At 62.4% G+C, this 54,351-nt stretch carries 59 protein-coding genes and 1 tRNA gene (1 of these 60 only partly in view); 46 read left to right on the top strand and 14 right to left on the bottom strand.

Annotated elements, in window-relative coordinates:
- Positions 1 to 34: 34 nt before the first annotated feature.
- Positions 35 to 111, top strand: a tRNA-Met gene (locus HLH25_RS11760).
- Here the strand turns inward: HLH25_RS11760 and HLH25_RS11765 are convergent.
- Together HLH25_RS11765 and HLH25_RS11770 are read right to left on the bottom strand one after the other, a co-directional pair.
- Positions 68 to 1,726: a recombinase family protein gene (locus tag HLH25_RS11765; RefSeq protein ID WP_182974357.1), complete on the bottom strand. Its 1,659-nt coding sequence runs from the start codon at positions 1,724 to 1,726 to the stop codon at positions 68 to 70. The two genes, HLH25_RS11760 and HLH25_RS11765, sit on opposite strands and share 44 nt — an antisense overlap.
- Before the next feature lie 12 nt (positions 1,727 to 1,738).
- A complete protein-coding gene (locus HLH25_RS11770; protein WP_182974249.1) occupies positions 1,739 to 1,933 on the bottom strand; it encodes a hypothetical protein in 195 nt (64 codons plus the stop codon).
- A gap of 393 nt (positions 1,934 to 2,326) precedes the next feature.
- On the opposite strand from HLH25_RS11770, the gene HLH25_RS11775 reads away from it, so the two are divergent.
- Positions 2,327 to 4,378: a ParB/RepB/Spo0J family partition protein gene (locus tag HLH25_RS11775; RefSeq protein WP_182974250.1), complete on the top strand. Its 2,052-nt coding sequence runs from the start codon at positions 2,327 to 2,329 to the stop codon at positions 4,376 to 4,378.
- Between the two features lie 103 nt (positions 4,379 to 4,481).
- On the opposite strand, the gene HLH25_RS11780 is transcribed toward HLH25_RS11775, so the two are convergent.
- Entirely contained in the window at positions 4,482 to 5,204 is a 723-nt protein-coding gene (locus HLH25_RS11780) for a hypothetical protein (protein ID WP_182974358.1), read from the bottom strand.
- Positions 5,205 to 5,594: 390 nt separating this feature from the next.
- Here HLH25_RS11780 and HLH25_RS11785 point away from each other — a divergent pair, with 390 nt between their 5' ends.
- The 3 genes from HLH25_RS11785 to HLH25_RS11795 all read left to right on the top strand — a co-directional run bounded on the left by HLH25_RS11785 (position 5,595) and on the right by HLH25_RS11795 (position 8,780).
- Positions 5,595 to 6,002, top strand: coding sequence for a VOC family protein (locus HLH25_RS11785; protein WP_012553554.1), 408 nt, complete (start codon positions 5,595 to 5,597; stop codon positions 6,000 to 6,002).
- Positions 6,003 to 6,243: 241 nt separating this feature from the next.
- Positions 6,244 to 7,530 (top strand): MFS transporter, encoded by a 1,287-nt coding sequence (locus HLH25_RS11790; RefSeq protein WP_182974251.1) that lies wholly within the window; start codon positions 6,244 to 6,246, stop codon positions 7,528 to 7,530.
- Complete coding sequence (locus HLH25_RS11795) at positions 7,527 to 8,780, top strand: arsenic transporter (RefSeq protein WP_182974252.1); 1,254 nt, start codon at positions 7,527 to 7,529, stop codon at positions 8,778 to 8,780. Before HLH25_RS11790 ends, HLH25_RS11795 begins: the two co-directional genes overlap by 4 nt.
- A 419-nt stretch (positions 8,781 to 9,199) precedes the next feature.
- Here the strand turns inward: HLH25_RS11795 and HLH25_RS11800 are convergent, their stop codons facing one another.
- The 3 genes from HLH25_RS11800 to HLH25_RS11810 all read right to left on the bottom strand — a co-directional run bounded on the left by HLH25_RS11800 (position 9,200) and on the right by HLH25_RS11810 (position 13,088).
- Positions 9,200 to 10,390 carry an IS91 family transposase gene (locus tag HLH25_RS11800; protein ID WP_182974253.1) on the bottom strand — a complete coding sequence of 397 codons (1,191 nt, stop codon included), beginning with the start codon at positions 10,388 to 10,390 and terminating at the stop codon, positions 9,200 to 9,202.
- 18 nt (positions 10,391 to 10,408) lie between these two features.
- Positions 10,409 to 11,320 carry a tyrosine-type recombinase/integrase gene (locus tag HLH25_RS11805; RefSeq protein ID WP_182974254.1) on the bottom strand — a complete coding sequence of 304 codons (912 nt, stop codon included), beginning with the start codon at positions 11,318 to 11,320 and terminating at the stop codon, positions 10,409 to 10,411.
- A gap of 1,132 nt (positions 11,321 to 12,452) precedes the next feature.
- Entirely contained in the window at positions 12,453 to 13,088 is a 636-nt protein-coding gene (locus tag HLH25_RS11810; RefSeq protein ID WP_182974255.1) for an NAD(P)-dependent oxidoreductase, read from the bottom strand.
- A 127-nt stretch (positions 13,089 to 13,215) separates the two neighbouring features.
- Between HLH25_RS11810 and HLH25_RS11815 the strand changes: the two genes are divergently transcribed.
- Genes HLH25_RS11815 through HLH25_RS11825 form a run of 3 tightly spaced genes read left to right on the top strand, consistent with a single transcriptional unit; the run spans position 13,216 to position 14,509 of the window.
- Positions 13,216 to 13,632 carry a thiol-disulfide oxidoreductase DCC family protein gene (locus HLH25_RS11815; RefSeq protein ID WP_246402118.1) on the top strand — a complete coding sequence of 139 codons (417 nt, stop codon included), beginning with the start codon at positions 13,216 to 13,218 and terminating at the stop codon, positions 13,630 to 13,632.
- Between the two features lie 11 nt (positions 13,633 to 13,643).
- Entirely contained in the window at positions 13,644 to 14,345 is a 702-nt protein-coding gene (locus HLH25_RS11820) for an SDR family NAD(P)-dependent oxidoreductase (protein ID WP_310889097.1), read from the top strand.
- Positions 14,346 to 14,347: 2 nt separating this feature from the next.
- Positions 14,348 to 14,509, top strand: coding sequence for a DUF2256 domain-containing protein (locus tag HLH25_RS11825; protein WP_218026293.1), 162 nt, complete (start codon positions 14,348 to 14,350; stop codon positions 14,507 to 14,509).
- Here HLH25_RS11825 and HLH25_RS11830 read toward each other — a convergent pair.
- Complete coding sequence (locus tag HLH25_RS11830; RefSeq protein ID WP_182974257.1) at positions 14,468 to 15,976, bottom strand: cryptochrome/photolyase family protein; 1,509 nt, start codon at positions 15,974 to 15,976, stop codon at positions 14,468 to 14,470. The two genes, HLH25_RS11825 and HLH25_RS11830, sit on opposite strands and share 42 nt — an antisense overlap.
- Positions 15,977 to 16,035: 59 nt before the next feature.
- The gene (locus HLH25_RS11835; RefSeq protein WP_182974258.1) at positions 16,036 to 16,617 is read right to left on the bottom strand and encodes a PAS domain-containing protein; all 582 of its coding nucleotides are present in this window, start codon (positions 16,615 to 16,617) and stop codon (positions 16,036 to 16,038) included.
- Positions 16,618 to 16,893: 276 nt separating this feature from the next.
- On the opposite strand from HLH25_RS11835, the gene HLH25_RS11840 reads away from it, so the two are divergent.
- The 9 genes from HLH25_RS11840 to HLH25_RS11880 all read left to right on the top strand — a co-directional run bounded on the left by HLH25_RS11840 (position 16,894) and on the right by HLH25_RS11880 (position 25,280).
- Positions 16,894 to 17,832: an NAD(P)/FAD-dependent oxidoreductase gene (locus HLH25_RS11840; protein ID WP_182974259.1), complete on the top strand. Its 939-nt coding sequence runs from the start codon at positions 16,894 to 16,896 to the stop codon at positions 17,830 to 17,832.
- A gap of 106 nt (positions 17,833 to 17,938) precedes the next feature.
- Positions 17,939 to 18,343, top strand: a complete 405-nt coding sequence (locus HLH25_RS11845; protein ID WP_182974260.1) for a hypothetical protein — start codon at positions 17,939 to 17,941, stop codon at positions 18,341 to 18,343.
- Between the two features lie 36 nt (positions 18,344 to 18,379).
- Positions 18,380 to 18,925: an RNA polymerase sigma factor gene (locus HLH25_RS11850; RefSeq protein WP_246402121.1), complete on the top strand. Its 546-nt coding sequence runs from the start codon at positions 18,380 to 18,382 to the stop codon at positions 18,923 to 18,925.
- Positions 18,922 to 19,629, top strand: coding sequence for an anti-sigma factor (locus HLH25_RS11855; RefSeq protein ID WP_182974262.1), 708 nt, complete (start codon positions 18,922 to 18,924; stop codon positions 19,627 to 19,629). Before HLH25_RS11850 ends, HLH25_RS11855 begins: the two co-directional genes overlap by 4 nt.
- Positions 19,630 to 19,761: 132 nt before the next feature.
- A complete protein-coding gene (gene crtI / locus HLH25_RS11860) occupies positions 19,762 to 21,342 on the top strand; it encodes a phytoene desaturase family protein (RefSeq protein WP_182974263.1) in 1,581 nt (526 codons plus the stop codon).
- Positions 21,339 to 22,901 carry a phytoene desaturase family protein gene (locus HLH25_RS11865; protein ID WP_182974264.1) on the top strand — a complete coding sequence of 521 codons (1,563 nt, stop codon included), beginning with the start codon at positions 21,339 to 21,341 and terminating at the stop codon, positions 22,899 to 22,901. The genes crtI and HLH25_RS11865 overlap by 4 nt, the downstream gene beginning before the upstream one ends.
- A gap of 182 nt (positions 22,902 to 23,083) precedes the next feature.
- A complete protein-coding gene (locus HLH25_RS11870; RefSeq protein ID WP_246402123.1) occupies positions 23,084 to 23,689 on the top strand; it encodes a lysophospholipid acyltransferase family protein in 606 nt (201 codons plus the stop codon).
- Positions 23,690 to 23,793: 104 nt separating this feature from the next.
- A complete protein-coding gene (locus HLH25_RS11875; RefSeq protein ID WP_246402125.1) occupies positions 23,794 to 24,828 on the top strand; it encodes a glycosyltransferase in 1,035 nt (344 codons plus the stop codon).
- A complete protein-coding gene (locus HLH25_RS11880; protein ID WP_182974267.1) occupies positions 24,825 to 25,280 on the top strand; it encodes a DUF2141 domain-containing protein in 456 nt (151 codons plus the stop codon). Before HLH25_RS11875 ends, HLH25_RS11880 begins: the two co-directional genes overlap by 4 nt.
- Before the next feature lie 44 nt (positions 25,281 to 25,324).
- On the opposite strand, the gene HLH25_RS11885 is transcribed toward HLH25_RS11880, so the two are convergent.
- On the bottom strand, positions 25,325 to 26,668 hold the full coding sequence (locus HLH25_RS11885) for an aldehyde dehydrogenase family protein (protein WP_246402127.1): 1,344 nt from the start codon (positions 26,666 to 26,668) through the stop codon (positions 25,325 to 25,327).
- Between the two features lie 73 nt (positions 26,669 to 26,741).
- On the bottom strand, positions 26,742 to 27,239 hold the full coding sequence (locus HLH25_RS11890) for a DUF3429 family protein (RefSeq protein WP_182974269.1): 498 nt from the start codon (positions 27,237 to 27,239) through the stop codon (positions 26,742 to 26,744).
- A gap of 364 nt (positions 27,240 to 27,603) precedes the next feature.
- Here HLH25_RS11890 and HLH25_RS11895 point away from each other — a divergent pair, with 364 nt between their 5' ends.
- The 4 genes from HLH25_RS11895 to HLH25_RS11910 all read left to right on the top strand — a co-directional run bounded on the left by HLH25_RS11895 (position 27,604) and on the right by HLH25_RS11910 (position 31,611).
- Entirely contained in the window at positions 27,604 to 28,806 is a 1,203-nt protein-coding gene (locus HLH25_RS11895; RefSeq protein ID WP_182974270.1) for a DUF932 domain-containing protein, read from the top strand.
- Positions 28,807 to 28,889: 83 nt separating this feature from the next.
- Positions 28,890 to 29,330 (top strand): hypothetical protein, encoded by a 441-nt coding sequence (locus tag HLH25_RS11900; RefSeq protein WP_182974271.1) that lies wholly within the window; start codon positions 28,890 to 28,892, stop codon positions 29,328 to 29,330.
- Entirely contained in the window at positions 29,317 to 30,363 is a 1,047-nt protein-coding gene (locus tag HLH25_RS11905) for a DUF7146 domain-containing protein (protein ID WP_182974272.1), read from the top strand. Before HLH25_RS11900 ends, HLH25_RS11905 begins: the two co-directional genes overlap by 14 nt.
- 321 nt (positions 30,364 to 30,684) lie before the next feature.
- The gene (locus HLH25_RS11910; protein ID WP_182974273.1) at positions 30,685 to 31,611 is read left to right on the top strand and encodes a DUF2493 domain-containing protein; all 927 of its coding nucleotides are present in this window, start codon (positions 30,685 to 30,687) and stop codon (positions 31,609 to 31,611) included.
- A gap of 9 nt (positions 31,612 to 31,620) precedes the next feature.
- Here the strand turns inward: HLH25_RS11910 and HLH25_RS11915 are convergent, their stop codons facing one another.
- A complete protein-coding gene (locus HLH25_RS11915) occupies positions 31,621 to 31,830 on the bottom strand; it encodes a hypothetical protein (RefSeq protein ID WP_182974274.1) in 210 nt (69 codons plus the stop codon).
- 163 nt (positions 31,831 to 31,993) lie between these two features.
- Between HLH25_RS11915 and HLH25_RS11920 the strand changes: the two genes are divergently transcribed.
- The 7 genes from HLH25_RS11920 to HLH25_RS11945 all read left to right on the top strand — a co-directional run bounded on the left by HLH25_RS11920 (position 31,994) and on the right by HLH25_RS11945 (position 35,486).
- Positions 31,994 to 32,434 carry a hypothetical protein gene (locus tag HLH25_RS11920; RefSeq protein WP_182974360.1) on the top strand — a complete coding sequence of 147 codons (441 nt, stop codon included), beginning with the start codon at positions 31,994 to 31,996 and terminating at the stop codon, positions 32,432 to 32,434.
- Between the two features lie 601 nt (positions 32,435 to 33,035).
- A complete protein-coding gene (locus tag HLH25_RS11925) occupies positions 33,036 to 33,362 on the top strand; it encodes a DUF736 domain-containing protein (protein ID WP_041249219.1) in 327 nt (108 codons plus the stop codon).
- Between the two features lie 341 nt (positions 33,363 to 33,703).
- Positions 33,704 to 33,856, top strand: coding sequence for a hypothetical protein (locus HLH25_RS11930; RefSeq protein WP_182974275.1), 153 nt, complete (start codon positions 33,704 to 33,706; stop codon positions 33,854 to 33,856).
- 214 nt (positions 33,857 to 34,070) lie between these two features.
- Entirely contained in the window at positions 34,071 to 34,298 is a 228-nt protein-coding gene (locus HLH25_RS11935) for an XRE family transcriptional regulator (RefSeq protein ID WP_456305504.1), read from the top strand.
- Between the two features lie 11 nt (positions 34,299 to 34,309).
- Positions 34,310 to 34,588, top strand: coding sequence for a DNA -binding domain-containing protein (locus HLH25_RS11940; protein ID WP_182974277.1), 279 nt, complete (start codon positions 34,310 to 34,312; stop codon positions 34,586 to 34,588).
- Between the two features lie 132 nt (positions 34,589 to 34,720).
- Positions 34,721 to 35,020: a transcriptional regulator domain-containing protein gene (locus HLH25_RS20025; RefSeq protein WP_246402129.1), complete on the top strand. Its 300-nt coding sequence runs from the start codon at positions 34,721 to 34,723 to the stop codon at positions 35,018 to 35,020.
- On the top strand, positions 34,995 to 35,486 hold the full coding sequence (locus HLH25_RS11945; protein WP_246402131.1) for a DUF2285 domain-containing protein: 492 nt from the start codon (positions 34,995 to 34,997) through the stop codon (positions 35,484 to 35,486). Before HLH25_RS20025 ends, HLH25_RS11945 begins: the two co-directional genes overlap by 26 nt.
- A gap of 10 nt (positions 35,487 to 35,496) precedes the next feature.
- Here HLH25_RS11945 and HLH25_RS11950 read toward each other — a convergent pair whose 3' ends face one another.
- Positions 35,497 to 36,156 carry an SOS response-associated peptidase gene (locus tag HLH25_RS11950; protein ID WP_012222344.1) on the bottom strand — a complete coding sequence of 220 codons (660 nt, stop codon included), beginning with the start codon at positions 36,154 to 36,156 and terminating at the stop codon, positions 35,497 to 35,499.
- 36 nt (positions 36,157 to 36,192) lie between these two features.
- On the bottom strand, positions 36,193 to 36,603 hold the full coding sequence (locus tag HLH25_RS11955) for a hypothetical protein (RefSeq protein ID WP_012222345.1): 411 nt from the start codon (positions 36,601 to 36,603) through the stop codon (positions 36,193 to 36,195).
- Between the two features lie 390 nt (positions 36,604 to 36,993).
- Here HLH25_RS11955 and HLH25_RS11960 point away from each other — a divergent pair, with 390 nt between their 5' ends.
- The 18 genes from HLH25_RS11960 to HLH25_RS12045 all read left to right on the top strand — a co-directional run bounded on the left by HLH25_RS11960 (position 36,994) and on the right by HLH25_RS12045 (position 53,028).
- Positions 36,994 to 37,755 (top strand): ImuA family protein, encoded by a 762-nt coding sequence (locus tag HLH25_RS11960; RefSeq protein WP_182974278.1) that lies wholly within the window; start codon positions 36,994 to 36,996, stop codon positions 37,753 to 37,755.
- On the top strand, positions 37,670 to 39,193 hold the full coding sequence (locus HLH25_RS11965) for a Y-family DNA polymerase (protein ID WP_246402133.1): 1,524 nt from the start codon (positions 37,670 to 37,672) through the stop codon (positions 39,191 to 39,193). Before HLH25_RS11960 ends, HLH25_RS11965 begins: the two co-directional genes overlap by 86 nt.
- Positions 39,190 to 42,354 carry an error-prone DNA polymerase gene (locus HLH25_RS11970; protein WP_182974279.1) on the top strand — a complete coding sequence of 1,055 codons (3,165 nt, stop codon included), beginning with the start codon at positions 39,190 to 39,192 and terminating at the stop codon, positions 42,352 to 42,354. The genes HLH25_RS11965 and HLH25_RS11970 overlap by 4 nt, the downstream gene beginning before the upstream one ends.
- Positions 42,355 to 42,524: 170 nt before the next feature.
- Positions 42,525 to 42,818: a helix-turn-helix transcriptional regulator gene (locus HLH25_RS11975; RefSeq protein ID WP_182974280.1), complete on the top strand. Its 294-nt coding sequence runs from the start codon at positions 42,525 to 42,527 to the stop codon at positions 42,816 to 42,818.
- Positions 42,818 to 43,882: a replication initiator protein A gene (locus HLH25_RS11980; protein ID WP_182974281.1), complete on the top strand. Its 1,065-nt coding sequence runs from the start codon at positions 42,818 to 42,820 to the stop codon at positions 43,880 to 43,882. The genes HLH25_RS11975 and HLH25_RS11980 overlap by 1 nt, the downstream gene beginning before the upstream one ends.
- Positions 43,879 to 44,517, top strand: a complete 639-nt coding sequence (parA, locus tag HLH25_RS11985) for a ParA family partition ATPase (RefSeq protein WP_182974282.1) — start codon at positions 43,879 to 43,881, stop codon at positions 44,515 to 44,517. The genes HLH25_RS11980 and parA overlap by 4 nt, the downstream gene beginning before the upstream one ends.
- The gene (locus HLH25_RS11990; protein WP_182974283.1) at positions 44,514 to 45,257 is read left to right on the top strand and encodes a DNA-methyltransferase; all 744 of its coding nucleotides are present in this window, start codon (positions 44,514 to 44,516) and stop codon (positions 45,255 to 45,257) included. The genes parA and HLH25_RS11990 overlap by 4 nt, the downstream gene beginning before the upstream one ends.
- On the top strand, positions 45,254 to 45,496 hold the full coding sequence (locus HLH25_RS11995; RefSeq protein ID WP_182974284.1) for a ribbon-helix-helix protein: 243 nt from the start codon (positions 45,254 to 45,256) through the stop codon (positions 45,494 to 45,496). The genes HLH25_RS11990 and HLH25_RS11995 overlap by 4 nt, the downstream gene beginning before the upstream one ends.
- Positions 45,493 to 45,957, top strand: coding sequence for a DUF2840 domain-containing protein (locus tag HLH25_RS12000; RefSeq protein ID WP_182974285.1), 465 nt, complete (start codon positions 45,493 to 45,495; stop codon positions 45,955 to 45,957). Before HLH25_RS11995 ends, HLH25_RS12000 begins: the two co-directional genes overlap by 4 nt.
- Complete coding sequence (locus tag HLH25_RS12005; protein ID WP_182974286.1) at positions 45,954 to 46,496, top strand: S26 family signal peptidase; 543 nt, start codon at positions 45,954 to 45,956, stop codon at positions 46,494 to 46,496. Before HLH25_RS12000 ends, HLH25_RS12005 begins: the two co-directional genes overlap by 4 nt.
- A gap of 1 nt (position 46,497) precedes the next feature.
- Positions 46,498 to 46,836 (top strand): DUF736 domain-containing protein, encoded by a 339-nt coding sequence (locus tag HLH25_RS12010; RefSeq protein WP_182974287.1) that lies wholly within the window; start codon positions 46,498 to 46,500, stop codon positions 46,834 to 46,836.
- Positions 46,823 to 47,524, top strand: a complete 702-nt coding sequence (locus tag HLH25_RS12015) for a lytic transglycosylase domain-containing protein (RefSeq protein ID WP_182974288.1) — start codon at positions 46,823 to 46,825, stop codon at positions 47,522 to 47,524. The genes HLH25_RS12010 and HLH25_RS12015 overlap by 14 nt, the downstream gene beginning before the upstream one ends.
- 246 nt (positions 47,525 to 47,770) lie before the next feature.
- Positions 47,771 to 49,525, top strand: coding sequence for a relaxase/mobilization nuclease domain-containing protein (locus tag HLH25_RS12020; RefSeq protein WP_182974289.1), 1,755 nt, complete (start codon positions 47,771 to 47,773; stop codon positions 49,523 to 49,525).
- A gap of 89 nt (positions 49,526 to 49,614) precedes the next feature.
- Positions 49,615 to 49,887 carry a ribbon-helix-helix domain-containing protein gene (locus HLH25_RS12025; RefSeq protein WP_182974290.1) on the top strand — a complete coding sequence of 91 codons (273 nt, stop codon included), beginning with the start codon at positions 49,615 to 49,617 and terminating at the stop codon, positions 49,885 to 49,887.
- Positions 49,884 to 50,177, top strand: coding sequence for a type II toxin-antitoxin system RelE/ParE family toxin (locus HLH25_RS12030; RefSeq protein WP_182974291.1), 294 nt, complete (start codon positions 49,884 to 49,886; stop codon positions 50,175 to 50,177). Before HLH25_RS12025 ends, HLH25_RS12030 begins: the two co-directional genes overlap by 4 nt.
- 163 nt (positions 50,178 to 50,340) lie before the next feature.
- Positions 50,341 to 50,544, top strand: a complete 204-nt coding sequence (locus HLH25_RS12035; RefSeq protein ID WP_182974292.1) for a hypothetical protein — start codon at positions 50,341 to 50,343, stop codon at positions 50,542 to 50,544.
- Positions 50,545 to 50,587: 43 nt separating this feature from the next.
- Positions 50,588 to 52,570: a conjugal transfer protein TraG gene (locus HLH25_RS12040; RefSeq protein WP_182974293.1), complete on the top strand. Its 1,983-nt coding sequence runs from the start codon at positions 50,588 to 50,590 to the stop codon at positions 52,568 to 52,570.
- 5 nt (positions 52,571 to 52,575) lie between these two features.
- The gene (locus HLH25_RS12045; RefSeq protein WP_182974294.1) at positions 52,576 to 53,028 is read left to right on the top strand and encodes a CopG family transcriptional regulator; all 453 of its coding nucleotides are present in this window, start codon (positions 52,576 to 52,578) and stop codon (positions 53,026 to 53,028) included.
- A 280-nt stretch (positions 53,029 to 53,308) separates the two neighbouring features.
- Here the strand turns inward: HLH25_RS12045 and HLH25_RS12050 are convergent, their stop codons facing one another.
- Positions 53,309 to 54,351, bottom strand: the 3' portion of a protein-coding gene (locus HLH25_RS12050; RefSeq protein ID WP_182974295.1) for a DUF262 domain-containing protein. 634 nt of this gene lie beyond the right edge of the window; the window shows 1,043 of its 1,677 coding nt (coding positions 635-1,677); its start codon lies beyond the right edge, outside the window — the gene reads right to left on this strand; the stop codon is at positions 53,309 to 53,311.

Genomic DNA, 54,351 nt, shown 5'->3' on the forward strand with positions numbered 1-54,351 from the left:
GTCGCCGCCAGGTCTTCCAGTCCTCCCTCACCCCCGCGGGGTGGAGCAGCCCGGTAGCTCGTCAGGCTCATAACCTGAAGGTCATAGGTTCAAATCCTATCCCCGCAACCAACGATACTTGCGATACGAACGCATCAAGAACGCCACTGTCCGGATGGACCGTGGCGTTTTTCTTGTGCGCCGCAAACTGCAGGATCGCCGCCAGGTCGCCGCGCAGGATGATCGCCAGTTCGCCATCGGCGGGCTGGAGCGTGATCTGTGAGACGAGCGTACGCAGGCGCTCGGCCGCCTCGGTCTTCGTCTCCTCGGCCTGAAGGCTTTCATAGAGAGACGCGATCCGCTGCTGGTAGATCTCCGCCATGTTCGGATGGAGAAGGGGAGGTGGCTCCTCCGTGTTGGCCAGACGCTCTGTAAGTTCGATTTTGCGAGCCTCGAGCGCGCCGATCTTATCCTTGAGCTTCGCGCCCGGAACGCCGTCGAGGATGGCTTGGATTGCCTTGTCCAGTTCGCGATCAATACGAGGCAGCTCATTTCGCATCGCCACGAGGTCGGCGCCCAGTTCCATACGCAGTCGGTTCACCTCGCGGGTGAACTCGTTGCAGAACTCCTTGAACAGGTCAGGTTCCATCAGGTGCGTCCGCAGTCCGCTCAGGACCGATGCTTCCAGCGCGTCGCGACGGATGTTCAGGCGGTTGTCGCAGGTGCCCTTGTTGCGCGCCGTCGAGCAGCCGAGCAGATCTTTCGAGATCATGCTGTAGCCGCCGCCACAGCAGCCGCAGCGGATCAGACCGGCAAAGAGATGGCGGGGACGCCGCCGCTCACTGAGCGCTTCGTTTCCCCTTTCCGGCTGGTTGAAGGTTGTCTCGACCTGGCGCGCCTTCACGGCGTCCCACAGATCCTGCTCGACGATCCGAAATTCCGGCACCTCCTGGATCACCCATTCGGATTCAGGATTGAGGCGTGAGACGCGCTTGCCGGTATCGGGATCCTTGAGGTAGCGGAGCCGGTTCCACACCAGCTTGCCCACATACATCTCGTTGTTGAGGATGCCGGTCCCGCGCTCCCGATTGCCGTGAATGGTGGACGGTCCCCATTCGCGTCCCTGCGGACCCGGAACGCCGTCCCGGTTCAGTTCCATGGCGATCGTGCGCGAGGACTTGCCGCGCGTGTAATCGGTGAAGATCCGCCTGACCGTACGGGCTTCGTCCTCATTGATGGTCCGGTCGCCGCGAATGCGCTCACCCTTCGCATCGAACTGGCGCACGACATCGTAGCCGTAGGAATTGCCACCGCCGGACTTGCCGTCCTCGACGCGTCCGCGCAGTCCACGGCGCACCTTCTCGGCCAGATCCTTGAGGAACAGGGCGTTCATCGTGCCCTTGAGCCCGATATGCAGGTGTGTGACATCGCCCTCAGAGAGGGTGATGATCCGCACGCCGGAGAAGGTCATCCGCTTGAACAGCCCGGCGATATCTTCCTGGTCGCGCGACAGCCGGTCCATGGCTTCGGCCAGTACGATCGTGAAGCGGCCGCGCGTGGCGTCCTGGATCAGTTCCTGAATACCTGGGCGGAGCAGGGAAGCACCCGAAATCGCCCGGTCGGTGTAGCTGTCGACGATCGTCCAGCCCTGTTTCTCCGCGTGAAGCCGGCAGAGGCGTAACTGATCCTCGATTGAGGCATCACGCTGGTTTTCGGATGAATAGCGGGCGTAGAGCGCGACTTTCACAATCCCATCTCCCTAATCCTGGAGATCGCGTCGCCTCGCGGCCTCCACTTCGGCGTTGACGAAATCCCGTGCGGCCTGACGGGCTAGAAGCCGGACCAGACTGACCAGCCGTGGATCGGCTCCACTGCGCAATGGGGTCACGTTGGCGTCCGGGGCGTCGAGAACGAGCCGCAGCCTGTCCGCTATCGTATCGCGTTGGCGTGCCATCTTCCCGTCCTTTCTGCATGGACCTTTGGTTGGCTCTGACGGCACTCTGGATGTCGGACGGGACGTGTGTGAACAGAAAAATACACGCAAACAAAGAGATGGGCCGTCCGAAGAGGGCTTGGGGATAGTCGCGAACACGCGCGGCTATCGCCGTCGGCACTGTCACAAATTGGTGAGGACGCGACTATAATAGTCGCAATGTATCGCAGCTTGTATCGACTCGCGGGTTGGTTGGCACGGACCTGTGTTCTGTAGAACCGTCTCTGCGCGGTTCCGTGGATGCGATCCGGCGTCTGGTGGGGCCGGGAGAGAGGAAGAGGGACGTGGGGTTTTCGGTGACGGATTCAGGGGTGGGAGAGAGGCTTCCGCCCGTCCGTCACGGAGTGTTCCGCCATGGCGAGCGCCATCCAGAAAATCGCCCTCAATGCGTCCCGTGATATTCCTTTCAACAAGCTGGTGCTGTCGCAGTCCAACGTGCGGCGTGTGAAGGCCGGCCTGTCGATTGAGGAACTGGCCTGCGATATCGAACGTCGCGGGTTGCTGCAGAGCCTGAACGTCCGTCCCGTCCTGAACGGCGAGGGGGCAGAAACCGGGTCTTACGAAGTGCCGGCCGGCGGCCGGCGCTTCCGCGCGCTCGAACTGCTGGTGAAGCAGAAGAAGCTGGCGAAGACGGCCCCGGTGCCCTGTGTCGTGCGCGAAGCCGGCTCGGCCATTCTCGCCGAGGATGATTCCCTGGCCGAGAACGTCCAGCGGGTCGCGCTGCATCCGCTGGACCAGTTTCGTGCCTTTCGCGACATGCTGGAGAAGGGCATGTCCGAGGAAGAAATCGCCGCCGCGTTCTTCGTCGTGCCGGCCGTGGTGAAGCAGCGCCTGCGCCTGATGACCGTTTCGGACAAGCTGCTCGATGTCTATGAGCAGGATGGCATGAAGCTCGACCAGCTCATGGCCTTTTCGATCAGCGACGATCATGCCCGTCAGGAACAGGTCTGGGAGATTATTGCCCAGAGCCACAATCGCGAGTCCTATCTGATCCGCCGCATGCTGACGGAAAAAACCGTGCGCGCATCGGATCGGCGCGTGCGCTTCGTCGGGCTGGATGCCTATCTTGCTGCCGGCGGTCCCGTCATGCGTGACCTGTTCGAAGCCGACGATGGCGGCTGGCTGCAGGATCCGACCTTGCTCGACCGGTTGGTCATGGAAAAACTGGCGTCAGTCGCAGAGGATATCCGTGCCGAGGGCTGGAAATGGGTCGAGGTGGCGCTATCCTTCCCCTGGGGCCACACACGGGATTTCGCGGAGATCGAAGGCACGCCTGTTGCGATTTCGGAGGAAGAAGCCGCCCGGCTGACTGCGCTGCACAGCGAACAGGAAACCATCGAAGCGGAATACGCGCAGGCCGATGAATTCCCCGAAGACATCGATACCCGGCTGGGGGAAATCGAACAGGCCATTGAGGCGCTGGAAGAACGCCTTGTGTCCTTCGATCCGGCGGACACAGCGCGTGCAGGGGTCTTCGTCAGCCTGGACACCGACGGCACACTGCTGGTCGAGCGGGGCTTCGTCCGTCCGGAAGACGTGCTGGCGGACCCCGAGGACCACCACGATGCATCCGAAGGTGATGATGACGCGGTCGTCTATTACAGCGCGGGTGACGACGGCGAAGGGAGGGAAGGCGCCTCCGACAATGAGCCCGAGGACGACGACGGGCTGAAGCCGTTGTCCGACCGCCTGCTGACGGAACTGACGGCCTGGCGCACGCTGGCTCTGCGCGATGCGTTTGCTGCCAATCCGCATATTGCATTGACGGAACTGCTGCACACGTTGGTCCGCGACCTCTACTGGCAGGTCTCGGGCGTGGACTGCCTGGAAGCCTATGTCCGGGAGATCCCGCTGCGGGTCCATTCCCCCGACATGCCCGGCAGCCTGCCGGCCCACGCGCTACGCCAGCGCAACGAGGGCTGGCAGCACGATCTGCCGGAGGACGAGGACGCACTCTGGCAGTGGCTCGACGGACTGGACGATGCCAGTCGCATCGCGCTGCTGGCGCATTGCCTGTCTTTCGGGATCAACGCGCTGCATGAATCGTCCCATGGTCCGTCTCTGGCGCGTAGCATCAGGGAGCGGCTGGCCCGCGCCGACCGTCTCGCCACTGCGCTCACGCTCGACCTGGCCGAAGCGGGCTGGCAGGCGACTGTGGAGAACTATCTCGGCCGCGTCACCAAGGCGCGCATCCTCGAAGCCGTGCGCGAGGCGCGGGGTAACGAGGCCGCCGACCGCATCGCCCATATGAAGAAGGGCGACATGGCACAGGCGGCCGAAAGGCTGCTTGAGGGCAGCGGCTGGCTGCCCGAGGCTCTGCGGACGGCGAATGCGCCGGAGCTAATTGAAACGGAAGAAGGGGCGGCGCGCATGACCGACAGTCCTGATGCGGTCGCAGCCGAGTGAGATCTATTGTTGAGTATCATGGGCGGCTTCCGGTCTTCGGGAGCCGCCTTTTGTATTGGACGAGACTGTCTTCGGACGCACCCGCGTTAGCGGCCGGTTGGAGTCAGTGACGGGTCGTCGGGAGCAGGTGTCGATCCGTCTCGAGTTTGAGGGCTGCCGCCCATAAGGGCGTTTTGGTATAGAAATCCCGTCTGCTGAAGCCGGTGCCTGTTCGGTGCTCGTTGAGCAGTCCTGCCCAGCACAGCGGACTCAGGACATGGACGTAAAGACTGGCGGTCAGCTTGAAATCCCGGCGACGGATATCCTCTTCCTCGCCCCCGTAGAGAACCGAACATAACCGCTCTTCGGTGACGGCAACCTGGGCCTCGATATTGATGACGTTGAGAAAGATATCCCAGTTGCCGAACAGTGGTTCATCGCTCCGGGTGTAAGGGCTGTGGACAACGACAAAGAGGAGATGGGTCGTCAACAGCATCCAGAGCCGGGCTGGCTCCGATTGGAGCTTTCTCGCCAGGTCGGTCAGCCGCAGGGTGCCCTTGAAATGCCGTGCGAGCTTCACGCTGAGCAGGACCTCGTGCAGGATCACCAGTGGCGGGAAATCGTGTTCATTGAGGACTTTGTTGACGGCGTAGAGGTCTTCGACCCTATAGTGGGGCCAGTCAAATGCCTCGGCGGCCCACGCGACAAAATAGCGCTTGAGCGCTTTGCTGGGCGTGAGGCCGATCGGGCCGTTTTCCTCAATATAGCCGATCGTCAGCAGCGCTGCCTTCAGGATGAGGGCATGCGACAGGGGGAGGTCGTTGTCGGGCGAACGAAACGGATTCATCACGGAAACAATGAACCAGGTCGGTGCGAGTTGCCAGTCTGGCTCTGCCACGCGGGGACGATCTCCGTCCCGCGTCCTTCATTGTAATGTCGGTTATCGCCTCTCATATCGGTCATTTTTTGTTTTCCAATGGACGTCTCGTAAGCGGACATAGCTGAAGATGTCGCTTGACCGCTGATGCTGGCATCAGCAAAGTCGTGTTTGCCTAAAAAGACAGCGATACAGGTAGGGTGATAACCTGTGGTCTCTCCGGAGACAGTCACGCTTGAGCGAATAAACCCGCTCTTGGCCATGGCCGGACACGACGAGGATAGGCCTCGTCCGTGGTCGGTCGTCGCTGTCCAGATTGCGACCGGCTCGTGTCCGTCTCACCGACGGAAAGACACAGTCATGAAGCTGAACCATATCAATCTCTACAGCCAAGATACTGAGGCTGATCGCGTGATGTTCGAACAGTATTTCGGCCTGCGCACTCTCGTTGTACGTGGGATCAAGATGGCCATCATGGAGGACAATGATGGGCTGGTGCTGATCGTCAATCATTTCGACAACAAGCTCGAAGGCTTCGATTATCCCAGGCAATTCGACATCCTGCACATTGGTTTCATCCAGAAGTCTCGCAAGGACGTTGATGCTCTTTATGAGCGCCTAAGCGCCGATGGCTGGGAGGTGCAGGCTCCACGCAACGCGCATGGGGCGTGGTGCTTCTATTTTCGAGCGAAAGGGGGTTATTTTATCGAAGTGACGACATTAACGCCGGTTCGCCCCGAAGAAGCATATCGGAGAGCCCCATGTTAATGCTGGGCACGAGAGGCTCAGCAACCTGAACGACCTTTCTGATTTAGGATGCGGGATGAAGGAAATATTAGCATGCCTGTCGATTATATTAAATAACGGATAAATATTTTTATAGATTGATCCTTTTTGTGTTAAAAATACTTTATTATACGGGGCAAATGGCAATGAATATTCCAATAAACTCAACAAAAAGCAGAGGAAAAATAATTTTGTAACTTATTCTTTCGAACGCAGTTAAGGCTTGCTGCTGAACGAAGAGACCGTGATGACCTCGCCTCATACCGCCGTAGCCGTTACTCATGAACCCCCCGCTATTCCAGGGTTTAATCGGGCCTTGCTCGCCTTATGCGCTCTCAATTTCTTCATGGCGGACGTCCAGGCCGGGATAGGGCCCTTTCTCGGCGTTTTTCTTCAGCGTCACGGCTGGCAGACGGGGCCGATCGGAACCGTCATGACCGTGGGAGGCATTGCCGGAATGCTCGCCACCATTCCCGCGGGCGCGCTGATTGATCACACGACGAAAAAGCGGTTGCTCGTCATTGTGGCAGCGCTCTGCACGATTTCTGCTTCACTTCTTCTTCTAAGCTCGCAAGCGGTGCCCGTTGTGACGGTCAGTCAACTTGCAACTGCTTTGGCCGGAGCCGGGATGGGCCCTCTGATGGCGGCTATAACGCTCGGGATCGTGCGCCAGAAAGGCTTCAACACACAGATCGGCCGTAACCAGGCCTGGAACCACGCCGGCAATATGGCCGGGGCCGGACTGTCCGGCTGGCTGGGATGGCAGTTTGGCCTCTCAGCAATTTTCTTTCTTGAAGTCGCCTTCGGTCTGTTCGCCATTTCTGCGGTCCTCCTGATCCCGGAAAAATCCATAGATCATAAAGCTGCACGCGGACTGGACGATAAACCCGTTCACGATGAGGGGACGGCGGAGGGGTTGCGATCCTTTCTGCGACACAAGCCTCTTCTCATTCTGGCGAGTTGTCTGTGTTTCTTCCATCTCGGAAACGCCGCGATGCTCCCGCTGTACGGCATGGCGGTCGTTAGTGCAGGCAAGGGTAATCCAGCCATGTTTACGGCGATGACCGTGATGGTCGCACAGGCTGTGATGATCGTCGTGAGCCTGCTGGCCATACGTTTCGTCAGGGACCGTGGTTACTGGATCGTCCTGCTGATATCGTTTGCCGCCCTATCGCTGCGTGGTTTGATCGCGGGAAGCTTCATCCAGCATTGGGGTGTGTGGCCGGTGCAGATCCTCGATGGGATCGGTGCGGGGCTTCAGAGTGTCGCCGTGCCAGGTCTGGTGGCCAGACTGCTGAACGGAACCGGACGGATCAATATCGGACAGGGCATTGTTATGACGGCGCAGGGCATTGGAGCAAGCCTCTCCCCGGCTCTGGGAGGATGGCTTGCGGAAGATCTGGGATACACCGTGGCGTTCTATACTCTGGGCTGCTTTGCAATCGTGTCACTGGGGCTCTGGATAGGTTCGGCATCGATACTGCGATCTGCCGATCAGGTGTCGGCATGACCTCTCACCAGGAGGCGATCTGGACGATCGCTGTTCTGGCGACGGCCGGTGTTATTCTTCGACCGTTTCGGATCCCGGAATGGATGTGGGCCGTCATCGGAGCCACGGTCCTCATGGTGACAGGGCTGATCCCCCTCACCATGGCGGGGGCCGGTCTCGTGAAAGGCGGCGATGTTTATCTGTTTCTTATCGGCATGATGCTGCTCAGTGAAACGGCGCGCGCAAACGGACTGTTCGACTGGATTGCGACCTGGGCCGTCAATCATGCCGCTGGTTCAACGGCAAAGCTGTTCAGCCTGGTTTATCTGGCCGGTGTCGTGGTGACGACGTTCATGTCCAACGATGCGACGGCTGTTGTGCTGACACCAGCCGTGTTCGCGGCAGCAAAAAAGGCAAAAGCTGATCCCCTTCCGCTGTTGTTTGCCTGCGCACTCGTCGCCAATGCGGCAAGCTTTGTCCTGCCTGTCTCCAATCCGGCGAACCTGGTTCTGTATGACGGCGCACTCCCTGCGCTGGGATCATGGATGAGGTCATTCGCGCTCCCGTCGATCTTGGCGATCATGACGACCTATCTGGTTTTGCGCCTCATGGAACGGTCACACCTGCGTCAGGACTGCGCCTCCCAGGTTGAAACCATTCCGTTAACACTGGGCGGCAAGGCGGCTTTTGTCGGCATCGTGCTAACTGCGCTTCTGCTTGTCACAGTGTCCGCTTTTGATCTGTCTCTCGGCTTGCCAACAGCGCTCGCCGGTATTGGGACAGCATTGGGCGTCTCAGCGCTGGCACGACGATCGCCGCTTGCGCTCATACGGGATATTTCATGGGGCGTTCTCCCGCTGGTCGGTGGCCTGTTTGTTCTGGTAGCTGCCGTCGAAAGTACGGGAGCGGTCGGAGTGCTTGGCCGCCTGCTTCAGCAAGCCGCCAAAAGCGATCCTGTCACTGCTGCCTGGGGGGCTGGCGCTCTTCTGGCTTTTATCTCCAACATCATGAACAACCTGCCTGCCGGATTAATTGCCAGTGAGACAGTGGCGCAGACTCATGTCCCGCGACTGGTGATTGATAACCTGTTGATTGGCGTGGATCTTGGCCCAAACCTTTCCGTGACGGGATCTCTAGCCACAATTCTCTGGTTGCAGGTGATCCGTCGAGAAGGCGAAGAGGTCGGGTTTCTACAATTTCTCAAGGTTGGTGCTGTGGCTATGCCCGTTGCGCTTTTCACGGCACTCGGTGCGCGACTGTTGGTCGGATGACGGCCGCGGTAATCCTGTCGCTGCTCGCCCTGGCTGCGTTGCACATCGCATAATCTGGCAATCCCTCTCGACCATCGGCGAATAACGAGAAGTGTTGCGGACCATCCGCTTTCCTGAAGGGTTTCGGGCGCCGCGAGGCGTACGAAAGTCTGGGAAGACCGAACCCGCGACACCGGGACTCAGTTATGGGGAATTTGCAATTGGCGCCGTCCCGGGGGAGAGGCTGAGCCAGAGCATACAGGTGCGTTTGTGGAACTGGAACGGGTTTTTGTGACCGGATCTGCATGACGCAATGACAGAACTGGCAGTGTAGGCAGCGATTTTCCCGGGTTTTCCAGTGATGCGTACAGGAGATACGGTTTGTCGGAGCGATGCCACTCCGATATCGGGATCGGTCATGCTGTAATCTCTGCGGGCTGTCATGGTGATCCCCCGGCCGGATCAGTCGCCCGTGGTGGTCCTCGGGGCTGGCACCATCGGGGAAGGATCTGGATGACGACCATCGAACCACCACAGCATGGGCACGGCGGTGGCGTGGCCGGTTCGGCCTCCGGGACTTCTGGCGCTGGTGTGGATATGACCTTGAGCAGTTCCCGCACCCGGGCGAGGCTGGCCTTGCGACTGGAACTGGCCAGCAGGCCATAATGGCGGATGCGATGAAATCCCCGTGGCAGGACATGCAGCATGAAGCGGCGGATGAACTCATCCGTGGCGAGTGTCATGACCTGCTGCTGGTGGGCCGTGTCCCGCCGGTAGTCCTTGTAGCGGAACGTCACGCCGTTTTCGTTGAACGCCAGGAGGCGGCGGTTCGAGATGGCGACACGGTGGGTATAGCGCGACAGGTAGGCCAGCACTGCTTTAGGACCGGCAAAAGGCGGTTTGGCGTAGACGACCCAGCGCGTGCTGCGCACAGGGGCCAGATACCGCATAAAGGCACGGCGGTCTGCCAGAGGGGCAAGCTGCCCCCGAAAGGCCAGCCGGTCGGTATCGAAAAGTGCGCGCAGCCGGGTCAGGAACAGGCGGCGGAACAGTTTGCCCAGCACGCGAACGGGCAGCAGGAAGGCAGGGCGTGACGAGATCCAGCGCTGGCCATCGGGCGAGAGACCGCCACCCGGCACGATCATGTGCACATGGGGATGATGGGTCAGCGCCGAACCCCAGCTGTGCAGCACGGCGGTGATGCCGATGCGGGCACCCAGATGCCGGGGATCGGCGGCGATCGTCATCATCGTCTCCGAGGCCGCCTGGAACAGCAGGGCGTAGAGAACGGCCTTGTTCTGGAGCGCGATGTCGGCGATCCGCGCCGGCATGGTGAAGACGACATGGAAATATCCGACCGGCAGCAGATCGGCCTCCCGTTCGGCCAGCCATGTCCGCGCGGCGTTCCCCTGACAGCGCGGACAATGACGGTTGCGGCAGCTGTTATAGGCGATCCGCCAGTGTCCACAGTCCCCGCAGGCCGCGACATGACCACCAAGGGCCGCGGTGCGACAGTGTTCGATCGCCGACATGACCTTGAGCTGCTGCAGGGGGAGACGGCCGGCATGGGCTGACCGCCAGGCAGGGCCGGCAGCCCGGAAGATGTCCCCCAGTTCGAGGGAGGCAGACATGACCGCCCCCCCGGGGGATCAGCCGTCGGGCCTCGCCTGCGTTGTCGCCAGCATGCCCAGCCTGTCGAGCGGACTGATGACGGCCCGCACGGTCCGTGTCGCAACTTTTGTATAAAGGGCCGTGGTCTCCAGACGGGAATGACCCAGCAGAACCTGGATCACGCGGACATCGACACCATCCTCAAGCAGATGTGTGGCAAAGCTATGCCGCAGGGTATGAGGCCCCACACGTCTGGTGATCGAAGCAGCCCGCGCGGCATCGACAACCACACGATGGAGTTGCCGTGTGCTGATGGGCCTCATGGTGTCCTGCCCGGGAAAAAGCCAGCCACCGGAATGCATCACGCCCTGCTGGCGTCCGGCCTTCCACCACTCCCGCAGCAGGGGCAGAAGGTCTGCCGGAAGCATGGCGTTGCGATATCGTCCTCCTTTGCCCCGTTCGACCCTGAGCAGCATGCGCTCGCTGTCGATATCACTGATCTTGAGAGCGGCGACCTCGGCCACCCGCAGGCCTGCCCCATAGGCGACCGACAGGGCGGCCTGATGCTTGAGGCATACGGTCGCGTTGAGCAACCGGGCAACTTCATCACGGCTCAGCACGACGGGCAGGTTGCGGGGCTGCGCTACCCGGACCAACTTGCGTGCAAGGTCAGGGCGGTCGAGCGTCTGGGTGAAGAAAAACCGCAGCGCCGACACGATGGCATTCATGGTCGGTGTCGGCATGCCAGCCGCGTTCTGCGCAATCTGGAACTGGCGCACATCCTCGCCTGTTGCCGTGTGGGGTGAGCGGCCCAGAAACGTGGCGAAACGGCCGACATCGCGAAGGTAATTACGCTGCGTCTCCCGGGAGAACCGCCGCACCGCCATGTCATCAAGCAGGCGCTGGCGAAGGGGACTGATTGCAGCAATGCACAGGGACTCTGTCATCATCCGGCTCCTTCTGGTGGGAAGAAGCCAGAGTGCTTGGCCCGATCAGGACAGTTCCAAATAAAACAGATCGCTCACGCCGTGGTGACAGACCTGCACACCGCACCAATCCCGCGCAGCGGGTTCGTTCATCCTGAAAACTTGGACAGCTCTTTCTGTAAGCGAGATGAGGCGTCAGCAGCCTGTCTGCTTGTCCCGCGCTAAGCGCACTTACCGGTTTCGCCTCTTCTAGGACATTAGCGGCTCAATGACGAACAGCGAAAAGCGGACATCATCTTATACCGTTGCCGTCGTTTCGTGCCGGTCCGCTTCACGTAGCAGAACGGCAATCCCCCGGACTACCGGAGACATCACGCCGCCTTGCAGATGCAATCGCGTCGCACGCGGCGTGCCTTCGACCGCCTCTCGTGCCACCTAAAAAGGATCCGTGTGTCTTGAGTCCATCCAACGCACCGATGGTCTCGGTCGTTTTAGCAGTGTCATATGCACCCGCCGTGACCCGATGCTGGTATGAACGCGGACGTAATGATTTTCCTATCTGGAGCAAGATTATGTCTTTGCTCAGATGTGCCACACGGGCTGGACGCTCGACGGCAATGACATCCGTGTTAAACAAAGCGCCCGCGTTCATCGCCAGACGCTGTGGGAAGAGGAGCGCTGTAAATCCGACCGCCTCAATCAACTCGCTTTGCAGACACTGGACGCCCTATCGGTTCCATAGTGCTGTAGTTTCGGCCAGATCGCCAGGGCCGACACCCTATGTTACTGTTGCTTGCAAAAAAGTCGTTGCGATTAGCACCCCCACGACAGTGGGCCAATCTCTAACCTGCAATGTCGAGACCACTATCTCATCATTAGAGGCATGGTTCGTGATCGCTTACATCCGCAGAGGTCTGGGGAAAATCAATCAAGTCGATTTCTGAAGCACACTCTCAGATTATCTCAGCATCAGCTATTTTATGAAAGTAAAAAACGGAAATAGCTTTGTTGCTTTTCTTAATTAAGGCGTTATAATATTTTAATTTGCAGTTTTTATAATAATATTAAAGATTATTTATTTATGGAAAGAAAATGTTTAGGTTATATATTATAAAAAACAGAGAAAAGTTTTATTTAATATAGAAATTTAATATATTTAAAACCGGATAATAACAGGTTTTTGGCCAATCATCGCTACATCTGTAAGATGGGATACCACGTTAGCTGCGACATCTCCGCGAGACACAACACCGTTTCGCCACTGTGCCGGTGCCATTAAGATTTTAGCTTTGCCGCTGATGCTCCCGTTGATCAGCACGCCCGGTCGCCAGATCGTCCAGTCCAGACCGCTGGCGACGATAAGCCTTTCCTGCCGGGTCTTGTCGTCATAAGCGCGACCAAACAGCATACGAAAGGGCAGGCGCTGAAACGGACCGATAGCAGCGGCACTGTCGCCTGCACCAAAGCCGGTTACAGCCACCAACCGGCGCACGCCCTGGCTGATCATCAAAGGCACCAAGACCCCCGTAGCCTGGGAAAACAAGTCGATCGGTCTGAACAAATCACGGTTGGAAACCCCCAGAACCTGTATTACCCCATCGACGCCGACGAGCGCTCGCCTCACGTCCTGCGACGCCAGAGCATCACCGGGGAATTTCTCAAGCCGATCGTGCGTCAGTTTGATGCCGGAGGCGCCGCGAGCAAAGGCTCTGACACTATGACCTTGGCCAAGCGCCGCCTTGACGACTTCGAGCCCGAGGCCTCGCGATGCACCCATCACCAGAACAAACACAACACGCCTCCAACACACTTGTCTTCCATCATCATCCTTTGAGGGTGCCACAGAGGAAACACGTCATTTAGGGCATAGGCGCCAGATGCCCAGTCAGGATGCCAGGCAGTAACCCGGACGACCTGACATGTTCCCGAAATGTCAGGTCGTCACAGGGCGGGAAGTATTGCAAGATGTGATAATGAATGATCGACACGACGACGATACCTTCACCGTATGGTACGATGGCGGCTGTCCACTCTGCCTGCGCGAGATCGCGCTGATGCGCCGATGGGATCGGGCAAAGCGTATTCACTTCGTCGATCTCACCGACCCGGCGCAGGCCTGCCCTCTCGACCGGCAATTGCTGCTCGATCGTTTCCATGCCCAGCAAGGCAGTGTGCTTTATGACGGCGCCGCCGCTTTTGCGGCCATGTGGCGCGTCATTCCGGCGCTGCGACCGCTTGGCGAACTCGCCCGGCTGAAACCGGTCCTGTGGGTTCTTGAGGCAGGTTACCGTCGGTTTCTTAGGGTGCGGCCGATCCTGCAGCGATGGCTGAGATGAGGGTAGCAGCTGTGTTCGGCGCCGGCGGCGGCATCGGCCATGCTGTCGTCGAACGCCTTGCCGCGTCTGGGCGCTATGCGCGCATCCATGCGGGATCACGCCGACCATGCGTCGGCTTTGGTGCCACGGTGTCGCCGTTCACCTTCGATTTGACCGACGAGAACAGCATTGCCGACGCCGCGGCCTCAATCGAGCACACCCCCGAATTGGTCCTGTTAACCACCGGGATTCTGCATGATCGGGTGCGGAACATTGTTCCCGAAAAGACATTTCGCAGCCTCGATGCCGCGTCCATGGCCCGCGTCTTCGCCATCAACACCACCGGGCCGGCGCTGATTGCCAAGCATGTGCTGCCACGTCTGCCACGCGATCGACGCTCGGTTTTCGCGGTTCTCTCCGCACGGGTCGGCTCCATTGGCGACAACCGGTTGGGAGGCTGGCATGCCTATCGTGCCAGCAAGGCGGCGCTTGACATGCTGGTGGTCAATTTCGCTATCGAGATGCGGCGCACCCACCCTGAGGCGATCGTCGTGGCCCTGCACCCCGGCACCGTGGGCACCGCGCTTTCAGCGCCATTCCAAGGTGCCGTGCCAGCGGGAACGCTCTTTTCGCCCGCCACGTCGGCAGAGAATCTTCTGCGGGTGATCGAGACTCTCACCACTGCCGATAGCGGCAGACTGATTGCGTGGAATGGAGAAAGGCTGCCTTGGTGAAAATGCGCAGAAAAGCCGATCTGCCGAGCAAACTCTGCGCGGCCTGCGGGCGGCCCTTCGTCTGGCGCAGAAAATGGGCGCGCGACTGGAGTTCCGTGCGCTATTGCTCCACCCGCTGCCGCTCAACCAAGGGAAGCGAGAAAACGCTCGGCGTCACGCGTTAACCGGGCCTGTTTTTCGGGTGCGAACCCCTCCCATGTGCGCACCATCTGTGCCATGCGCGGATTGCCGCGCAGCCGGTCGGCATGGCGCGCGACAAAATGCCAGTAAAGCAGATTGAACGGGCAGGCTTTCGGCCCCTCCTTTGCCTTGACGTCGTAGGTGCAGGCCTCGCAATAATCGCTCATGCGATGGATATAGGCACCGCTGGCCGCATAGGGTTTACTGGCCAAAAGACCGCCGTCGGCAAACTGGCTCATGCCGATGGTGTTGGGCAGTTCGACCCACTCGAACGCGTCGGCGTAGACCGCCAGATACCATTCATGAAGCGCGTGCGGGTTTATCCCGGCGAGCAGCGCGAAATTGCCGGTGATCATCAGCCGCTGGATATGATGGGCGTAGGCCTCTTCGCGCGTCTGGGAGACACAGGCGCCCACGCAGCTCATGGGCGTGTCGGCGCTCCAGTAAAAAGACGGCAGAGGCCGATGCGCGTCCAGCGCATTGCTCTGCGCATACTCGGGTCCGCGCCACCAATAGATGCAGCGGACAAACTCGCGCCAACCAATGATCTGACGGATGAAACCCTCCGCGCTGTTAAGCGGCACACGCCCCGCGCGCCACTCAGCCTCCACCGCGCGGCACATCGTCAGCGGGTTGAGCAGGCCAAGGTTGAGATAGGCCGACACCACTGAATGACAGAGAAAACGATGCCCCTTTAGCATTGCATCCTGATAGCGGCCGAAATCTCGGAGGCCATGGCGCAAAAAATGGGCGAAAGCAGCCTCGGCCCCGGCGCGGGTGACAGCGAACCAGAAAGGATTCAGTTCGCCGAAATGATCAGGAAAACACGTCGCCACCATCTTCAGCACATCGCGTGTGATCGTGTCGGACTCGAAACGCAGCGGATCAGGCATAACCAGAGCGCCCGGCGCCGGGTTGCGATTGTCGCGATCGAAATTCCATTTTCCCCCGGCAGGCTGGTCGCCTTCCATCAACAGACCTGTCTTGCGGCGCATCAGCCGATAGAAATGCTCCATCCGAAGGCCCGTGCGTTTTTCAGCCCAGGTGGCAAAGCGGTGACGATCGGCCAGAAAGCGATCGTCGGGCAGCAGGGTGAGTGACGGCCATTGTGCCATTTCCTGCATCAGGCGCCATTCGCCAGGCTCTGTGGCGAAGACCTGCGCCGCACCGTGCCGGGCGGATGCGCGCATCACCTCGCCGCGCAGGCTGCCGGAATTGGCCGGATCGCTTAATGTGACGTAATCGACACGCCAGCCGGACATGCGCAATTCCGCTGCGAAATGCCGCATTGCCGCGAGGATCAGCACGATCTTCTTCTTGTGATGGCGGACATACGTGGCCTCGGCGATGACCTCCGCCATCAACACCACATCGTTTTCCCGGTCGGCCGCTCGAAGGGAGGATAGGGCCGGCGTCAGCTGGTCGCCCAGAACAAGAACTATACGTTTCATGTCGAAAGATTAGCTTGCCGCCCCCTGACGCAAAGCCTGACTTCAGGGGCAAAAATCCGTCAGAATCCCGCTTCGATTGCAAGGCGCACGGCATCGGCGGTCGTCTGCGCGCCCAAGGCGCGCAACATGGCGGCACGATGCATTTTGACCGTACGCTCGGACACCCCCAACGCATGAGCAATCTGCTTGTTGAGCTGGCCCTTTGCCATCGCCAGCAACACCGTGCGTTGCCGGGGCGATAACCCTTCGACCTTGAGGCGCGCGGCCGCTGCGCGGCTTTCGTCGGGCCCGTCCGGAATCTGCATCTGGGAGCCGAGAAAATAAAGGAGTTCCCCTTCGCTATCGAATATAGGCGCCACCATCACGGCATTGCGAAAAGGATGGCCGTCCTTCCTGTAATTAAGAATCTCGACCATCACCGGCCGTCGTTCGCGGATGCCTGCACGGAGGGTTTCCATCAACTGCGGCTCCGTCCCGGCCCCGGTCAGAAAACGACAATTGCGGCCGATGACCTCCTCACGGGTATAACCGGTCAAAGCCTCGAACGCGGCGTTGCATTCGATGATCGGATTGTCGGGCAGCCGCGGATCGCTGATTACAGCAGCGACTATACTGTCAGCGATCATGTCTGAAATAGCCATCGGCCACTACTCCACGCTCCGGCGCCAACCATTTCCAGCGTCCGAAAAGAAAACGAACATACCCTTTTTGCCATATTGCCGACAACCGCCCGATGCCCGGATATGAAAGCTAGTCAACCGTAACGGTATCTTTCGCATAATGCCGGGAAGGCCAACGCCTTATGAATGTCATGACCGCCATTTGTTCGTGCAAGGAAGTCTGCGACCACGCCAAAGAAGCGAGGTCGTCCCGAGCCGTTCCAGCCGACATGACGGCCTGTTAAATCGGAGGCAACAATGCGCATCGTTATTATCGGAGCTGGAATGGCGGGGCTGACCTGCGCACAGGCGATCTGCAAGGCTGGCCACGCGGTGACATTGTTCGACAAAGGTCGTGGTGCAGGTGGACGGATATCGACGCGGTGCATATCCGTGAACGAGGAGACACTGGCCTTCGATCATGGGGCCCAATATTTCACTGCGCGCGGAGCATCGTTCCGCGAACAGGTGGCGCATTGGCATATTCGGGGCGTGGTAGCGCCATGGCCTGTCGCCGGAGCCGATGCCTGGGTGGGCACGCCCGGTATGAACGCGCCGGTCGCGCACATGGCCGCGCAGCAGGAGGTGCATTTCTCCAGCCACGTTATGGGACTGGCATCGGAAGGGCGGAAGTGGCGGATCATGCTGCAAGATGGATGCGCCCATGGTCCCTATGACGCCGCCATTCTGGCTCTTCCGGCAGAGCAGGCCGCCGCCTTTCTGGGGGCACACGATCTGCAAATGGCTGCTCATGCCGTGGCTGCGCGTTCGCGGCCTTGCTGGACGGCGATGATCGCGTTTTCGGATCGGTTGCCCATCGAGACCGATATTCTTCGCTCTGCTGGACCGATCGCTTGGGCAGCACGCAACAGCTCTAAGCCCGGCCGGGATACGCCGGAAACATGGGTCGTGCAGGCCGGATCAGATTGGTCGTTTCGGCATCTGGAGAAGGACGCGGAGGATGTTGCGGAACGATTAGCCGCGTGGCTGACAAATCAGACATGGGGCGTCTCCTTGCCTGACCGAAAATGTCTCGCTGCGCATCGCTGGCGCTACGCAATGACGCGACCTTCTTCATGTGGTGCCCTCTGGAATCCCGACCTGCGTCTGGGGGCCTGCGGCGACTGGCTGTTGGGGCCGCGCATAGAACTGGCCTGGCAATCTGGCGCGGCACTTGCGGCAAAAATTCTCGCCTGAGGAGGGGATCCTGTAACTCAATTTCGCCCTCGCATTTCGCGATGTCATCACAAGTGGACATCCATCCCGTGAAGCCTACGCGAACATTCAGCCGAAAGGACGAGTCATGAAACATCAGGAGAAGGAAACCCCGAAACTCGTCATGCTGCGCGCTTCCGAAAGGACGCTTCTTGATCGTGACGAAGCATGCAAGGTTCTGGGGATCGAACCGGGGACGATGCGCAAACTTAACCTGCTTGGCTGCGGAGCACCGTCCCTGAAAGTGCGAAACGTGAGGCTCTACCGGCGGGAGGACATCCTCGTGCTCCGCGAGCGCTGGATGGCCGCCGTTGACGTTAATGAACAGGATCGTCTTGCCCGACGCCGGAGACGCGATGAAAGCTGTGGAGCGGAGAAAACCGATCCACTCATGATGTTTCTCGCGCATCGGACCATGATTGATCGTCTAGTGATTCGGTTGTTCTGGAGCATGATCATTTTCGGCGGCCTGATCTGCCTGATTCTGTATTAGGAAATGCCACGACAATTGACGAGAGCGAGGACATTTTTGAGTATCAATCCAGACGGAAGTCTTGAACACCTGATGCTGCGGATCGCCGTCGGGGATCACGCCGCTTTTCGAACTCTCTACGACCAGCAGTCGCCACAACTCTACGGTCTGGCCCTCCGCCTGCTGCGACAGCCGGAGATAGCGGCCGACGCGGTGCATGACACGTTCGTCGAGATCTGGCAGCGGGCGGCGCGCTTCGACCCAGAGCGCGGAAGCGTCGGCGCCTGGCTTGGGACCCTGCTTCGCTATCGGGCAATCGACATTCATCGTCGAACGCGGCGGGAGGAAAGCGGTTATGAGCGGCCGGAAGAAGTGGATCGGGCCCCCGATCCTTTAGACAATCTAGAGAGTTCGGAACAGGGGCGGGCGCTGCGGCTTTGCCTGGATACTCTTGAGCCGCGATATCGGGAGGTCGTGGTTCTCGCATTTCTTGATGGGCAGTCGCATGCCGAGCTTGCGCAAACGCTTGCGACACCCCTTGGGACGATCAAATCCTGGGTGCGGCGCGCACTGGGTGCCTTAAGGAGTTGCCTTGGGTCATGAGCGATCGACCGCAGATCCCTGGGTCGGACGACGACCGCTATATCGTGGCAGGCGAATATGTCCTGCGGCTAATCCCGGAAGAAGAGGCAATGCGGGTCGAGGCCGATCCGTCGATGGCGCCGTTGATCGCCTCCTGGGAACAGCGGCTCGCGCCCCTGCTCACCGTGCCGGCGCCCGTGCCTCCGCCTGCCGATCTCTGGCACCGGATTGCCCGCTCGACCGGAATTGCGGACCGGCCTGTCCGATCGCCACGAGGCTCTGCTTCGTGGGCCCGGAGCATCGCCTTCTGGCGCGCAGCCACGGCAGGCATGAGCCTTGCGGCAGTCGTTCTCGCCGGCGTAATTCTCTCACGGGATCGTCTGGAAGACCGGCAGGCGCGCTTCGTCGCAGCACTTGCGCCAACGGACGCGCAGGCCGGGTTTGTCGTTAGCCTGGCCGCCGACGGGAGCCTTACCGTTGAGAATAGCGGTCGCATCCACGCTCGAAGCGGTCGCGATCTGGAGCTGTGGGTTTTGCCCGACGGCGAGAAAGAGCCGAGATCGCTCGGCGTCTTGCGCGGCGAAGGAAATATCGCAATCAGAGAGAAGATGACGTTCAGCAGCGCCCAGTTCATGATCACCGACGAGCCGTCCGGCGGTTCATCAACGGGGCAGGTTTCCGGTGCGATATTGTTCGCTGGAAGGCTTTCGCCGCTTCCAGAGTAACCGCCCGGAAACGCCCAATCTCATAAAAAGTAATCTGCCCCTCATCCAAATGCTTGCCTCCTCCGTAATCCCTTTAACCACGGCGTCTTCGTGCATCCGAAGACGCCGTCGCATGCTATTGGGAGCGGGTGTATGTCAGATGCGGAAGACTGCCGGGTCGCCATTATAGGCTCGGGTCCCGGCGGACTGGCGGCCGCGATGCTGCTCGGTCATCGTGGCGCCGAAGTGACGGTTTTTGAAAGCCGGAACGAGGAGGGGGGCCGATCCGGTGCCTTCAGGGGCACGACGCAGGACGGGATTTTCAGCTTTGATATCGGCCCGACTTTTTTTCTCTATCCCGAGATGTTGCGGAGCCTCTTCGCCGAATGCGGCCTCGATCTCGATCGCGAAGTCTCACTTGCACGGCTTGATCACCATTATGACCTGATCTTCGAAGATGGTCCGAAATTGTCGGTCTCGTCTCGCGTCGATGATCTCGAAGCGGAAATAGCCAAAATAAGTGCCACGGACGCGGTGGGCGTCCGTCCCTTTCTGACAGAAAACCGGCGTAAGCTGGAAGCGTTTGCGCCGATCCTGCAAAGGCCATTCAATTCGCTCGCGGATGTTGCCCGGCTCGATATGCTCAAGGCCCTGCCGCTCCTGCGTCCGCATCGTTCGGTGGACGCCGATCTGGCGCGCTATTTCAATGACCCCCGGACGCGGCTCGCCTTCTCGTTTCAAAGTAAATATCTCGGCATGTCACCGTACCGCTGTCCGAGTCTGTTCACGATTCTCGGCTTCATGGAGCATGAATTCGGCGTCCATCATCCGATTGGCGGCACGCGGGCCGTGATGGCCGCCATGCGGCGCGCGGCGGAACGGTTCGGCGTCCGTTTCCGCATGGGCGAGGCCGTCAGCCAAATCGCATTTTCCGGACGGCGGGCCGTCGGCGTCGTCACAGCGAATGGCGTCCATCCCGCAGACGCCGTCGTGGTGAACGCGGATTTCGGTCGGGCGATGACGCGCCTTGTTCCCGATAGACTACGCCGCCGCTGGACGGACCGGAAGATCACCGGCAAGCGCTATTCCTGTTCCACCTTTATGCTCTATCTCGGAATCGAGGGGCGGCTGGACACGATTGGTCACCATTCCATATTTCTCTCCCGTGAATACCAGAAGAATTTCGCCGAGGTCGAGGCGGGCCTGACGCTCCCTCAAGATCCGTCGCTTTACGTGCAGAACGCCTGTGTCACCGATCCGGGCCTGGCGCCGGCGGGGTTTTCCACGCTGTATGTGCTGATGCCCGTCGGTCATTTGCGCGAAGACGGTCTGGATTGGTCGGAAGAGACGCGGGCACGGGCGCGGGCACTTGTCCTCGCGAGACTGCGTGATGCGGGATTTCCAGATCTGGAGCATCGCATCCGGTTTGAAAAAATCGTGACACCCCAGGACTGGGAAGACGAAATGGACGTCCATCGGGGCGCGGTCTTCAATCTCGCCCATTCGCTGGACCAGATGCTCTACCTTCGTCCCCACAACCGTTTCGAGGATCTTGAGCGGGTCTATCTCGTGGGCGGCGGCACGCATCCGGGCAGCGGTCTGCCGGTGATTTTTTCCGGCGCGCGCGTGTCCTGCGCCCTTCTGGCGGACGATCTGGGGCTGGCTAAAGCGCCCCGCGCCTCAAACTCTTTTGTCGCGCCAGCGGGCGCCTTTCAGCACGGAGAACCGATATGAGCGCAACTCTGCCCGTGGCCGTGATCGGCGGCGGTCTCGCGGGGCTGGCGAGTGCCTGCACGCTGGCGGCGCGCGGCTGGCCGGTCACCTTGTTCGAGAAGAACGGCTGGTTCGGCGGCAAGGCGGCCGTGCTGGAACAGGACGGGTTCCGCTTCGATATGGGGCCGACAATCCTGACTGTGCCCGAGGTGCTGCGCCGCGTATTCGACGAGGCCGGGGTGGATATGGATGAGCGGCTCGATCTGCGGCGCCTCGACCCGCAATGGCGCTGTTTCTTCGAGGACGGGCTCGTGCTCGACCTTGAAGAGAATATCGAAGCGATGGCCGCTAGACTGGAGGCACTTTCGCCCGGCGACGGCGACGGATACCGCCGGCTGATCGAAATGAGCCGCGGTCTGCACGAGGTCTCGGAAAATTTTTTCTTCTGGAAGTCGGTCGGCGGACTGCGCGACACGGTCGACTTGCGCGCGAACATGGACCTGTCGACGCTACGTCAGGTCCTGAGCCTGCGGATGGGATCGAACGTCGCGCGTGAAATACGCCGCCGGGTCGCCGATCCGCGGGCTAGCCAAATGCTCGATCACATGACCCAATATGTGGGATCGTCGCCAGCGCTTTCGCCTGCCGTTCTGTGCTCGATCGCCCACATGCAGGCCCAAGGCGGGGTCTGGTATCCGATGGGAGGCACCCGCGCGGTCCCGGATGCACTGATCCGTCTTGCGGGCGAATTGGGCGTGCGGCTGCAGGCTGGCGTCGACGTCACACGTATCGTTGAACGCGACGGGCGCGTCCGGGCAGTCGAGACCGCGTGTGGCGAACAGATCAAGGTCTCGGCCGTTGTGTCGAACATGGACAGCGTGCGGACGATGCGTGAACTCGTCGGCGGAGAACCGGCGGCAGCGTTCGCGCGGCGATGGAAGCGCAAGCGACCGGCTTGCTCGGGCGTGGTGCTCTATCTCGGGCTTGATCGCGGATACGAACATCTCCTGCATCATGATTTCCTGTTCTCGCACGATCCGGAGCAGGAGTTCGAGGATATCTACCGGGCCGGAATTCCGGCCGCCGATCCCACCTGCTATCTCGCGGCCCCGGCGCGAACCGACCCTTCAGTTGCGCCTCCCGGTGGGGAAGCGCTTTATGTGCTGGCCCACACGCCTTTCATCCGCCGTGGTCAGGACTGGGAGAAAATGTTTCCCGCCTATCGCAGGACGATCCTTGAAAAGCTCAAGCGCTGCGGCGGTATGCCGGATATCGAGGACCGCATCGTGACCGAGGCGCATCTCACACCACAGGACATTCACGACCGCTACCGTGTTCTGCGCGGCGCGATCTACGGGTTGGCGAGTCACGGCGCGTTCACTGGCGCGTTCAAGCCGGCGAACCGCTCGCGCGAGTTGGCCGGACTTTATCTCGCTGGAGGAGCCGCCCATCCGGGGCCGGGAATGCCGATGGTCCTTATGTCGGGCTGGATCGCCGCTGACTGCCTCGATCGCGATCTCGGTGATGGGAGCGCGGCGCGAGCATCGGGGGGTGCCCGATGCGGAGTCGTCCGCGCCTGAAGCGCGCCGGGGATGTCCCGTCGCGTTCCTCACTGATAGTGCGTCTGACGACCCTGGCGATGATCAGGGCGCTCCGGCGTCAGTTCGATGCCGTGCGCCTTTCTGGCGGCATTCCAATGGAGGCTTGCGCCGGGCGCCCGGTGATCGTCTGCGCCAATCATCCCTCATGGTGGGATCCCGCGATGTATTTTCTTCTGGGCAGCCTGTTCCCGGCCTATCGGCGGGGATTCGGCCCGATGGATGCGGCGTCTCTCGCCCGCTATCCCCTGTTGGAGCGTGCGGGGCTGTTCGGCGTCGATGCGCGCGACCCGCGTTCGATCGGGCGCTTCCTACGCACCGGCAAAGCGATCCTCGCCGATCCCCGCTCGATGCTCTGGATTGCGGCGCAAGGACGCTTTTCCGACGCGCGCCAACGACCGGTGGCGCTGCGGCCCGGCGTTGCGCACCTCGCCTGCCTGACGGAAAACCCGGTCGTTCTGCCGCTCGCGCTGGAATATGTTTTCTGGAACGAGAGCCGCCCGGAGGCGCTGGCTCGCTTTGGCGAGCCTGTCTTCGTCAGGGCGTCTGAAAGACCGAAAGAGCTCAATGCGCGGATCGAGGTCGCGCTGACCCAGGCGATGGACGAACTCGCCTGCGAGGCGAAAAGCCGGGACCCGGCGCATTTTTCCATGCTGCTGCGGGGAACGGCAGGTGTCGGTGGTCTTTATGATCTGGGACGGCGGCTTCGCGCGCTCGTCAGGGGCGAGCGTTTCGATCGCCGCCACATGATGGAGCCTCGTCGTCCATGAGCCCCCCCCCTCTCGCCTGGTGGCAGCGCCCTGGCTCGACCGCCTCCCGGCTTGGTCTCGTGCTCGCTGCGCTGCCTCTGGCGATCGCTGCGAGTAATCTCCTTATGGTGCGCAGGCCCCGCCGGTGGCGCGGGCGGCCTTCGATCTCGGTGCTGATCCCGGCGCGTGACGAGGAGGCGACCATCGCCGCCGCGGTGACCGCTATTCTCGCCTCACGTGACATCGATCTCGAACTTATCGTGCTGGACGACCACTCGACGGACGGGACCCGCGCCGTCCTGAACGGCATTCACGACGACCGGCTGCGGGTCATCCCAGCGCCGGATCTGCCGTCCGGCTGGCACGGAAAGCCTCATGCCTGCTCGTGTCTCGGTCAGGCGGCGTCGCATGAACTGATGCTGTTCCTCGATGCCGATGTCAGGGTTTTCCCGGACAGCCTCAATCGGTTTGCCACCTGGATGAATGACAATCCTGCCGTCGATCTCGCGAGCGGCGTGCCACGACAGATCGTATGCGGCGTTCTTGAACGGTTGCTGATTCCGCTGATCCATCTCGTGCTGTTCGGCTATCTCCCGGTGATTCTGGATAAGGGCGACCGGCCGGCCTTTGCGGCGGCGTGCGGACAGCTCATTCTCGTCCGGCGGTCGGCATGGCGCATGGTTGGCGGTCACGCGGCGGTTCGCGCGCGGCTCCACGACGCGCTGTCGCTCGCGCGCGCTTTTCGTCGCGCAGGCCTGCGCACGGCCGTCATCGACGTCACCGACCTTGCCGTCTGCCGGATGTATCGAAGCAATCGCGCGGTCTGGGCCGGCCTGTCACGCAACGCGACGGAAGGCATGGCCACCCCGAAGGCACTGCCGGTCTGGACGTTCCTGCTTGCTGGGGGGCATGTTTTTCCGTTGATTCAGCTTGGCCGCCGCGTGGATCGGGCCTCGGTCTCCGCCCTGGCCTGCGCGTTCGGACTGCGCGCGCTGCTCGCCATTCGGTTCCGACAGGATATGCTTTCGGTCGCGACGTCGCCGCTCGGCGTTGCCCTATTGCTGCTGCTGCAATGGCGCGCCCTGTTTCACAAACTCATGGGACGTCCGGTTGAGTGGCGGGGTCGCCTCTATTCTTCAGGAAAGCGTCAGACATCATGAATCTTCAGGCCGCCATCAACCGGAACGCGTTACGCTCACTCTCTCTGGCGCTCGCGGCGGGTTTAGCTCTCTCGCCTGCGATGGCGCAAGCCGGGGATATGACGGTCACTGTGACGAACATTCCGGACTCCGTTGGATTGGTTCGGATCGGAATCTGCACAGAGGCGGAATTCCCCGGAACCCAGTGCGCCCTGCACGCGCTTGTTCCAGCGGCCCGGGGTGAGGTAACCGCGATCATAGCGAATGTTCCCGCCGGTACATACGCTGTCGCAGCGTTCGAGGATCGTAACGGAAATGGCAAGCTGGATAGAAGCTTCTTCGGGATTCCGACCGAACCCATCGGCTTTGCGCGCAATCCGCCGATGCGAATGGGACCGCCCTCGTTTGCCGATGCGGCGCTCCGTATCCCTGCGGAGGGGGGCACCGTTACAGTTCCCCTTCGGCTCAGGTGATGAAGCGGGCTCGCGCTATGCGCGTATTGACGACAAATAATTTTTTAGAAAAAATTCAGCCATCGGGCAACGCCTGCCAGCCTGCGGCCATCTCCGGATCCGGGCGAGCGCAAGTGCAAGCGCGGCCATGGACCGCGTCGCACGCTGATCGTCACCGGCCTGGTCAGGGTAAGCAAACCTTCCGCGCCCCGGGTGGAGCCGTATCCACTTTCGCCGGTCCCTCCGAACGGGAGCCGCGGATCGGCGGTGGGAGCGATGAGATCGTTGATGACGATCGAACCGGCGCGTAAATCCGACGCAAGCTTACGGCAGGCTGCTTCCGGTCCGAACAGGGACGCACCGAGGGCATAGGGGCAGGCGAGATCGGAGCGGACGGCCTCGGCCATGGATCGCGACGGGATCAACGCGAGCCAGGGCGCGAAAACATCCGCGCGCAACAGCGCCATGTGCGGATTTGCGTTGGTCAGAAAGGTGACGCCGCCGATGTCGCGCGCAGATGCTCCGTCGGCCACAGCTTCGACCGTCAGGTTGGCAAGAATGGCGGAGACTGGCGGGTTTGGCTTGGGTACGCGCAGCTTCGCCAGATGGCGCAGCAGACGTGCTTCCATTTCCTGCGCCATGGTCTCGGCGATGAACACGCGATGCGGTGCGATGCAGGTGGCCCCGCCATTGAGACGCATCCCGAACGCCAGAGATCGCGCAACATGCTCAAGATCGGCGCCGGGCATTACGAAGACCGCGTCGTTGCCCGACAATTCGAGCGTCAAGGGCGTAAGGGTCTCCGCTGCGAGCCGGGCCACCCTGCGCCCGGTCGAGGCCGCACCTGTGAGAATGATATGGTCGAACCCGGCCCGCACCGCAGCTTCGCCGGCGGAGTCTGTATCTTCCAGTATCCTGATCAAACCGGGCGGAACTCCGGCAGACGACAGCAGTTCGCTCAAGGCGGCGACGCAGCCGGTCTGTCCGGGTGCAGGTTTTACCGCGACGGCGTTTCCGGCGGTGATCGCCTGCAACATCTGGCAGCCTGTCAGGAAAAGCGGATAGTTCGACGGGGCAAGAATGAGCACGGCGCCGAGCGGTCGCCGTTGTATGACGGCCCGCGTTCCAGCGAGCAGCAACGGACGCCCTTTGCAGCCGACGCGGCGTGGACGCAGCAATGCATGAGCTTCGCGCTCAAGAAACCGCGCCGCATCAAGCAGAGGCAAAATCTCTGCGGCCATCGTATCCGCGAGTGGCCTGAACTGAATCTTGCTGGCGATCAACTCGCTGCGGCGCGCCAGCAGACGTCTGAATTTCCGAATGATTGCAAGACGGTCCGCGACGGAGCGCGAAGCCCATCTTGCTGAAGTGTCGCGGAGCTGTTCGCGCAAGTGGGAGAAACCGGTCAAATGCATTTCCTTACAGCCGTGACTTGCGCCCTGGGTCCTTGCCCGGAGGTAAGACTGCCATCAGATGCCGCCGCTAAGTGGAAGACTGCGGGTACGCACCGGATTTCGTCGCGGCCAGCAGGCTGATAACCAACAAGGCGGCAGACATTTGCGGCGGTCTCAGACGGGCAAAGAATGACGGTAGCCTCTTTTTCTTCGCCAGGCCGACGTCTGCGATGAGAGTCAAGAGATAACCCGCCTGGAGAAGGCGCCAGGAATTTTCCTCGCGTGGCAGGGCAAGAGCGAGAAGGCCGGTGAAGTAGAGAAGCAGCATCGCCGAGATCTCCGAGAGAATCGGCCCCTCACGGTTATAAAAGCTGGCGCCGCGATGGACGCCGCCGAAAAAACAAAGGAGTGTCGCCGCCCACAGAAGGGCGAAGCGTCGCAGCACGGTCGCTGTTCGACGGGGCAAAAAGCAGATGCCGATAAGGCAGAGGAACAGAACGAGGACCGCGCTCCAGCCAAGCAGGAAACCTTCCGCGGGGGTTTGGTGCGCGTCTGATTCCTGACCGTGATAAACCCTGACTGCCATGAATCTCCTCATTTCCGTTATGCGACTTAACGCTGAGTTCAGCCACGGAACCGGCTGTTTTTTCTACGGCTCATTGCCGGCAAAGACGACGCGCGTACCGTCCGTGTTGGTCAGATTAGCGGCTTACCATAACGAACTCTACCGTACAAATGACGGCTTTCCATTTGTTTTGACCGAAAGCCAACCTTCCGTTAACCCCCCATTGCGGTCGTGATTTCCGGGAGGTGACGGGGACGCCGTGTTCCGGGATGAGGGGCTGGGTGTTTCTGGGGATGGATGGGATCCCGCGTGGGAAGTAGTCATAGGAGGAAGAGGTCGGCTTTGCCTTTGGTGCCGAATAACCGGCATCAGAGGAGAGTTTTCCATGACCACGACCACCATCCTGCCCCCTGCGTCCCGTGGTGCGGCGTCCGGCGGCTTCCGGATCGATCCGTCGCGCGGAGAGCGTAGCGCCCGCGTATCGTCCGAATGGTTCTCGCGGCCCGATGACGAGCGGTATCTCTCGCTGTCCGACCTACATGCCGCGACCCTGGCGCGGGCGGATCGGGCCACGGCCCGCACGGTGGAAAGCCGTGCCATTCGCGTCGAGGCGTCCCGAGACAATGCCGAGCGCCTGACCCTGACCGTGCCGGGGCAGAATGACCCGATTGCACCCACGCACTGGTCGTTCGGCCAGATGTGCAGCCTGGTTGGTGCCCCGTCTTCCTATCTGCGTAATCTTCCTGCCCCGTTGGCGGCGATCAACCTGCAGCACGGGCTGCTGTCGCACCGCGCCGAACTGGTCAAGACGCTGGAGACCGAGGACGGGCGTGTGGAACTGCGCGCCGTGACCGGTCCGGATTATGGCCGCATCTGGGACCACGAACTGGTCGGCGCGGTGCGCAAGATCGCCGGCGATGGCACGGGCGATACCAATTGGAAGGTGCCGGGTGTGATCGACTGGGCCACCATGACCCATAATCCCTATGTGGACATCACCAAGGAAACCACGACGCTCTACGCATCGGATCGCGATGTGTTCCTGTTCCTCGTGGACGATACGCACCCGATCGAGGCTGGCCGCCTGCCCAATGGCGACCCCGATCTCTATTTTCGGGGTTTCTACGCCTGGAATTCGGAAGTCGGCAGCAAGAGCCTCGGCATCGCCTCCTTCTACCTGCGCGGAGTATGCCAGAACCGCATGTTGTGGGGCGTGGAAAATTTCGAACAGATCACGATCCGGCATAGCAAGTTCGCCGCCTCGCGTTTCGTGCATCAGGCGACACCAGCCCTGCGGAATTTCGCCACGGCCAGCCCGGCCTCGTTTGTCTCCGGCATCCAGGCGTCACGCCGGGCGCTGGTGGCGAAGAATGACGAGGATCGGGAAAGTTTCCTGCGTCGTCGCGGGTTCTCGAAGCCGGAAACCGCGAAGATCATCGAAACCGTGCTGCATGAGGAAGGGCGCAAGCCCGAGAGCGTGTTTGATTTCGTGCAGGGGATCACGGCGCTGGCCCGCACCAGGGCCAACCAGGATACGCGGCTCGATCTGGAGGAGAAGGCCCGCAGGCTGATGGAGCGTGCTTCCTGAAAGCCGATTTTCTGTCTTTCTGCCAATGCGTCTTTACGAGCCCGGCCACTGCGCCGGGCTTTTTCGTTTCGGGAGTTCTTCCGATGGCCGATTTCTTCACGCATTTTTCCTGTGTGCTCGATGTGGGCACGGTGGACAATGCCGCCAAGGCGCTCGACCTCTACAATGAATTCATGGACGAACTGGCGGCGGAAGATCCGCCCTCTGACGGTTTTGTCCTGTCGATCGTGCCTGAATATGGCGGCACGAAGCTCTGGATGCACGATGAGACGACCGGCGATCCGCAGCAGGTGGTGGAATTCGTGCTGCGCTGCGCACGGGCCTTCCGGCTGCGGGGTCGATGGGGGTTCCAGTGGGCCAATACGGCGTCCCGTCCCCGGATTGGCGCCTTCAGCGGTGGCGCGCATCTGCTTGACCTTGGCCGGCGCAGGACGATTTCATGGATGACCACCGATCGCTGGCTGGCGATTGCCCTGGACGGAGGCAATCCCGACACAGGAGGGTACGGCGATGACCTTGCATGACGCGGGCGATCTCGCGCGTCGTCTGGCGGAGAACGCGGAGGCGGTGTGCCGGCGGTATCTGTCCGCCGGTCGCCGTCACGGCAATTACTGGCTGGTCGGCGACGTGCGCAACACCCCCGGCCGGTCGCTGTTTGTCCGGCTGCACGACACCGCCAACGGCAGGGCAGGAAAATGGACCGACGCACAGTCGGGCGAGCATGGCGACCTGCTCGACCTGATCCGCGAGAGCCTCGGCCTGGTGGATTTCCGCGACGTGGCCGACGAGGCGCGTGCCTTCCTCAGCCTGCCGCGTCCTGATCCGGTGCTTCTGTCGCGGGATCGGCCTGCCCGTGAGCGTGGCGCTGTCAGTTCCTCGGAAGCTGCACGTCGGCTCTGGACCATGTCCGGGCCGATCGCGGGTACATCCGTAGAAGCGTATCTCCGTAGACGCGACATTACGCTTTTGCACGGAACCGAAGCCCTGCGCTTCCATCCGCGCTGCTATTATCGCCCGGACGAGCACACTTCGACCGAGACCTGGCCAGCGATGATCGCCGCCGTCACCGACCTCGATGGCACCCTGACCGGTGTGCATCGCACCTGGCTGGCGGCAGAGGGTCGTGGCAAAGCCCCGGTCGATCATCCGCGTCGTGCCCTGGGCGGGCTGCTCGGCCACGCCGTGCGTTTCGGGGTGGCATCCGACGTGCTCGCTGCCGGGGAAGGCATCGAGACGGTGCTGTCGCTGCGGCAGGTTCTGCCCGATCTGCCGCTGGCCGCCTGCCTGTCCTCAGCACATCTCGCGTCCCTGATCTTTCCACCGCTGCTGCGCCGGCTCTACGTTCTGCGCGATGACGACCCGGCCGGGGATCAGGCGCTGGCGACGCTGCACGCCCGCGCGGATGACGCCGGGATCGAACTGATCGGCCTGTCGCCACGGCTGGGCGATTTCAACGATGATCTCCGTGCCCTTGGACGCGGCGCGCTGCGGGCGATCCTGCATCCGCAACTCGTGCCGTCGGACGTGGCACGGTTTCTGGAGGCCGCCGCCACCTGAGCGGGCCGGAAAGAAGGGCGGGCGGTTTCCGTCTTCTGTCGGCGGTCCTGTCCTGCCTCCCGTCCGGCAGGCCCGCGCCCCGGCCTTTCTGGAGGGAAGCGGGCGTCAGCCGGGCCGGGCCTTCAATGGCGGGAGCCGGCTATTTTCCGTCGCGCCCCTTTGGGGCGCTTTACATCGCGAAGCAAAATAGCCGGCCCCTACCATCCTTCGCTGTGCTGCGGCCGCGCGCGAGCGCGCGGTTCCGGCCCGTCCCTGGTCTGCCGCTACCCGCCCCCGGAAAGGCCGCGAAGGGCGCGGCCGGAGACCTGGGAGGACCGCATCATGACCCGCACCGATGATTTTGAACCGCCGCACGCTGCTTCATCCACCGCCCATGTGCTGGCCGAACTCCAGATGTATGGCTACCGTCCCTTCGAGGCCGAGCCGGACCCCAGGCCGCTACCCGAAGCGCATAGCATCGGGGGCGCGGTCGCCGACATCTTCGACGCCATCGCCGCGACCCTGACCGACACGCGGCTGGAACCCGATCTCGAGGCGCTGCTCTGGTCCACCGTGAACATCTTCCACCGCATGGTTGGCCAGGTCGAACGCGAGCTTGACCGTAACGAGCAGGCGCAGAAACGCAGCCAGCAGGAACAGGATGGCAGCGAGATCCGCTCGGTGGAACTGGAGCGGTTGATCGGCGAAGGACTGACCCTGATTGAGCGTCGCAACGCCTATGAAATCTTTCGCGACGAGGCGCAGGAGCAATTCGAACGCCTGACCCTGAGCGCATGGCGGCCGAAGACCGGCTCGCTGGTCTCACGCCGCACCATGACGGCCTCCATGATCGATAGCCGCGACTTCCTCAACGCCCGTCGTAAGGCTGAGGGCGAATTGCTGGTGCCGCCCGGTCCCAAGGTGGTCGTCACTGGCGGCCTGGATTTCGACGACCATATCCTGATTTGGGACCGGCTGGACAAGGTCCGTGCCAAGCATCCCGACATGGTGCTGCTGCACGGCGGCTCGCCCAGGGGCGCGGAGTTCGTCGCGTCTCGCTGGGCCGACCACCGCGAGATCGTGCAGATCGCCTTCAAGCCGGACTGGACGAAGCATGCCAAGGCAGCGCCCTTCCGTCGCAACGATGCCATGCTCGATACCCTGCCGATCGGCGTCATCGTCTTCCCCGGCACGGGCATTCAGGAGAATCTGGCCGACAAAGCGAAGCGCCTCGGTATCCCAGTCCTGCGGTTCGGAGGCGGCGCATAAGCGCCGTCTTCAGTCCGGATCGCCCGTGACCGCGATCCGCGCTGAACGGGCATAAAAGGCCAGTTCAGTATCGCCGGGCACCAGAAGATCGAGCAGGCCCTTCATGTCCTGCATGTCCGAATAGGACTGAAATGGCCCCGGTTGCCGCTCGATCGCCAGCACTGCAATGGCGAGCGCCTTCTTGACCAGATGCAGTTCGCGTCCCGTGATTTCCGCCATGACGTTTTCTCCGTGCGAGGAGATAACGATGCACGTCTGCATGCCGGACGCCAGTATGATTCTCGTTCCGTCGACATATCGTTTTCGCTATGATGCGACCGCGCCGTGGTGGTGGTGGCAGGCGCGACCGTCAGATCATGTCATCTTCACGGGAGCCGCCACCATGGTGATCTTCGCACCGTTCCTGATCGTCGCCGGCATCGGTTTTTTCTGCTGGCTCATGTTCACGCTCGCGGTCTTCGCCTTGCCGTTTGCCGGCGGTCTGTATGCCGGGCTCTGGGCACTTCATACCGGTGCCGGCGTGATCGGCGCCCTGATCGTCGGCGTCATGGCGGGCATTGCAACTTTCATGGTCGGCCAGATCGCACTCGCCTGCGCACCATGGCTCTGGCTGCGAGGGCTGATCGTCCTGCTCTACACCGTGCCCGCCATCATTGCCGGTTATAGCGCCACCCACGGCCTCGCCCAGATGATGATGCCGTCCGCCGTCTGGCAGCTCTTCTTTTCGGTGATCGGCGCCATCGCGGTCGGCATCACCGCGTTCGTCCGCTTTACCGGCATGGCCCCGCCCGAACCGGCCGGCGGAAGCATCGCGCGGGTCTGACGGCCTGCGCGGCAACCGGAGGCAGGCCTGGATCAGGCACTTCGTGGAGATGCGCGTCCTTTCGTCATGAGAAAGGCGGGGTGTGGCGATAAAGCCTGGCGCATCGTGCATCCGTCCCTGATGGTCCCTCTTGCGGGGCTGCCGGCTCAGGACCGTTTTCCTGTTCTGCGCGCGTTGACGAAAACAGTGGCCAACGCGGTGTGCCCGCAGGGCACGCGCCCACGAGAACGGGTCATGGTCACGGCCGGAACGGCCAGGTGACGATGCCTGGCTTTTTCCCTGCCGGATCCTGCACGTCGAGGGGGCATCATGTCCTCCGTGATGTGCGCTCTGTCGGGCCGCGCACGCATACGGCCTCTGAAAATGGCTGATCTAGCCGGAGGGCGGCTTCGCCTCGATCGGCTGTGGCGCAACAGCGGGCCATAATTTTCTTCCCCTGACGGCTGCGCCGTCATTCCTCGCGAAACAAGAAAATTCCGTCCCGCCGTCCTCCGCTGCGCTTCGGTCCCTGCGGGATGCGCCGCCGCTCGCCTCCGTCTGTCCGATCGCCATCGAGGCCGCAATGGTGCGGGCTCGATAACAGAGATCACGGAGCAGTATCATGGCCACCATCGGCACCTTCAGGAAGACCGGCAACGAATATGTCGGCGAAATCGTCACCCTCTCGGTTCAGGTCCGCAATGTCCGTATCGTTCCCGACACCGGACGCCAGAGCGAGAACGCCCCCAGCCACAGGGTGTTCGTCAACAGGGCCGAGATCGGGGCGGCCTGGTCCAAGCAGTCCAACGAGGGACGCAGCTATCTGGGCCTCAAGCTGGATGATCCGAGCTTCAACGCCCCGATCTTCGCCAATCTCTTCAACGACGAGGACGGCGAGACCTACAGCCTGATCTGGTCCCGCCCCAACGGTCGCCGCAACGGCGACTGAAGGCTCCTGCGATCCCCGCCCGGCCGGTCCGGGCGGGGCCTTCGTGGTGGCGGCCGGAACGGAAGGGTGGGCGTGGCTTATCGTCCGCGATCCGATTCGCCTGTCTTCGGGTGGGTAGGGGGAACAGAGCTTCCCTCAGTCTTCCCATTGTACCATGCCCGGCGTGAACTGCCTCAAGGACGCGCGGTCCCCCCAATTTTGCCCGGCGCACCCTACGGGCACACCAGACAAAATCGGCTCCCCCGCGCGCCGCTGGCGCGGTCGCCTGCGGCGATCCCTGACCCGGCTCCCGCGTGCATGAGCCGTCCGTCCTGTCTTCGAGAAACGAAAGGAGCAGGACGATGACCACGCTACACGACCACATCCAGATGCTGCGCGCCGAACTCACCAGCTACGCACTCAGCCGCCGCGAGCGGGCACAGATCGAGCGCGAACTGAAGCGGGCATGCGCGCAATTCGCGGCGGACCGCTACGATGAGACACCCCCCGCATAGAGCGGGGGGCTTTTCGTATGGTCGCCCGTACCTTCGGACATCCAGACGCCGATTCCGCTTGGCCATCATCCTGAAAGAACGTTGTTGAATCTCTCTAACGCGACTATTATAGTCGTATTTCTGGTGTGCATGCCCCGCGTGTCGGATGTGATCATGGATGATCACTGGCCGACAGGTAAGGGCGGCACGGGCACTCCTGAACTGGACACAGGAGATGCTCGCTGAAAAAGCCCTCGTAGCACTGACCGCGCTCAAGCGCCTCGAATCCGAACGCGGTCTCGGCGTCCATGAGGGCACGACCGACCAGGTCCGTCGCGCGCTTGAGGCGGCGGGCATCCTGTTTATCGAGTCCGGACAAGGGCGCGGCGTCATGTTTCTTAACGAGACTTCCGGTAATGAAACGCGGCAGGCTAGGGTGCGTCGCGTTCGTTCTCCGACCTGATCGGCCCCATCATGCAGAAGCCCCCGCTCGACCTGCCCGTTGCCGACAGCGCTCCGGAAGCGTCCTGTCTCACCGGCTACGACGAACAGCACCTCATCACCTATCTGCGTCTGCTGGACGCCGAGGCCGACGGTGCGGACTGGCGCGAGGTCGCCCGGATCGTGCTCCACCGCGACCCGGCGGCCGATCCCGATGGTGTCCACCGCTGCTGGCACAGCCATCTGGCTCGGGCGCACTGGATGACCAAGCATGGCTACCAGCATCTGCTGCGTGGCGGCGCCCCCCACTGATACCCTGAATCGTTGCGTAATCCGCAAGACCTGTTGCATTGCCGGGGCGTAGCGGGCAGCGGGATGGTCTGGCATACTCTCGCGAGCAAGTGCTTGCCCAGTTCCCACCCGTTACGCATCGGAGACGACGCCATGAGCCGCGCCACCTGGCGGTCGGCGGGCGCGTACGAGGGCCTGCGGTCGCTCGACGCCCCTGCCTTTGCCTTGCAGTTTGTCAGTCGCAATCGTGATTTCATGCGCGAGCGGGCGACGCTTCAGCGCGCGTTGCGCCGAGGTGCCCTGATGCAGCCGGATGCCGAGGCGTTCGCCCGGCGCTGGGGGTTGCGATTTCGAAAGTGTCCGCACTGCGCTGAACCCGCGTACTGCCTTGTGGAGTGCTGCGGTGCTGCCGGGCGTGATTGCGTTGATGGAAGCGCCGACCGGTCTGGCTGACCCGGATCACCCGCCGTTCACCTCCGTTTTTATCGGATTGCCGGCGGGCCAGGTTGGTGAACTCCTGCTTGAGCGCCCCGGCGTCGTTCTGCGCCTGCATCTGGTGACGTCGGAGATCGAAGCCCTCTCTGTCGTCCTGCCGCTCGACGCCCTGTTCGAGGTGCGCGTCCAGGCCGCGTTGCGGCTCTGGCGCGCGTTGATGGGCCGGCGCTCCGGACCCGATCCCGCGACCTTGTCGCCAGATCGGGTCACTCGGCTGATCCTGGCGCTCCGTACGCTCGATGGGTTGGACGCCGGGGCGACGCAGCATGAGATCGCGTTCGTCCTTTTCGGTCAGAAGGTTTCCTCACGGGACTGGCTCTCGCACGATCTGCATTTCCGCATGAAACGGCTGGTGCGTTTCGCGCGCGTGCTGACAGAAGGAGGATACCGGCGCCTGCTGCTCCATCCGTTCCGGGGACGATAGCGAGAGGGGGCTATTGCCGTGATGGGTCTTCCGGGGTCGCCCTGGCAACAATGGTCAGCGTGCCGTCAGGCAACGGGTTCTGCAAGAGCAGCGCATCGTCGATCGGCGCCGTCATCCAGCGGTCGATCTCCTCCCCGGTGGCCAGGACCACCGGCATGGCCTCGGGATGAATGGCTCCGACTTCGTGGTTCGGCTTTGTCGTAAGAAAGCCGAACAGGTCGTCCGTCGTCTCTCCGTCCTTCGCCTTGCGCACGGACGTCCACCGGCACCAGATGCCGGCAAAGAAAGCGAGCGGACGCGTCTCACCGAACGCGAACCAGGCCGGCGGCCGGGAACCGTCCGGCTGCGGTTCGGGCTCGGCGAAGCTGGTAAAGGGCACGACGCAGCGATGCGCGACATCGAGCCACGGCCGCCAATGCGGCGACTGCGGATTGCGGATGTTGGTCACGCCCCGATCGACCGTCTTACCGGCGAGATAGCGGGGCGGCGTCGGCATCCCCCAGCGCGCCATCATCAGTTCGCGCCCGTCCACCGAATTGCGAACGATCGGCGCCATCATGTTGGGATAGATGCCAGGTAACGGCGGGAGATTGCCGGTGCGGTCGACCATGACCTTTGCGAGGTCGCGGATCGCCTGCTGGTTGGTGGTCATCGAAAACAGATTGCACACGGATCGCTTTCTCTTCCCTCGTCTCGCACGCGATGGCTATGCCCGCGAAGTCCAGCCGACGAAGCTCAGCCAAAGGCCTAACAGCAGTACGATCGCGGCGGCGATCAGCAACAGCGGGGGCGTTTCCACGATCGCGGCCGTCATGGCGGCGCCGAGGCTCGGCACAACCATGAGTGCAGCACCCTTGAGCGTGATGACAATGCCGATCAGAGAAATTGCAATCGCACTCGGGCTCTCCCACCGAAGATGGAGTGCGACGATGGCGAGGCCCGCCATCAGGGTGAACGCGCCGGTGGCCAGCACCAGTGGGCCGTTCTGCATGAAGACCGGCAGCAGCATGGGCAATGTGCCCAGGCGGGCGAACAACGCGACAGCGAGAACGACGAGATAGGGCCCGATGATACGGGCCAGGGTTTGCGTCCGAACCGCGGGAAGATCGTCGGGCATCGGTATCTCCATACATGCGGCAATGGGAGGAACGCATGGAGCGAAGGCAAGGAACACATTATTTTTCGCGAAGTTGCGCCATCCTGACCTGCCCCTGGTGGTCGGGGACTCGGGCGGACGGCGGATCCCGGCTCTGGCGCCGTGCATGACGGCCTGGCTTTGCGCCGCGTTCAAGCCGTCGAGAGGGGGGTGCTCTCAGCGCTGCGGACGTAACTCCCTGTCCTGCAATGGAATCACGATGTCGCCGCCACGATGTCGATCCCGGCCTCTCCGCCTGGGGCGCCACCTGCACGTGCGATGCGGCGTTGACTCTTGGATAGAGTAAGGAACAGATAGGGAACAAACGACCCCGACCGCCGGTTGGGAACCCATCCTGGAAACCGATCGACCATGTCTGCGCCCCTATTCCGTCCCCCGCTGGAGGCGTTGCGGGACCAGATCCGCCGCCTCGAAGGATCGGCCACCCGCCGACGGGCCGTGCTGCCCTTTGGCATCCCTGACATCGATCGCCGCCTGCCGGGTAGCGGCCTGGCGCTCGGCGCCTTGCACGAAGTGGCAGGTGGCGGGAACGATGCCCTCAACAGCGCGGCCGCCGGGCAGTTTGCCGCCGGCATCGCCGCGCGCACCAAGGGCAAGGTGCTGTGGATCGTCACCCGCCAGGATCTGTTCGCCCCAGCCCTGAAACAGGTCGGACTGGACGGGAGCCGGGTGATCTATGTCGAGGCTGGCGTGGACCAGGATGTCCTGGCCTGCTTCGAGGAGGGGCTGCGGCGTGGCGGTCTGGGTGCCGTCGTGGCCGAAGTCGCGCGCCTGTCGATGACCGCCTCCCGCCGGCTGCAACTGGCGGCCGAGACGTCCGGCGCGCTGGGGATCGCCGTCCGCCGCTGGCGCCGGCAGACCGAGGCGGCTGATTTCGGCCAGCCGACCGCCAGTGTCACGCGCTGGCGGATTTCGGTCCTGCCGTCCGAATCCCTGCCGGTGCCCGGCGTCGGACGGGCGCGCTGGCTGCTGGAACTAATTCGGGCGCGGGCGGGAGAATCCGCCGATTTCGAAGTGGAGGCTTGCGATGGCAAGGGTCGTCTCTCTCTTCCTGCCGCTGTGGCCGACGGATCGGATCAGGAAAAGGCTGGGCGCCGACGCACCCGCGCCTGAAGCGCCGCTGGCGCTGGTCGGGCGCGAGGGACGACGTCGTGTCGTGCTTTCGGTCGACCTCGCCGCCCGCAAGGCGGGCGTACGCCCTGGCACACCGGTCGCCAAGGCGCAGGCACTTTATCCCGATCTGATCATCATGGATGCCGACCTGGAGGGCGACCGGACCGGCTTGGAGAAACTGGCGCTGTGGTTCCAGCAGCGGATCGCCCCCCTGGTGGCGGTGGACGTGCCCGACGGTCTGGTGCTGGATACGACCGGCGCCGATCATCTGCATGGCGGCGAGCCGGCCATGCTGGCGGAAATGGTGCGGCGGCTGCGAGACGCCGGCATCACCGCCAAGGCTGTGGTCGCCGACACGCTGGGCGCGGCCCATGCGCTGGCGCGCTATGGCCGCGCGCGCACTCTGGTAGTGCCGGCCGGGGAGACGGCCGCCGCGATCGCGGGCCTGCCGATCGAGGCCCTGCGCCTGCCGGACAATATGATCGAGGGCCTGCGGGCGCTGGGCGTCGCGACCATCGCTCCGCTCGCCGCGATGCCGCGCGCGCCGCTGGCGCTCCGCTTCGGGCCGGACGTCGCCCGCCGGCTGGACCAGGCCTATGGTCGCATCAGTGAGGCCATCCTGCCGGTCCGGCCGGTTGACCCGGTCATGGTCAGCCGGAATTTTGCCGAGCCGATCGGGGCCGCCGAGACGATTGCCCGCTATATCGGCAAGCTGGTTCCGCCGCTCTGTCAGGGACTGGAAGAACGCGGGCAGGGAGCCCGGCGTCTCGACCTGGTGCTGCACCGCGTCGACAGCCGCACCGAGGCGATCCGCATCGCCACCGCGATGCCGGTGCGCGACGCCAAGCGCCTGGTCAGGCTGCTGTGCGAGAAGATCGAAACCATCGATCCCGGTTTCGGCATCGAGCGTATGGTCCTGACCGCCACACTGGCCGAGCCGATCGCGCCGCGCCAGAAAATCTCCTCGCTGATCGCGGAGGAGGAACCGGATGTCTCGGATCTGATCGACACCCTGGCCAATCGTGTGGGCCATCATTCCCTGTATCGCTTCGCTCCGGTGGAGAGCGATGTGCCGGAGCGGTCCTTCTGTCGAGTGCCGGCGCTGGCGCCGGACGACCAGAAGGATTGGCCGGAGCACTGGCCACGTCCGACACGCCTGCTGGCGCGGCCGGAGCCGGTGCAGGCCATGGCGGAACTGCCGGACCAGCCGCCGCTGTTCTTTATCTGGCGTGGAGTGCGGCGGAAGGTGAAATGCGCCGACGGTCCGGAGCGGGTGTTCGGCGAATGGTGGCGGGGGGATGCCGAGCTGACCACGGTGCGCGATTATTTCCGTCTGGAGGACACATCCGGCGAGCGGTTCTGGGTCTATCGCTCGGGTGACGGCGAGCATGGTGAGACTGGCTCGCAAGGCTGGTTTCTGCATGGGATCTTCGGATGACCCGCTACGCCGAATTGCAGGTGACGAGCTATTTCTCGTTTCTGCGCGGGGCGTCATCGCCGCTCGAACTGTTCGAGCAGGCGAAGGCGCTCGGTATCGCGGCGCTGGGTGTCGCCGACCGCAATTCCATGGCCGGCATGGTGCAGGCCCATGTCGCGGCGAAGGCCACCGGCGTCCGGCTGGTCGTCGGCTGTCGCCTAGACCTCGCCGATTTCCGGCCGGTGCTGGTCTATCCGACCGACCGCGCAGCCTACGGCCGCCTGTGCCGGCTGCTCAGCCTGGGCAAGAGCCGTGCCGGCAAGGCCAGATGCCATCTGCTATGGGAAGACCTAGTGGCCTGGGGCGACGGGTTGCTCGCCATCCTGGTCCCCGACGTCGCGGACGAGGCCTGCGCCCTGCATCTGCGCAAGCTGAAGGATGCGTTCCATGACCGCGCCTACATGGCGCTGACCCTGCTGCGCCGGCCCAACGACCAGATGCGGCTCTACGAGTTGGCGAATCTTGCCCATCGGGCACGCGTGCCCACCGTTGTGACCAACGATGTGCTGTTCCACACCCATGACCGGCGCATCCTGCAGGATGTCGTGACCTGCATCCGGCACAACACCACCATCGATGAGGCGGGTTTCGCGCGTGAGCGCCACGCCGATCGCTATCTCAAGCCACCCCAGGAAATGGCGCGCCTGTTCGGCCGCTATCCCGAGGCGGTCGACCGCACGATCGCGATCATGGAGCGCTGTCGCTTCAGCCTCGATGATCTCGCCTATCAATATCCCGATGAAGTTTCTGTGCCGGGCCAGACGCCGCAGCAGGCCCTCGAAGTGCTGACCTGGGAAGGGGCACGGACGTTCTATCCCGAAGGGATTCCCGACGAGGTAACGGCCAGCCTCAATCACGAACTCGCCCTGATCGGGCGTATGAATTACGCACCGTATTTCCTGACTGTGAACAGCATCGTCCGCTATGCGCGCAGCCAGGACATTCTCTGTCAGGGGCGTGGCTCGGCGGCCAATAGCGCGGTCTGCTACGTGCTGGGCATCACCGCCATCGATCCGGCGCGCAATTCGCTGCTGTTCGAACGCTTTGTCAGCGAGGAGCGCGGCGAACCGCCGGATATCGACGTCGATTTCGAACATGCGCGGCGCGAGCGGGTGATTCAATGGGTCTATGGGCATTATGGCCGTGAGCGCGCCGCCCTGACCGCGGTGGTGATCCGCTATCGCGCCAAGGGCGCGTTGAGGGATGTGGGTAAAGTGATGGGCCTGCCGGAGGATCTGATCGGCACCTTGTCCGGTCAGATCTGGGGCTGGTCGAAAAATGCCGATCCGGAGCAGTTCAGGGATACCGGTATCGACCTGTCCGACCGGCGCATCCGGCTGACGCTGGATCTGGCGTGCTGCCTGATTGGTGTCCCGCGCCACCTCTCGCAGCATCCGGGGGGCTTCGTGCTGACCCGTGACCGGCTCGACGAGCTGGTGCCGATCGAGCCCGCCGCGATGGACGATCGTCAGATCATCGAATGGGACAAGGACGATATCGACGTCCTGAAATTCATGAAGGTCGATATCCTGGCACTGGGGATGCTCACCTGCATGAAGAAGGGGCTGGACCTGCTGGCCGAGCACAAGGATCAGTCCTTCGCGCTCGCCACCATCCCGGCCGAGGATCCGCTTACGTATGCCATGATCAGGAAGGCGGACACCATCGGCGTCTTCCAGATCGAATCCCGCGCGCAGATGTCGATGCTGCCGCGCCTGAAGCCGCGCGTGTTCTACGATCTGGTGATCGAGGTCGCCATCGTCCGCCCCGGCCCGATTCAGGGGGATATGGTCCATCCCTATCTGCGCCGGCGTGAGGGCATCGAGCCGGAAGAGTATCCCACCCCGGAACTGGAAAAGGTTCTGAAAAAGACATTGGGCATCCCGCTGTTCCAGGAACAGGCGATGCAGGTGGCCATGGTGTGCGCTGATTTCAGCGCCAGCGAGGCCGATCAATTGCGCCGCGCGATGGCCACCTTCAAGAACACCGGCACCATCGGCAGGTTCCAGACCAAGCTGGTCGAGGGCATGAAGGCGAACGGCTATACGGAGGAATTCGCCGAGCGGATCTTCCAGCAGCTCGAAGGGTTCGGATCCTATGGATTCCCGGAGAGCCATGCGGCTAGTTTCGCGATCCTTGCCTATTCCTCCTCCTGGCTGAAATGCCATCATCCCGACGTGTTCCTCGCAGCACTCCTGAACAGCCAGCCGATGGGCTTCTACGCGCCCGCGCAACTGGTGCGCGACGCGCGCGAGCATGGCGTCGAGATCCGGCCGATCTGCGTCAACGCCTCCCGCTGGGATAGCACGCTCGAAGGGCCGGAAACGGCAGGTGGCCGGCTCGCCGTCCGGCTCGGCATGAGCCTGGTCAAGGGCCTCGCCAATGCTGACGCCGCCCGCATCGTTGCTGCGCGTGGAGCGCGGCCCTTCGCATCGGTGGACGATCTCTGGCGCCGCGCCGGCGTGCCGGTCGCGGCACTCACCCATCTCGCGGAAGCCGATGCTTTCCGGCCGGCGCTCGGCCTCGCCCGGCGCGAGGCACTGTGGGCGATCAAGGCGCTGCGGGACGAGCCTTTGCCGCTGTTCGCGGCGGCGGCGGTTGCCCGCGAGGCCGAGGAGCCGGACGTGCTGCTCCAGCCGATGCGCGCCGGGGCCGAGGTCACGCGCGATTATAACCGGATCGGCCTGACGCTGCGCGATCATCCCGTCGCCTTTCTCCGTGACGATCTGCGCCAGCGGAAATTTTTCTCCTGCCGTGAAGCCCATGAGGCGCGCGATGGCAAGCGGCTGGATGCCGCAGGCCTGGTCCTGGTCCGCCAGCGCCCCGGCTCCGCCGAAGGCGTCGTGTTCCTCACCCTGGAGGATGAAAGCGGCGTCCTCAATGTCATCATCTGGAAGGATATTTTCGAAAAATATCGCCGCGTCGTCCTCGCGGGGCAGATGCTCGGCATCAAGGGGCGGCTCCAGAAAGAAGGCGAGGTCGTGCATCTGGTAGCGCTCGAGATCACCGATCTCTCCACGTTGCTCGCCGATGTCGGCAACCGCGATTTCGATCGAGGCCGTGGAGCTGCCGTGGATCATTCAGTCGAGACACTCTCCGTAAAATCAAGAAACTTTCATTGATTCCGTAGCCGATAGCGGCGAGCCGTCATGGCCATTCTATCCGCTTGTCCAGGACCGATCTCGCCCCCCGGTGAGATCGGTCCTAGTTCCAAAATACCCCGCTCCGCCAGGCTGATCCCCGCTGGCCGCATCTGTCCCGCGGCCCCAGACAGCGATCACGGAGCCACCTTATGTCCGCCAATTACAGCGATCTGCCGCCGCGCTATCTGCGCACGCCCGACGCCTCGCGCTTCGTCGGACTGTCCATTCGTACCCTGGAAAAACACCGAATCTACGGCACCGGCCCGCGCTACTCGAAGCTCGGCGGCCGCGTCGTCTATCGGGTCGATGAACTGCAGGCCTGGGTCGAGAGCGGGGCACGCGCCCATACCTCGGACACCACCGCCGGCACCGTGCCGGCGGCCGCGCGGCGAAGCCCGCTGATCCCGCCGACACCGGCGACCTCACGCGCGAGCCGACGCTGATGCGCCCGCCCGATCGGAGCCAGTCCGAGCGCGCGAAGCTCGCGGTGTTCCGCGCTATCCCCGGCACACTCGCCCCGCGCGACGCGCAGGATCTGATGGCGTTTCCTTTCTTCAGCCTGTCCAAGACAGTGCGGACCGTGCCGATCGATTTCCGGACGCCGGACGTCACCATCCGCGTGGAAGCGACCGGCGAATACGGCATGGCCACGATCTGGGATGCCGACGTGCTGATCTGGGCGGCGAGCCAGATCGTGGAAGCACGGGACGCGGGTCGTTGCACCTCGCGTCTGATGGTGGCGACGCCGCATGAAATCCTGGCTTTCATCGGCCGGGGCGACAGCGCGCGGGATTACGAACGGCTGGAAGCGGCTTTCGACCGGCTGCAATCCATCACGATCAAGACCTCGCTGCGCCACGCCGGTGCGGGACAACTGCACCGGTTTTCTTGGATCAACGAATGGAAGCGGCATACCACGCGGGAAGGCCGCGCCCGCGTGGTCGAGCTGATCCTGCCGGACTGGTTTTACCAGGCCGTGCTCGACGACGCGCTGGTGCTGACCATCGACCCAGCCTATTTCCGGCTGACCGGCGGGATGGAGCGTTGGCTCTATCGGCTTGTCCGCAAGCATGGCGGCCGCCAGCGTTCAGGCTGGAAATTCGATTTCCACGTCCTGCATCTCAAATCCGCCAGCCTGTCGCCATACCGTCGCTTCGCGTTCGAACTCCGCGCCATCGTCCAACGGCAGCCATTGCCCGGATATCGCCTGGCGGTCGAGAGGACCATGGATGGCCGCGAAATCCTGACCTTTTCTCGCGACAAGTTATCCACATCCCCATGTGGACAAACTGTGAGTCCGTCCGTGCTATCGGGAACGCCCGAACCGGCGAAAGCCGTGACTTCGGGAACAGCGAAACCGTGCTTATGTGAACAGAAATCGCCGAATCGTGACATTGAATCAGAGGGTTATGACGCCCTTAACTTAGAATCTAACTTAAAAGACTCTAACTTTAAGGATGTTGGCACCCCGCCCGATCTGTGGATAACCCCCGGAGAGGGGCGGTGATCGTGGCCTTCCTCAACCAGAAGGGCGGCGTCGGCAAGACGACTCTGGCGCTGCATCTCGCGGGTCAATGGGCTCGGGAAGGCCGGCGCGTGACGGTCATCGATGCCGACCCGCAGGGCTCGGCGCTGGACTGGTCGGCGCAGCGGGCGCGGGAGGGACTGCCCCGGCTGTTCGGCGTCATCGGACTGGCACGCGATACACTGCACCACGAGGCGCCGGACTTGGCTCAGGGGGTGGATCACGTCATCATCGACGGCCCTCCGCGCGTGGCGGCGCTGCTGCGCTCGGCCCTGCTAACCGCCGATCTGGTGCTGATCCCGGCCCAACCGTCGCCGTTCGACGGCTGGGCCTCGGCCGAGATGCTGCGGCTGCTGGAAGAGGCGCGCCTCTTCCGTCCCGGCCTTCTCGCCCGTTTCGTGCTGAATCGTTGCGCCGCGCGCACGGTCATCGCCCGCGAAACCCGGCTGGCGCTCGCCGGGCATGAGCCGGCGGCACTCGCCGCGCGGATCGGCCAGCGGGTCGCTTTCGCCGATGCCGCACGTTCCGGCCGTCTGGTCTGTGACCTGCGCCCGCAGGGGATTGCCGCCCGCGAAATCGCCGCCCTGACGGCTGAGATCGGGGGGCTGGTGTCATGACCCTCCTGACCGGCGACAGCGCACTCCTGATGCCCTGGCACGGCCCCTACGACATGATCCTGGCCGACCCGCCCTATGGCGATACGTCGCTCGCATGGGACCGGCGCATAGCGGATTGGCCTGGCAAGGCGCTCGCCGCCCTGAAACCCAGCGGCTCGCTCTGGGTCTTCGGCTCCCTGCGGAGTTTCCTTGCCTCCAACGCGGCATTTCGGAACGCAGGCTGGAAATATGCCCAGGAACTGGTCTGGGAGAAGCAGAACGGTTCCAGCTTCCATGCCGATCGGTTCCGGCGCGTGCATGAACTGATCGTCCAGTTCTATCGCGACGATACGCCCTGGCGCGCCGTCTACAACGTGGTTCCGACCACGCCCGACGCGCGGGCACGCACGGTACGACGGAAACGCCGGCCGCCCCACATGGGCCAGATCGACGCCGGCCATTACGTCAGCGAGGACGGTGGCCCGCGCCTGATGCGCTCCGTGATTCCGGTCCGCAATACCCATGGCCGCGCCATCCACCCGACCGAGAAGCCGGTGGCGTTGCTGGAGATCCTGATCCGCACGAGCTGCCCGCCGGGTGGCCTGGTGGGCGACTGGTTTGCCGGCTCTGGTGCCTTAGGCGTCGCCTGCCGGCTGACCGGCCGGCGTTATGTCGGCTGCGAGATCGATCCTGTCATGGCGCAGAAGGCGCGCGATCGCATCGCGTCCGTGCTGCCGCTCGGCGAAGGAATTGCGCCATGACGAAGCGTCGCACGCTGCCCAGCTTCGCGTCGCGCCCCGCCGACCCGGAGCGCTGGGTCAAGGCACCGGACAAGCCTGGGACCACCCACCGCTTTACCGCCCGACTGACCATCGACGTCACGCCGGCGCTGCGCGCCCGGCTCAAGGTCGCGGCGTTCCAGCGCGGCATGACCGTCGCCGACATGCTGCGCGCGCTGCTGGCCCGCGAGTTCCCCGATATCTCTGGAGATGTGCCATGACCGAGACCCTCGCTCATGTCGAACTGACCTGGATCGAGAAGCGTATCGAGCACTGGATCCGCTTCGGCTCTGTCGCCCATGAGCAGATTCTCGATCGTCGGCGACGGATACTGAGCTTTCCGCCGGACGCCGTGTTCGCGTTCCTGCGCTGGGCAGCGAACGATTTCGGCACGGTGATGTCCTGCATCGATATCGTGCGCGTCACTGCTCCCGGTGAGCCCTATCAGACAGTGCCGTTCGTGCGTCCCGGCGGCGAGAGCCTGCTGCGCCAGAGCGGTTGGCCGAAGGTCCGGCTGGTGCTGGAAGCGATCGATCGTATCGAAGCCATCGGCATCGACCCCGTCGATGTCGCGCCCGACCATTGGCGGCATCTGCATAATCGGATGCTCTCCGGGCAGGCGGCACGCCCCTACACACGCGACCGCCATCATGCCTGGCTGCGCCGGAGGGCGGTGTCATGATGCGCCTTGGCTGGTTTTTCACCACCTATTTCGCAATACTCGGTGCTGGCGCGTCAGTGGTGATCCATCCGGCGCCCCGGCTGATCTGGAACGCCACCGCCAGCACGCCGGTCGGGCTGTATCGCCTGCAATCGGCGCGCTCATTGCATGTCGGCGACGTGATCGTGATCCGACCACCGGCAGACATTGCCACGATGCTGGCGCGCGGCGGCTATCTGCCGCTCGGTGTGCCGCTGCTCAAGCCGGTCGCGGCACTGCCGGGACAACTGGTCTGCCGCATCGGCGTCGTCGTGTCGGTTGACGGCAAGCCGCTCGGCGATGCGTTGGCTCGCGATCATCGCGGCCGTCCGTTGCCGGTCTGGCAGGGCTGTCGGCGCGTCCTGCCCGGCAAGATCTTCGTCATGAATCCGGCGGTCCCAACCAGTCTCGACGGTCGCTATTTCGGCGTCCTGCCGGTCGCTGCGGTGCTCGGCCGCGCGCAGCCGCTGTGGCTCGCGCCATCACCGATTCCTCCCAATCCCAAGCAGAAACGAGGCTGACATGGCCCAGATCGGAACTTTCACGCGCACTTCTGACGGCTTCGCCGGTCGCCTGCGCACGCTCGCCCTGGACGTCGAACTGACGATCGTGCCGACGACATCGTCGGACGCCGAGCATGCACCCGACTATCGCGTCCATCTCGGTGACGCCGATGCCGGACCGGAGATCGGCGCGGCCTGGAAACGCACCAGTGAGAAGGCGGGCACCTACCTCTCGCTGGTCCTTGACGACCCCATGCTGGCGCAGCCGATCCGGGCCAATCTGTTCCAGTCCGACCGTCAGGGGCGTGCCTTTCATCTGGTCTGGAGCCGCCCGGTGAAGCGCGATGACCGGCGGTAGAAAGGTTCGCGATCTTGTCGCGAACGCGCTGCTTGCAGTGTTGGTTTCCGTGTCACCCGTTCGCATGGCGCAGGCTGATCCATACGCCGATATGATCGCGGAAGCCGCCACGCGCGCGCAGATTCCGGCCTCATGGATTGCTGCCGTCCTGCACGCGGAGAGCAGGGGCGATGCGCATGCCGTGTCATCGGCGGGTGCGATGGGGCTCATGCAGGTGATGCCCGGCACATGGTCTAGCCTGCGCACGTCGCTCGGCCTTGGCGACGATCCATTCGACCCGCACGACAACATTCTGGCCGGTGCGACCTATCTGCGCTGGATGCGGGACCGCTATGGCGAGGCCGGGTTTCTGGCCGCCTATAATGCCGGTCCCGCGCGCTATGACGAACATCTCGCGACCGGTCGGCCGTTGCCAGCCGAGACGCGGAATTACGTCGCATCGGTCGGCGCGCGGCTCGCTCTTCCGCTTGCCGATGACATCGCGGTCGGCGCTCTGGCTGCACCATCATGGCAGGACTCTTCCCTCTTTCCGGCGTCATTCCTGCGCACAGAAAATGCCCCTCGGCATGGCGAGAGCGCGCACGATCCGGTGCATGCCGACGACGCTCGCCCGACAGACTGGACGGCACTCGCACCGGAGTCGGTCGGGCTGTTCATCGCGTCAGGGCATGAGGAGGCGCGCCGATGATCCCCGTTCCGGTCCATCGGGCGCTGGCGGGCTATGGGTGCCTTGGGGATGGGGTGCTGGGGGAGAACAGGCAACGGAGGGCAGGACGGCAAGGTAAAAGCAGCGCCCATTCGGGGCTGCATGTGGTTGGTTTGATTGGGGAATTTGTTCTCTCACCCCGCACCGCCTGCGGCTGTCCGGGCATTTTCCATAATGTTTTCAATGATCCGGGCGCCGTCAGGCGCACATCGAAGCGGAGAGCGGGCCATGCCGACGTGCGATGACAGTCTGAACGTCCGGCCCGGACGCATCCAGCATGGCAATCAGGGCGCACGACCGAAATCCTTCGTCGGGGAGGTCATGCGTGCCGCGAAGAGGGCCGGTCACACCGGCACCCGGTTCGGCGCGAAGGGGAGGGGACGCGGTGGCAGTTCCCGTTTCGGGCGCGGCCGACGCGCGGCCCTGTCCATGCGGCTGCGCAGCAATGCCCGTCGGGTCGTGGTCAAGGCGCGCGTCGTCCGTCAGCAGGGCACCCGGTTTCGTTCGGCGCCGCTCGCCCGCCACATCGCCTATCTCAGGCGCGAGGGCGTGACCCGCGACGGCGCCAGGGCCCATCTGTTCGATGCTGGCTCCGACGAAGCGGACAGCAAGGCCTTCGCGGAACGCTGCGAAGATGACCGCCACCATTTCCGCTTCATCGTCTCGCCCGAGGACGCGGCGCGGATGGAGGACCTGCGGGGTTTCGCGCGCGAACTGATGCAGGACATGGAGCGTGATCTCGGCACCAAACTGGACTGGGTCGGGGTGGATCACTGGAACACGGATAATCCGCATGTCCACATCCTGGTGCGCGGGGTGGCCGATGACGGCAAGGATCTGGTGATCAGCCGCGCCTATATCAGCCAGGGCCTGCGCGACCGCGCCGCCGAGCGGGTAACGCTGGAGCTGGGTCCGCGCAGCGAGCAGGAAATCCGCACCGCCCTGGAGACCGAGATCGGCGCCGACCGCTGGACCAGCCTCGATCGGGCGCTGCAGGATCTCAGCGACGAGGGCGGCGGCATCGTCGATCTGCGGCCCGGCGCGGGTGCCGAAGACCCGGAACTGCGGCGCCTGCTGGTGGGCCGGGCGACCAAGCTGGAAGGGCTCGGCCTGGCCGAGCGCGTTGGCGTGGCGCGCTGGATTCTCAAGCCGGGGCTGGAGGCGACGCTGCGCGATCTCTCCATCCGGGGCGACATCATCAAGACCATGCACCGCGCCATGTCCGGCGGCGGGGCGGAACCCGATGTCGCGGGTTTCGCGATCCATGGCGAGACGCTGGCCGATCCCATCATTGGCCGGCTGGTCGAGCGCGGGCTGGATGACGAACTGAAGGGCTCGGGCTACGTGGTGATCGCCGGCACCGACGGGCGGACGCATCATGTCCGCTTCCCCGATCTGGACCTGACCGGCGATGCCAGGACCGGCGCGATCGTCGAGACCCGGAACTGGGAGGACGCTAAAGGCACGCAGCGCCTGTCGCTGGCGACGCGCTCGGACTTTACACTGGCTGAGCAGGTGACGGCGCACGGTGCAACCTGGCTCGATCGCCAGTTGCTCGCCAAGGATCCCGCGCTGGCCAATGGGGGCTTCGGCACAGAGGTCCGGGAGGCGATGGCGCGACGGATCGATCATCTCGCCTCTGAGGGGCTGGCCCGGCGGCAGGTCGAGCGCGTGGTGTTCGCACCTGACCTGATCGGCACCCTGCGTCAGCGCGATCTCGATCAGGCGGCGGCCCGGCTTGCGGCGCGGACCGGGCTGGAACACCGGCCCGCGAAGGAAGGCGAGATCGTCTCGGGGGTCTATCGCCAGCGGGTGGCCCTGTCCTCGGGGCGGTTCGCCATGGTCGATGACGGTCTGGGTTTCCAGCTCGTGCCGTGGCGGCCGGCCCTGGAGCAGAAGCTTGGACGGCAGGTTTCCGGCACCATGTCGCCGGGTGGCAACGTCGACTGGAATTTTGGGCGGAAGCGCGGGCTCGGGATTTGATGTCGGGTGGCCCGTCTGCGGATTTTCGGCTGACAAAGCGGATGCTTCAAAAGTATGATAAAGTATGCTCGCTTGGGAGGAGCCGCCTTATGTCCACAATCGAACGTATGACCATCACCGTGCCGTCCGAGATGGCGGCGACCCTGCGCCAGTCCGTCGATGGCGGCGAGTATGCCTCGACCAGCGAGGTGGTGCGCGAGGCATTGCGCGAATGGATGCGCCGGCGCGATACCGACCGTCGTGATCTCGATGCCCTGCGGGAGGCGATCCGGCTTGGCGATGAGAGCGGGTCGAGCATCCCGGCCGAAACCGTCTTCGCCGAATTGCGGGATGCGATTGCCCGTCGCCGCGCACTGGGATGAAACGGCTCGGCTTCGCTCCGGCCGCGTGTGCCGACCTTCTGGAGATCGCGCTCTATATCGCCGAGGACAATCCCGAACGGGCCATGAGCTTTGTTGCCGAACTGGAAGCGAAGGCAGCTACTGCGGCGCAGCATCCGGGGAGCTTTCCGGCGCGCGATGAAATCAGTCCCGGATTGAGGGTTGTTGTTCACGGCCGCTACCTGCTGTTCTTCCGTGAACTGGTCGACGAGGTACGTATCGTCCGTGTGCTTCATGGCGCACGGGATCTGCCGCAGGTGTTCGCCTCATAAAGTCAGCGGTTTCCCGTGGGATCGTGCGCAGCGGCCGTCAATGACAATGAACTTCGACGCCCTCACGACGATCAGAACGTGGATGCGATCATCAGGCGGAGGCATCTTTACCGTACCGGGTTCTTCACCACATGCGACGACAAGGCGATCGGAGTTTCTCAGCATGACAGGGCAAAATAAGGTGCCATCGACCTGTTATCCGACCGTTCGTCAAGACGAGCGCGCGCTTGTCGAGTTGCTGGAACAGGGCGAGCGAAGTGGCGTCAGCTCTCGCACGATTCTCGATATTCTTGCCGCCGTAAAGGTCGGCGGGAAACCGTCCGTTTATTATCCGCTCCCGTCCGGCGGCGCGAAGCGTTGTAATTAGACCTTGAACGCCGGAGAAACGAGCCGTTTGGTCGGTTCCTGTCATGAACCAGACCAAAATCCTCTGGGGTTCGGTGTTTGCTGTCAGCACCGTGATCCTCGCCTTCACCTGGGCCGCGACGCAGTGGACCGCCTGGCGGCTCGCCTTCCAACCGCAGCTCGGCGCCCCGTGGTTCATGGTTATCGGCTGGCCGGTCTATTACCCGCCGGAGTTCTTCTGGTGGTGGTTCGCCTACGATGCCTACGCCCCGGACATCTTCACCACCGGCGGTTATATCGCGGCATCGGGCGGCATTGCTGCTGTCATCGTCGCGATCACGATGTCCGTCTGGCGTGCCCGCGAGAAGAAGCGTGCCACCACCTATGGTTCGGCGCATTGGGCCGACCCGCGCGAGATCCGTCGCGCTGGATTGCTTGCGCCCGATGGCGTGGTGCTGGGCCGCTCGGGCGATGCCTATCTCCGCCATGACGGGCCGGAGCATGTGCTGTGCTTTGCACCGACCCGCTCGGGCAAGGGCGTCGGCCTGGTGGTGCCGACGCTGCTGACCTGGCCGGGCGCTGCCATCGTCCATGACATCAAGGGCGAGAACTGGACGCTGACGGCAGGCTGGCGCGCCCGCTTTGGTCGGGTGCTGCTGTTCGATCCGACCAATCTTGCCAGTGCCGCCTACAACCCGCTGCTGGAGGTCCGGCGCGGTGAACGTGAGGTCCGCGACGTGCAGAACATCGCCGACGTGCTGGTCGATCCCGAGGGCGCCCTGGAGAAGCGGAACCACTGGGAAAAGACCAGCCACGCCCTGCTGGTCGGTACCATCCTGCATGTCCTCTACGCCGAGGAGGACAAGACCCTGGCCGGTGTCGCCAATTTCCTTTCCGACCCCAAGCGGGCGATCGAGACCACGCTGCGCGCCATGATGACCACGCCCCATCTCGGCAAAAAGGGCGTGCATCCGGTGGTCGCCAGTTCGGCGCGGGAACTGCTGAACAAGAGCGACAATGAGCGCTCGGGTGTGCTCTCCACCGCCATGTCGTTCCTCGGCCTCTATCGCGATCCGGTGGTAGCCCATGTGACCCGGCGCTGTGACTGGCGGATCCGCGATCTTGTCGCCGGCACCCATCCGGCGACGCTCTATCTGGTGGTGCCGCCCTCGGACATTAGCCGCACCAAACCGCTGGTCCGTCTGGTGCTGAATCAGATCGGCCGCCGGCTGACCGAGGAACTGGAGGCGAAGCGGCGCCATCGCCTGCTGCTGATGCTCGATGAATTCCCGGCGCTGGGGCGGCTGGATTTCTTCGAGAGCGCCCTGGCCTTCATGGCGGGCTATGGGATCAAGAGCTTCCTGATCGGCCAGAGCCTGAACCAGATCGAGAAGGCCTATGGCCAGAACAATTCGATCCTTGATAACTGTCATGTCCGGGTCAGTTTTGCGACCAACGATGAACGGACCGCCAAACGCGTTTCCGACGCGCTCGGCACCGCGACCGAGATCCGGGATGCGAAGAACTATGCCGGGCACCGACTGTCGCCGTGGCTCGGGCATCTGATGGTGACGCGGCACGAAACTGCCCGGCCGCTGTTGACGCCCGGCGAGATCATGCAGCTTCCCCCCGACGAGGAACTGGTGCTGGTCTCGGGCTGCCCGCCGATCCGGGCGCGCAAGGCGCGGTATTTCGAAGACGCCGAACTGGCCGCGCGCGTCCTCCCGCCACCCAGGTTCGAGCCACCGCCGATCCCGGAAGGAACGCCGCCCATCGGACCGCAGCCGCCGGGGGACTGGGCCGATGTGGTGCAGCCGACGACGCCGGGCAACGGAGACGACGACCCAGCCAATGCCGGCATCCGCCGGGAGCCGGAATTGCCGGAACAGGAAGAGGTGGTGCAGGCGCCGAGAAAGCCGGTGCATGAGTTCGACCCGCCCGAGGCTGAGGCTGAGGACGATGCGACGCGAGCACAGACCCTGCGGCGCGGAGAGCGGGCTCTCGCGCGGCAGGTGTCGCTCGATCCCGGCGATCAGATGGGACTATGAGTGCCATGCGGATCAAACACACAATCCGCCTGCCGGCCGAACTCAGCGTCAGGCTTGCCGATTACGCCGTCCGCAAGAAGGTGCCGCAGGCGCTGATCGTGGAGACGGCGCTGGCATCGTTCCTGTCACCGGACGGGCCGGAACGGCTGGAGGCGGCGCTCGCCCGGCGGCTCGACCGGATGACGCGGCAGTTGGAGCGCATGGAGCGACGGGTCACGATTTCGAACGAATCTCTGGCCGTTTTCGTCCGGTTCTGGCTGACCAGCACGCCGCCGTTGCCGGAGGCGGCCCTTGCTGCGGCGCAGAGCAAGGGACGGGAGCGGTATGACGGGTTTATCGAGGCAGTCGGGCGTCGGCTCGCCAGAGGGAAAACACTGGACGACGAGGTGAGGCTGGACGTGGGGCTAGGTGAGCAGGGGCAGGATGCTCCTGACCCGAAAGGCAATGTTGTAACGTGATGTCTGGGTTTGGGGGGCGAGCGGAAGGTCCGGTTACCGAGTGAACCGCCTAAATACCTGACATAAATTGTCCAGGCGCTTCATAGAATGGTACGCTGCTGCCATTAGATATAAGGAAACTATCAGCCCCCTCTTTGCTACAATTGACCATGCCGGCCGCGGCAGACCAAATCAATTCCTAACAAGCTCTAAAATCTGGCTGCTTTCGAAAAATGAATGAAAGCAGCCATTTTAGGTCACGAATTTAATACGTACCCATTACAGAATATGTGACGATTGTTTAAGGCTTGTTTTTCCATCTTTTCACCGCAAGCTTTGCCAATTCCACCTGTCTTTTCTCAATTTCTTGGCTTCCCCAGCTTTTAAAATTACTAATTTCCTTTGTTAGATCAAAAGATGACTGAGAAAAATGAGATTTCTTATCATCAAATGAGGAGTTCCCTATAATAGAATTCGTTTTTGCTTCCATCAAAGCAAGGTTTCCAATCATATTAACGCATTTACTAGCCAAATTTTGTGATATACTCCAACTTGAATCAGGATTATGCGGTAAAATATGTTCAAGATTCACTTCAAGTGTATCAGGGTTTACGATTTTTTGTGCATTTTTCGTTTTCTCCAACTCTAATTCAGACAGATACCAGCGAGCCAACTGAGTTTTAGAGACCTTGGCACTTTCGAAGTCCTTTTGGAACTGAATGTCGGTTGGTAAGATATTAAATGAATTAAAAAGATCAGTAGCATTTTTTATTTTTTTATCTGATACGTCTTTAGCTCTTTGGGCATAATTATCCTCAAGAACACCACTCCCTCCTGCGCCACATATTAAAAATCTAACGCTCCAAGATGCAATCATAGGTATGGTTTTATTGACCTCCTGAACGCTAAAATTCGAAAATACAGAAAGCAATAAAGGACGAACTTGAGTTATGTTTGCCATATCAAACAACATCAAGGATTTTCGAACCTTATCAGAATAGTCCTTCCATACAGAGGATGAAAAAATCGAAAATGAAGAATAAATATTTGCTGATACAATAATATTATCCATATAATCTGAAACTGTTTTTTCGTCATATACAGATTTTTTTATACTATCATACAAGTTTTTCTCTCTAACAAGACCATTTCGGGAAATCCAATCGTGCCTAATGAAATTTCTTATATCGCCCTCCCCATTTGTGTTAGATATTAATGTAGTCATTTCTTTCCACTTGGACTGGCACGATAAAAGCCCCTCTTTTCCAGCCATACTAAATACGTAATTTTTCAATAAATCAGCGACGGTTAAATCAAGCCCACGATCATTCAATACTTCAAAAA

It is taken from the genome of Gluconacetobacter dulcium (genome assembly GCF_014174165.1).
Lineage (GTDB): Bacteria > Pseudomonadota > Alphaproteobacteria > Acetobacterales > Acetobacteraceae > Gluconacetobacter > Gluconacetobacter dulcium.

Excerpts from the sequence above, each read along its gene's own strand:
- HLH25_RS11770 (WP_182974249.1), bottom strand. The coding sequence starts at position 1,933 with ATGGCACGCCAACGCGATACGATAGCGGACAGGCTGCGGCTCGTTCTC.
- HLH25_RS11775 (WP_182974250.1), top strand. The coding sequence starts at position 2,327 with ATGGCGAGCGCCATCCAGAAAATCGCCCTCAATGCGTCCCGTGATATT.
- HLH25_RS11780 (WP_182974358.1), bottom strand. The coding sequence starts at position 5,204 with ATGAATCCGTTTCGTTCGCCCGACAACGACCTCCCCCTGTCGCATGCC.
- HLH25_RS11785 (WP_012553554.1), top strand. The coding sequence starts at position 5,595 with ATGAAGCTGAACCATATCAATCTCTACAGCCAAGATACTGAGGCTGAT.
- HLH25_RS11795 (WP_182974252.1), top strand. The coding sequence starts at position 7,527 with ATGACCTCTCACCAGGAGGCGATCTGGACGATCGCTGTTCTGGCGACG.
- HLH25_RS11800 (WP_182974253.1), bottom strand. The coding sequence starts at position 10,390 with ATGTCTGCCTCCCTCGAACTGGGGGACATCTTCCGGGCTGCCGGCCCT.
- HLH25_RS11805 (WP_182974254.1), bottom strand. The coding sequence starts at position 11,320 with ATGATGACAGAGTCCCTGTGCATTGCTGCAATCAGTCCCCTTCGCCAG.
- HLH25_RS11815 (WP_246402118.1), top strand. The coding sequence starts at position 13,216 with ATGTTCCCGAAATGTCAGGTCGTCACAGGGCGGGAAGTATTGCAAGAT.
- HLH25_RS11825 (WP_218026293.1), top strand. The coding sequence starts at position 14,348 with ATGCGCAGAAAAGCCGATCTGCCGAGCAAACTCTGCGCGGCCTGCGGG.
- HLH25_RS11830 (WP_182974257.1), bottom strand. The coding sequence starts at position 15,976 with ATGAAACGTATAGTTCTTGTTCTGGGCGACCAGCTGACGCCGGCCCTA.
- HLH25_RS11835 (WP_182974258.1), bottom strand. The coding sequence starts at position 16,617 with ATGGCTATTTCAGACATGATCGCTGACAGTATAGTCGCTGCTGTAATC.
- HLH25_RS11840 (WP_182974259.1), top strand. The coding sequence starts at position 16,894 with ATGCGCATCGTTATTATCGGAGCTGGAATGGCGGGGCTGACCTGCGCA.
- HLH25_RS11845 (WP_182974260.1), top strand. The coding sequence starts at position 17,939 with ATGAAACATCAGGAGAAGGAAACCCCGAAACTCGTCATGCTGCGCGCT.
- HLH25_RS11855 (WP_182974262.1), top strand. The coding sequence starts at position 18,922 with ATGAGCGATCGACCGCAGATCCCTGGGTCGGACGACGACCGCTATATC.
- crtI (WP_182974263.1), top strand. The coding sequence starts at position 19,762 with ATGTCAGATGCGGAAGACTGCCGGGTCGCCATTATAGGCTCGGGTCCC.
- HLH25_RS11865 (WP_182974264.1), top strand. The coding sequence starts at position 21,339 with ATGAGCGCAACTCTGCCCGTGGCCGTGATCGGCGGCGGTCTCGCGGGG.
- HLH25_RS11870 (WP_246402123.1), top strand. The coding sequence starts at position 23,084 with ATGTATTTTCTTCTGGGCAGCCTGTTCCCGGCCTATCGGCGGGGATTC.
- HLH25_RS11875 (WP_246402125.1), top strand. The coding sequence starts at position 23,794 with ATGGTGCGCAGGCCCCGCCGGTGGCGCGGGCGGCCTTCGATCTCGGTG.
- HLH25_RS11880 (WP_182974267.1), top strand. The coding sequence starts at position 24,825 with ATGAATCTTCAGGCCGCCATCAACCGGAACGCGTTACGCTCACTCTCT.
- HLH25_RS11890 (WP_182974269.1), bottom strand. The coding sequence starts at position 27,239 with ATGGCAGTCAGGGTTTATCACGGTCAGGAATCAGACGCGCACCAAACC.
- HLH25_RS11895 (WP_182974270.1), top strand. The coding sequence starts at position 27,604 with ATGACCACGACCACCATCCTGCCCCCTGCGTCCCGTGGTGCGGCGTCC.
- HLH25_RS11900 (WP_182974271.1), top strand. The coding sequence starts at position 28,890 with ATGGCCGATTTCTTCACGCATTTTTCCTGTGTGCTCGATGTGGGCACG.
- HLH25_RS11905 (WP_182974272.1), top strand. The coding sequence starts at position 29,317 with ATGACCTTGCATGACGCGGGCGATCTCGCGCGTCGTCTGGCGGAGAAC.
- HLH25_RS11910 (WP_182974273.1), top strand. The coding sequence starts at position 30,685 with ATGACCCGCACCGATGATTTTGAACCGCCGCACGCTGCTTCATCCACC.
- HLH25_RS11915 (WP_182974274.1), bottom strand. The coding sequence starts at position 31,830 with ATGGCGGAAATCACGGGACGCGAACTGCATCTGGTCAAGAAGGCGCTC.
- HLH25_RS11920 (WP_182974360.1), top strand. The coding sequence starts at position 31,994 with ATGGTGATCTTCGCACCGTTCCTGATCGTCGCCGGCATCGGTTTTTTC.
- HLH25_RS11925 (WP_041249219.1), top strand. The coding sequence starts at position 33,036 with ATGGCCACCATCGGCACCTTCAGGAAGACCGGCAACGAATATGTCGGC.
- HLH25_RS11930 (WP_182974275.1), top strand. The coding sequence starts at position 33,704 with ATGACCACGCTACACGACCACATCCAGATGCTGCGCGCCGAACTCACC.
- HLH25_RS11935 (WP_456305504.1), top strand. The coding sequence starts at position 34,071 with ATGCTCGCTGAAAAAGCCCTCGTAGCACTGACCGCGCTCAAGCGCCTC.
- HLH25_RS11940 (WP_182974277.1), top strand. The coding sequence starts at position 34,310 with ATGCAGAAGCCCCCGCTCGACCTGCCCGTTGCCGACAGCGCTCCGGAA.
- HLH25_RS20025 (WP_246402129.1), top strand. The coding sequence starts at position 34,721 with ATGAGCCGCGCCACCTGGCGGTCGGCGGGCGCGTACGAGGGCCTGCGG.
- HLH25_RS11945 (WP_246402131.1), top strand. The coding sequence starts at position 34,995 with ATGGAAGCGCCGACCGGTCTGGCTGACCCGGATCACCCGCCGTTCACC.
- HLH25_RS11955 (WP_012222345.1), bottom strand. The coding sequence starts at position 36,603 with ATGCCCGACGATCTTCCCGCGGTTCGGACGCAAACCCTGGCCCGTATC.
- HLH25_RS11960 (WP_182974278.1), top strand. The coding sequence starts at position 36,994 with ATGTCTGCGCCCCTATTCCGTCCCCCGCTGGAGGCGTTGCGGGACCAG.
- HLH25_RS11965 (WP_246402133.1), top strand. The coding sequence starts at position 37,670 with ATGGCAAGGGTCGTCTCTCTCTTCCTGCCGCTGTGGCCGACGGATCGG.
- HLH25_RS11970 (WP_182974279.1), top strand. The coding sequence starts at position 39,190 with ATGACCCGCTACGCCGAATTGCAGGTGACGAGCTATTTCTCGTTTCTG.
- HLH25_RS11975 (WP_182974280.1), top strand. The coding sequence starts at position 42,525 with ATGTCCGCCAATTACAGCGATCTGCCGCCGCGCTATCTGCGCACGCCC.
- HLH25_RS11980 (WP_182974281.1), top strand. The coding sequence starts at position 42,818 with ATGCGCCCGCCCGATCGGAGCCAGTCCGAGCGCGCGAAGCTCGCGGTG.
- HLH25_RS11990 (WP_182974283.1), top strand. The coding sequence starts at position 44,514 with ATGACCCTCCTGACCGGCGACAGCGCACTCCTGATGCCCTGGCACGGC.
- HLH25_RS11995 (WP_182974284.1), top strand. The coding sequence starts at position 45,254 with ATGACGAAGCGTCGCACGCTGCCCAGCTTCGCGTCGCGCCCCGCCGAC.
- HLH25_RS12000 (WP_182974285.1), top strand. The coding sequence starts at position 45,493 with ATGACCGAGACCCTCGCTCATGTCGAACTGACCTGGATCGAGAAGCGT.
- HLH25_RS12005 (WP_182974286.1), top strand. The coding sequence starts at position 45,954 with ATGATGCGCCTTGGCTGGTTTTTCACCACCTATTTCGCAATACTCGGT.
- HLH25_RS12010 (WP_182974287.1), top strand. The coding sequence starts at position 46,498 with ATGGCCCAGATCGGAACTTTCACGCGCACTTCTGACGGCTTCGCCGGT.
- HLH25_RS12015 (WP_182974288.1), top strand. The coding sequence starts at position 46,823 with ATGACCGGCGGTAGAAAGGTTCGCGATCTTGTCGCGAACGCGCTGCTT.
- HLH25_RS12020 (WP_182974289.1), top strand. The coding sequence starts at position 47,771 with ATGCCGACGTGCGATGACAGTCTGAACGTCCGGCCCGGACGCATCCAG.
- HLH25_RS12025 (WP_182974290.1), top strand. The coding sequence starts at position 49,615 with ATGTCCACAATCGAACGTATGACCATCACCGTGCCGTCCGAGATGGCG.
- HLH25_RS12030 (WP_182974291.1), top strand. The coding sequence starts at position 49,884 with ATGAAACGGCTCGGCTTCGCTCCGGCCGCGTGTGCCGACCTTCTGGAG.
- HLH25_RS12035 (WP_182974292.1), top strand. The coding sequence starts at position 50,341 with ATGACAGGGCAAAATAAGGTGCCATCGACCTGTTATCCGACCGTTCGT.
- HLH25_RS12040 (WP_182974293.1), top strand. The coding sequence starts at position 50,588 with ATGAACCAGACCAAAATCCTCTGGGGTTCGGTGTTTGCTGTCAGCACC.
- HLH25_RS12045 (WP_182974294.1), top strand. The coding sequence starts at position 52,576 with ATGCGGATCAAACACACAATCCGCCTGCCGGCCGAACTCAGCGTCAGG.